Source organism: Streptomyces albus subsp. albus (genome assembly GCF_000719865.1).
In the GTDB taxonomy this organism is placed as follows: domain Bacteria; phylum Actinomycetota; class Actinomycetes; order Streptomycetales; family Streptomycetaceae; genus Streptomyces; species Streptomyces albus_E.
Genome location: NZ_JOID01000040.1, coordinates 1 through 40823 on the forward strand (window position 1 = coordinate 1; position 40823 = coordinate 40823).

Consider the following 40823-nt stretch of genomic DNA (forward strand, 5'->3'; position numbering starts at 1 on the left):
GGCCCGGGCCCAGCCCGGGGCGGGGCGGGGCGGGGCGGGCTCGGCCCGGGCGGGCACGGCCGGAAGGCGCGCGGGGGCCACTCGGTCGCCAGGTGGGGCTCCGGTGGCGCGGGGCGGCTCGGCCCGGGCGGGCACGGCCCAACGGTGAGCGGGAGCGGCTCGGTCCCCCGGGTGGGACACCGGTGGGACGGAAGCGGCTCGGTGCGGCCGGACCGGGAGTTCAGATTCCCGGGGCCACGGGGCCACGGGGCCACGGGGCCACGGGGCCACGGGGCCACGGGCACAAGCGGAGCACGGACGGGGCCGGGCCGACGGCATCGGCACTCTCCGCCCCCGCGCCGGTCGGCACCCGCACGGCGGCGGGGCCGCGAATCCGAGCCGCGGGCATGGCCGGGCGAAGCGAAGCACGGGCGGAAGCCGGGCACGGGACACCGGGACCTCACCGGAGTGAAAGCAGCCACCGGCTTTGCGTTGGGTGGCTGTTCACGGCTCGCCACCAGGGTCGGGGTCGTGACTTCGGGGCCCCGGATCCGCGATCCTGACGCCCGGGGCACGGGTTCGGAATCCTGACGCCCGGGACACGGGGTACGGGATCCTCCTGACCCGGGCCCGGGGGGCCGGGACGCGGATGTGGTCCGGGCCGCACCGGGGAACGGCCGGTCATCGCGGTCGGCACCCCGCACCGCCCGGTCGTACACGGCACGGTCGTGCCACCGCACCACCGCACCACCGCCCAGCCGAACGCGCACGCCAACGGACGGCCACCCGCACCGCACCGCGCAGCCGCACCGCGCGACCGACCGCACCACACCGCACCGCGCCGCGCACCGCACAGCACCACCGACCGCACCACACCGCATCGCACCGCGCACCGCAGAGCACCACCGACCGCACCACACCGCCGACTTCAGGGGGCATCCGCATGGTGGAGGACGACCGGGACCGGGAGCGCGACAGCAGGGCCCTCGGGCGGCGCGGGCTGCTGCGGGCGTCCGCCGCGACGGGGGCGGCGGCCGCCCTGACGGCGACGGGCGCGGCCGCCCCCGCCTCGGCCGCCGGCGCCCCCGGCGGCACGGGCGCCGGTGCGGCCGGGGACGCCGCGGCCGGGGACGCCACCGGGCAGGGCGGCGCGGAGACGCGCACCGTCCGGGGCCGCCTGGAACCCGGGGCGCCCGACTACGTCTACGTCCCGGTGGAGGTCCCCGAGGGCATTCGCGAACTCGCCGTCTCGTACCGCTACGACAAGCCGTCCGTGCCCGCCGGAACGCCCGGCAACGCCCTCGACATCGGCATCTTCGACGAGCGCGGCACCGCGCCCGGCGGCCGCGGTTTCCGGGGCTGGTCGGGCGGGTTCCGCACGGAGTTCGCGATCAGCGCGGAGCGGGCCACCCCGGGCTATCTGCCCGGTCCCGTGCGGCCGGGCACCTGGCAGGTGGTGCTCGCCCCGTACACCGTCGCCCCGCAGGGCCTGGAGTACGAGGTCACCGTCACGCTGCGGCCCGGTCCGCCGGGCGAGACGCCGCGGCCGGTGTATCCGCCGCGGCGGGCGAAGGGGCGCGGGCGGGCCTGGTACCGCGGCGACTGCCATCTGCACACCGTGTACTCCGACGGCCGGCGCACCCCGGCGGAGGTGGCCGCCGCGGCGCGGGCCGCCGGGCTGGACTTCATCACGACCACCGAGCACAACACCCACTCCGGGCACGCCGCCTGGGAGGGACTGTGGGGCGACGATCTGCTGATCCTGGCCGGTGAGGAGGTCACCACCCGCAACGGCCACGTCCTGGCCCTCGGCATCGAGCCGGGCACCTTCGTCGACTGGCGCTACCGGGCGCGCGACAACGTCTTCGGCCGGTACGCCGCGCGGATCCGGCGGGCCGGCGGCCTGGTGGTGCCCGCCCATCCGCACGCCACCTGTGTCGGCTGCAACTGGAAGTTCGGCTTCGGGGAGGCGGACGCGGTGGAGGTCTGGAACGGCCCGTTCACCCCGGACGACGAGGTGACGATCGCCGCGTGGGACAGTGCCCTCGTCGCCGCCCACGGCCGGGCCCGGCACCTAGGCTCCGGCCGCGCCTCGGATACGGGCCCGCGCCCCGGTCCGCGCCCGGCGCCCGCCGGTCCCGGCTGGCTCCCCGCGATCGGCAACAGCGACGCCCACCGCGAGGGCCAGGACGTGGGCCTGCCGCAGACCGTGGTGCTGGCCGAGGACCTGTCGCGGGAGGCGGTCCTGGACGGCATCCGGGCGGGCCGCTGCTGGATCGCGGAGTCCTCGGAGATCGGCCTGTCCTTCTCCGTGACCGACGGCCGCGGCCGGCACGCGGGCATCGGGGAGCGGCTGCGCGCCGCCCCGGACGCGGAGGTGACCGCCCGGCTGGAGGTCTCGGGCGCTCCCGGCCGCACGGTGCGGCTCATCACCGACCAGGGGCAGCTGTACGCCGCGCACCTGCCGGCCTCCGGCACGGGCACCGTCGAGTGGCGGACCACTCCCGGCTACGCGGCCTATGTACGGGCCGAGGTGCGGCACCCGGCGGCGGACGGCGGAGCCTCCGGGCTCCCGGGCCCGATGGCGGCCATGACCAACCCGGTGTTCCTCGGCGGGGAGCCGGCTTCCCAGCGATGAACGGACGGAGCTTGCCGGCTCGGCCGGTCGCACCGGTTCAGGCTCCTGCGCGGCCGGCCTCCGCGCCCGGCGTCACAGCCACCGCGGGGCCGCGGTACGGGACCGTTGACGGGGCCCCGGGCCGGGACGGGCCCGGCCGCATCCGCCCGGCCGGCAGCCTCTGAGCCCTCTCGCCGGCAGGCCGGTTCGTGCCGTGCGGGCACGCGAACGGATGCGAGGAGACTCCCGGACCGCCGCGCGGCCGGGAGCCGGAGGATGCGCTGCCTCCAGGGCGCGCCCGGGGTTCCTCGCGGGAACAGGCCGCACGGAGGGGGCGGGACGGAGGGCACCGGGCGGAGCGGGCCGCGCGGCGCGAGCCGGGCGGAGCGACGGAGCGAGCCAAACGGAGCGGGCAGGGCAGGGCAGCCCGAGCGCCCCGGCGTCGGGCGGCCGGCCGCGGAGCCGCCACGGGAGCGGCCGGGACCGCCTCCGGCCGGCCGGGGATGAACCGGCCCGGGCCGGTTCCGCACCCTTCGCTCCCGGTACGTCCCGGTGCGCCCCGGTACGTCCCGGACCACTCCCGGCGCGTCCCGGTCCGCTCCCAGCCCGCTCCCAGTCCGTCCCCGTTGCGCCGCGTTCGTCCAAGTGGAGCATTAATGTGCATGACGTGGCCGGGGGCGGGCACCGGGTAGCGCATGAGTGCTCTGCGATGGATCGCCCGCCCCTTGTTGGCCTCCTACTTCGTCTACAGCGGCATCAACACGATGCGCAATCCGGAAGCCGTGGCCCCGGCCGCCGAGACCGTGGTCGGACCGATCACGGAACGCGTCAATCTCCCCCTGGAGAACACCGAGCAGGCCGTACGGATCAACAGCGCGGTCCACATCGGGGCCGGCGTCCTGCTGGGGCTCGGCAAGTTCCCCCGGCTGTCCGCGCTGGCCCTCGCCGGCAGTCTCGTCCCGACGACCCTGGCGGGACACCGCTTCTGGGAGGCCGAGGACCCGGAGGAGCGGGCCAAGCAGCGGATGGACTTCCTGAGGAACGCGTCGCTGCTCGGCGGGCTGCTGGCCGCCGCGGCCGACATCGGCAGCCGGCCCTCGCTGAACTGGCGCGCACAGCACGCCGCCCACACCGCCCGCCGCGAGATGAATCTCGTCCGGCGCACCGCCCTGGCCGCCGGCAAGCGGCCGCGCGTCCGGCGCACGGCTCCGGTGCTGCCGGTGAAGACCCGGGCCAAGGGCACCTCCAAGGCCGCCTCGAAGACCCTGCACGCCGCCACCGCGCCGGTGAAGACCCAGGCCAAGGCCACGTCCGCCGCGGCCTCCAAGGCGGTGCGCGGTACGACCGCCACGGTGAAGCCGCAGGTGAAGGCCGCCTCGAAGGCGGCGTCCACGACCGCCGCCCGCACCGCCGCCGTGGCATCCGGCACGGCTGCACGCACCGCCTCCGCCGCGTCCGGCACGGCCTCGCGCACCGCCTCCGCCGCGTCCGGGAAGCTGAGCGGCGCCGCCGCGGGCCTGAAGGGCCGGCTGAAGGCGGGTGGGAGCACCCGCTCCCCCGGGGTTCCGCGCGGCAGGCGCGGACGCGGACCGCTCCTGTCCCGGACGTCCCGCTCGTCCCGCCCGGGGCTGCCGTCGCTGCCGTCCCGGACGTCCCGCTCGTCCCGCCCGGGGCTGCCGTCGGCGTCCTCCCGCCCGTTCAAGCCGGCGCTGCCGGCGCGGAACGGCCACGGCGGCCGCGACGGCTTCGCCCGGAAGGCCCCGAGCCCACAGGCGCTGCGGAAGCTCATCGGCGCCGGGCGCTGACCCGGGCCCGGACGGACAACCCCGGGTCAGACGCCCCGGCCCGCCGTACCGGCCGACCCGGCAGGCCCTTCGGCACCGGACGGCACCGCACGGACCCAGGTGCCGTCCTCCGTCGCGTACGACTCCACGGCCAGTCCCGCCCCGGCCAGCGCCTCCTCGAACTCCCGCGGGGCCAGCGGGCGGGACAGGAACGTCTGGGTCCAGCGCGCGTCCGGGAAGTCGTACTCGCAGCGGATCGCGTTCACACCGGGGCCGGCCGGCTCGGCCGCGACGACGCGGACGACGCCCCCTCCGGCGAGCCTCCGCTCCCGGGGCACCCGGGTGTGCGCGTCCGCCGGCTCGCGCTGGATCAGCACCACCCCGTCCTCGGCGACATGGCGCCGGCAGGTGCGCAGCAGCCCCTGCCGCACCTCGGGGTCCCCGGCGTGAACCAGGAACGAGGCCAGCATCACCACGCCGAACCGGGCACCCAGGTCCAGGTCCTCGATCGGCGAGCAGACCGTGCGCGCGCCCCGCACCCGCTCCAGCATCTCGGGTGACTCGTCGACGGCCGTGACGGTGAACCCGCGGGCCAGCAGTGCGTGCGTCACCCGGCCCGCGCCGCAGCCCAGTTCGAGGATGTGAGCTCCGGCGGGCACCAGCCGTCCGACGATCTCCGGTTCGTCCCCCACCGGCAGCCGTTCGTAGAGCTCCACCGCGCAGCCGTCCGGGGTGATCGCCCCGGGACCCGTCCCGTCGTATCCCGCACGTCTGCGCCGCCCGGTCTCCGCCATGACGCCATCCCACCCCGGCCGCCGCCGGATGTCGATACGCCGGCCCGTACCGAAAGCGGCGTCCCCGAACCGTCCCCCGGGGGGCGGTCCGGCACCGCGGCATCCGGCCCGGCGATCCAGCGCACCGGCATCCGGCGCCGGTGGCCGGATTCGCACGGTGGCGCCCGGCGCCCGTGTCGACCAGAGTGGGGTAACCGGAAGTTCACCTACCGCTGCCCGCGTACCCGTCATCTCACCCCGGGCCACGGACCGGCCACCGCCTGTGACAGGCTTGCCCGACGATGTGTCAGGTGTACGAACTCCCGGTGCCTGTACGAGCCTTGTGGAGACCTGACGCCTCTACTGACGCCGGAGTCACGAGCAAGGCAAACTGACCTGTGCGCGGGACAACTCTGACAGCAGGGGGCAGCGATGGACGGTGACAGCGGAACGGGCACCCTGCGCTTCACGGTGCTCGGTCCCGTACGGGCATGGCGCGGGGAGGAGCAGCTGTCCGCCGGCTCCCCCCAGCAACGCGCCCTGCTCGCCGCCCTGTTGCTGCGCCGAGGCCGCACCGCCACCGCCGCCGAGCTGGTCGACGCCCTGTGGGGCGAGGAGCCGCCGGACGCGGCCCTCGCCGCCCTGCGCACCTACGCCTCCCGGCTGCGCAAGTCCTTCGGGCCGGAGGCCGGGACCACCCTCGTGAGCGAGTCCGGGGGCTACGCGATCCGGGTCGCCCCCGGCGGTCTCGACCTGGCCGTCGCCGAGGAGTACGCCCAGAAGGCCGAGAAGGCCCGGCACAACGGCGACCGCCGCTCGGCCCGCGATCTGCTGGCCGCCGCCCTCGACCTGTGGGACGGCGAGCCGCTGGCCGGCCTGCCCGGCCCGTACGCCGAGGGGCAGCGGAGCCGCCTCGCGGAGTGGCGGCTCCAGCTCACCGAGTCCCGGATCGACCTGGACCTGGAGGCCGGCCGGCACGCCGAGGTCATCTCCGAGCTGACCGCCCTCACCGCCGAGTACCCGCTGCGCGAACGGCTGCGCGCCCAGCTCATGCTGGCCCTCTACCGCGGCGGCCGGCAGGCCGAGGCGCTCGCCGTCTACGCCGACACGCGCCGGCTGCTCGCCGAGGAGCTGGGCGTCGACCCGTCCGGCGAGCTCCAGGAGCTGCACCAGGGCATCCTGGAGGCCGACGGCGGCCTGGACGCCCCCACGGCGTACGACACCGGAGACTCCGGCGACACCGGCGACACCGGCGGCCGGTCCTCGCGCTCCGTGGTCCGTCCGGCGCAACTGCCCGCCGCGGTATCGGACTTCACCGGTCGTGTCTCCTTCGTCGGCGAGCTGAGCGAGCAGTTGGCGACCGCCGAGGGACGGGTCATGGCGGTCTCCGCCGTCGCGGGCATCGGCGGCGTCGGCAAGACGACCCTGGCCGTGCACGTCGCCCACGCCGCCCGCGAGCGCTTCCCCGACGGCCAGCTGTACGTCGACCTGCAGGGCGCCGGCCCGCGCCCGGCCGAGCCCGAGGCCGTCCTCGGCTCGTTCCTGCGCTCCCTGGGCTGCTCCGACTCCGCCATCCCGAAGTCCCTCGACGAGCGCTCCGCGCTGTACCGCTCGGTGCTGGACGGCCGCCGGGTGCTCGTCCTGCTCGACAACGCCCGCGACGCCGCCCAGGTCCGGCCACTGCTGCCGGGCACCGAGGGCTGCGCCGCGCTGGTCACCAGCCGGGTGCGGATGGTGGACCTGGCCGGGGCGCACTTGGTGGACCTGGACGTGATGAGCCCGGAGGAGGCCCTCCAGCTCTTCACGAAGATCGTCGGTGTGGAACGGGTCGCGGCCGAGCGGGAAGCGGCCCTGGACGTGGTCGCCGCCTGCGGCTTCCTGCCGCTGGCCATCCGCATCGCCGCCTCCCGCCTCGCCTCCCGCCGCACCTGGACGGTCTCCGTCCTCGCCGCGAAGCTGGGCGACGAACGGCGCCGCCTCGACGAGCTCCAGGCCGGCGACCTGGCCGTCAAGGCCACCTTCGAACTCGGCTACAGCCAGCTCGAACCCCAGCAGGCCCGCGCCTTCCGCCTGCTGGGCCTCGCCGACGGCCCGGACATCTCCCTGGCGGCGGCCGCCGCGATGCTGGATCTCGACCCGTACGAGACGGAAGAGCTGCTGGAGTCCCTGGTCGACACCTCGCTGCTCGAATCCGCCGCCCCGGGCCGCTACCGCTTCCACGACCTCGTCCGGCTCTACGCGCGTGCGTGCGCCGAGCGGGACGAACACCCGCCGTCGGAGCGGGAGGCGGCGCTGTCGCGCCTGCTGGACTTCTATCTGGCCACCGCCGCCGAGATGTACGCGCTGGAGCGGCCGGGCGACCGCATCCTCGCCCACGCGGCGCCCACCGCTCACCGCGGTCTGACGTTCGCCGACCGCGACACGGCCCTCGAGTGGCTGTTCTCCGAGGCCCGCTGCCTGCTCGCGTGCGCGCACCAGTCCACGGGCGAGGCCGCGCTGCGGCGCGCCGTGGACCTCCTCATGCTGGCCAAGGACCTCGCCGAGTCGGGTGCGGACTCCCGCGCCTACGAACAGGCGACCGTGGCCCTGCGCGACGCGGCGCGCGCCGCCGGCGACCGGCAGGCGGAGGCGCGGGCGAGCACCGCGCTGACCAACATGTACAGCCTGGCGGGCCGTTTCGCCGAGGCCGAGGAGCAGGCCAGGAACGCCATGGAGACCGGAGCCCTCGTGGGCGACCCGGTGTCCGCCGGCTACGCGCCCAACGACCGCGCGATCATCGCGATCTACGAGAACCGCCACGAGGACGCGGAGGCGTACCTCCAGCAGGCGCTGGACGCCTTCCTCGCCGACGGCAACGAGACCTCGGCGGCCAGCGCGCTCAGCAATCTGTCCCGGACCCATCTCAACACCGGCCGGGTCGACAGCGCCGTGGCGCTCGCCGAACGGGCCGTGGCCATCTACCGCCGGCAGGGCGTGGCCATGCGGCTGGCGAACGGCAAGTACGCCCTCGGCCTCGCCCTGACCCGGGCCGGCCGGTTCGAGCAGGCCCACCGGGAGCTGACCGAGGCGCTCGCCATCTTCCGCACCAGCCGCCAGCGCCTGTGGGAGGGCATGACCCACTTCCGGCTCGCGGAGCTCCAGTTGGCTGCCGGGAAGCCGGGACAGGCGGCCAGCCTCGCCGAACAGGCGCTCGCGGTGCTCCGCGGTGTCGGCGGCGAGTGGCGCAGGGCCAACGCCCTGACGCTGCTGGGCCGGGCCCTCAACGGCATCGGGCAGCACGACCGCGCACGGGTCTGCTGGCAGGAGGCCCTGGGGGTCTACGAGCAGCTCGGTTCTCCCGAGGCCACCGAGGTGCGCGGGCTTCTCCAGCCGCTCGCCCCGGCCGCGTAACCACGGCCCCGGCGACCCGGGGCCGGAGGGCCGCGAGCCCCGGGGCCGTACGGTCACGCGACCACGGGCCCGAGGACCGCTCAACCCGGGCCGGAGAGCCGCGCGATCACGGCCCGGAGGTCCGCGCAACCCGGCCCGGAGGGGCCGCGCGACCACGGGCCGAAGCGCCGCGGCAAGGGTTGCGGCGAGGGTTGCAGCGAACGTTTATCGATCGTTCATCGCTTCCGGCGATGCTTGAGTCATGCCGGATCGCCGCAACGGGGGGCAGGCGGTCCGGTCAGGTAGCGCCACCCCGCACGGGGTGAGCGGCCCTGAGGACCCGTCCGGCAACCGTCGGGGGAGTTGCCGGACGGGTCATTCGGCCCCTGGCTACGGACGAACGGAGTACCTGCCATGACCGTCGAGAAGACGCCGAAGAGCAAGTCGGGCGACCTGAAGCCGCTGGACAACCACGCCACGGGCGGCGGTGACCTCACCCCGCAGGACAACCACGCGACGGGCGGCGACCTCACCACCCAGGACAACCACGCGACGGGTGACGAGAAGGACTAGACGATACCGACGGGGGACCGGGGGATCCGGGGGAACGGCCGCGGCGGCGCGGAGGGGGAGCCGCCGCGGCCGTCGCTTTTCCAGCCACTTTTCCAAGGCGACCGCCTCTTTGGTCATGCTTCGGCAGAATTCAGCCAAGGTCGGAGGATTTCCATCAAGCCGACCCTCCGTGGGGGCAAAAACGCGTTGCCACCCCTGATGAAGGAGAACGAATGACACGCACCAAGAGGCTGCTCATGGCCTGCGCCGCGGCAGCGGCCCTGGCTCTCGCAGCGGCGGCGCCGGCGGCCGCCGACAACCATACGACGGGTGGCCCGGCGACTCCCCAGGACAACCACACCACGGTGTTCCCCACCCAGTAGCACCGGGTCCGTGACCCCATGCGCGAGGGCCGAGCCGCGACGGCTCGGCCCTCGTCGTTGTACCGGCTCGCCGCGGCCGGGTCAGAAGTTGCTGCGGCTCGCGCGCTTCACATGGCACTTGGTGACCTCGGAGCCGTCACCGGAGCCGGTGTACGGCGTGGAGGCGTCGGTCTTCCCCGTCCGCCCCGCCGGCACCGAGAAGTCGTCGACCCGGGCGGTGCCCGCCGTGGTGCCGCTCGTCTCCTGGAAGACGACGGTGATGTCGTACTCGTAGTCCACCGAGCCCGTGCTGTTGTCGACGCTCAGGGTGGCGGTCATGTTCTTGCCGGAGGCGTCGAAGCCGCAGGTGTCGATGGTGATGTCCCGCAGGGCGGAGCGGTTGCCGCCGCTGCCGCCGCTGGTGACCCCGCTGACGCTGCTGCCGCCCGAGGACGAGGAGCCGCTGTCGCCGTACGAACCGCCGCTGCTGCTGTGCGAACCGCTGCTGCCGCTGCTGTTGTCGTCGCAGCCACCGCCGCCGCCCCTGGAGCCGCGCGCTCCGGTCAGGGCGACGATCACGAGTGCGCAGACGGCGACTGCCCGGACATGACGAAGCTGCATGCTTCCAACCCCCGTGTACTGAACCTGGCGTGGCGGCACGGCCGGATCACTGCCGGGACCGCGGGCCGCCTTGATGAGTGCACGCCACGCTAGCAAGGTCCCGGCGGGCGGAGAGACCGATCCCGTCCGGAGGCCGTCACAGCCTTGTCACAGCCGGTGCCGACGCTCAACCGTCCTCCGGACCAGGGGCGTTGACGTCCGGGACGGCGCTCCCCCGGACGCCCGGCCGCGGGCCTCCGCCGCGGACTCAGCGCTGCGGCGCCCTCGCCAGACCCGTGCCCTTCTGGGCGTCCAGCGCGTACACGCAGCGGTCCTTGCTGCAGGCGTAGACGACGCCGTTCACCGCCACCGGCGCCCCGGTGATCTCCCCGCCGGTCGCCAGCTTCCAGCGCAGCGCGCCGCCGCCCGCGTCCAGCGTGTAGAGGCAGTGGTCCGCCGAGCCGAAGTGCACCCGGCCGTCGGCGACGACCGGCGCCCCGATGACCTCGCCCTGCGCCGCGAACCGCCACTTGGGGGCGCCGGTGACCGCGTCGAGCGTGTAGAGGGCGCTGCCGCTGCCCACGTGCAGCGAGCCGTTCGCGGCCAGCACCGGGGCGGTGGACTGCCGGGCCTCGGTGGCGATCCGCCACCGGTCGCGGCCGTCCGCCGCGTCGAGGGCGTAGACGGTGCCGAGGTAGTCGGCGACGTAGACGCCGCCGCCGGTGATCGCCGGGCCCGGCGCGAAGGCGGGCGGGCAGAGGAAGGCCGCGGGCGCCTCGAACCGCCAGCGCACGTCACCCCTGGCGATGTCGACCGCCAGCACGCGCGTACCGGCGCAGATGTAGACGGAGCCGTCGGGCGCGGGCAGCAGCCGCACCGGCACCCCGCCGCAGGAGGCCGCGTCACCGACCGGGTAGGACCACCGCTCGGCGCCGGTACGGGCCTCCAGGGCGCGCAGCCGCGCGTCCGACCACACGTAGACCACACCGTCGTGGATGACCGGCCCGGCCTCCGGGGTCTCGAAGTCGCTCTGCGCGCCGGTCAGTTCCCACAGCCGCTCGCCGCTCGCGGCCTCCCAGGCCTGCACCCCGCCACCGCGGGTGGCGGTGACGACGGTGCCGCGGTCCGTCACGAGCGTGTACGCCCAGCCGTCGGTGGGGGCGCGCCACAGCTCGGTGCCGTTCTTGGCGTCGAGCGCGTAGAGGGTCGGCCCGTCGGAGGCGTGGATGCGGCCGTCGGCCACGTCCATCGACCAGGCGACCTCGCGGGTCTTGAACTGGCGGCGCCCGGTGGCCACGTCGAGGGCGTGCACCTCGAAGGAGGTGACGTACAGCAGGTCGTCGACGACGACCGGGGTGCCCCACACGTCGTTCGACATCCGGAAACGCCAGGGGCGCCAGTGCCCGTCGGCCGCGGCGCGCTCCGGGCCGCCCGGCCCCTGCTGCGGCGGTACGCCGGGAGGCCCGGCGGGCGGGGCGTTCCGCGGGACGGGGGGCGCGGTGACGGGCGGGGCGGGCACCCCGCCCGGCGGCCGCACCCAGCCGGTGGCGGGACCGGCGTCACCCCGCGCCTGCGCGTCGCGCGCGTCGGCGGCGCGGGGGCCCGGCCCGATCGGCACCTGCGAACCGGCGAGCCGTACGCCGCCGTCACCGCCGTGCGCCGCGCCGTCACCGCCGTACGCGGCGGCGTGCCGCCCGGCACCGCCCGGGTGCGCGCCGCCGGGCTGGGCGTGGGAGGACTGGGCGTGGGAGGGCTGGACGTGGGAGGGCTGGGGATGCGCGGCGTGCCCGCCGTCCGGCCGCGCTCCGCGCGGGTCACCGGACACCCGGCTGACGGCCGAGGGCCCGCCCGGGCCGATGGGGACGCCGGCGGCCGGCCGTGCGGCGGGCACGGCCTGCGCCCCCGGTCCGCCGCGCGGGTCGTCCGCGGACGGGGAGCCGGCGCCGGCGGCGCCACCGGCGCCCCGGCCGTCGCCGGACTGCCAGGGGCGCTGCCCGGAGCCGTCCCGCCGGCCCGTACCCCGGCCGTGGTCCCGGGCGCCGCCTCCGGCGCTCGCCGCGGGCGCGGGCCGTCCGCCGCGCCGCTGTTCGATCAGGGAGACGGCCTGCGCGGGCAGCCAGGCCGAGGCGGTGCCGCTGTCGTCGCTGCCGGAGGCGAAGAGGTGCGGCGCGAGCTGCGACTGGAGGTCGGCCGGGCTGGGCCGCCGGTCGATCTCGGTCTGCATGCAGGACTCGATGAGCGGCCGCAGGTCGTCCGGCAGCCCCTCCAGGTCGGGCTCCTCGCGGAGCAGCATGAAGACGGTCTCGACGGGGTTGGCGCCGTGGTACGGCGCGTGGCCGGTGGCGGCGAAGACGAGCATGGAGCCCAGCGAGAAGATGTCACTCGCGCCGGTGACGCTGCGGGAGTCCCGCGCCTGCTCCGGCGACATGTAGGCGGGGGTGCCGACGGCCACGTTCGTCATCGTCAGCCGGGTGTTGGAGGCGCCGGAGGCGATACCGAAGTCGATCACCCGCGGGCCGTCCTCGACGACCAGCACGTTCGAGGGCTTCAGATCGCGGTGCACGAGCCCGGCCCCGTGGATGGACTGCAGGGCCTCCGCCACTCCGGCGGCCAGCCAGCGCACGGCCTGCGTCGGCAGCGGGCCGCACTCCCCCACGATCTCCTCCAGGGAGGGGGCCGGCACATAGGCGGTGGCGAGCCACGGCACGGCCGCGTGCGGATCGGCGTCCACGACCGCCGCCGTGTAGAAGCCGCTGACCGCGCGCGCCGCCTCCACCTCACGGGTGAAACGCACCCGGAACAGCTGGTCCTCGGCGAGCTCCGTGCGCACCGTCTTGATCGCGACGCGCCGGCCGGACGCCGAACGGGCGAGATAGACCAGCCCCATGCCGCCGGCGCCGAGCCGCCCGAGAACCTCGAACGGGCCGATCCGTCTCGGATCGTGCTGCGTCAGCTGCTCCGCCACTTGCCTGCCACCTCCCCGTCAGGGCTCGAAGTCGTCCGGCCCCGTGCAGCGTCTCACCGGGAACGGTCCCGGGGTACGCACCCTGATTCTTCCTGCCGGACGCGGAGGTTGCGAACCCGGGGCCGAATCGGGGTGTCACACCGCGAATCACTGCGTACCGCCGCGCCGTTGCCGGACGGCGCCCCCGTGACGGGTGCCGGTGAGAGGCCGTCGGGCCGCCCGGAACGACACTGTACGCACAGGTCAGCGCGTGACCGGCCGAACGCCCGGGGTTACCGCGGATACGCCCCGGTCCGCCCGGTGGGGACGTGGGCGCGGCCGCCGCCGCGGCCGGGCCGTGGCCACCGCCCCGGCCCGCCGCCCATGGCCCGCCGCCCATGGCCCGCCGCCCATGGCCCGCCGCCCATGGCCCGCCGCCCATGGCCTGCCGGCCACCGGTGACCTTCCTTACGTTTCCGGACCCGCGTCCGGCTCAGCGAGGGCGATGACGGCGAAACTCGCGCCCTGGTCGTCGACGACCGTCGCGATCCTCCCGTACGGGGTGTCCATCGGCCCGAACACGCACCGGCCGCCGAGCCGGTTCACCGTCCGCACCGCCTCGTCACAGTCCGCGACGGCGAAGTACACCAGGAAATAGGGCGGCATCTCGGCCGGGAAACGGCTGTCCATGACGCACCGGCCGCCGATCGCCGTCTCCTCGTTCGCGGGCTCCCCGGCCGGGGACCAGGTGGCGAAGTCGAGGTCGTCACCGGTGTCGATGTCATGGATCCCGTAGCCGAAGACCCGCTCGTAGAAGGGGTCCACGGCTTCCTTGTCCCGGGTGTACATCTCCGTCCACGCGTAGGAGCCGGGCCGGCCCTGCCGCTCGAACCCCCGGTGCTCGCCGGCCTGCCAGAAGCCGAAGACCGCGCCGCCCGGGTCGGCCGCCTGCCCCATCACCCCGGCGTCGCCGACGGGCACGGGTCCCGTGATCACCTGGCCGCCGGCCTCGCGAACCCGGCGGGCGACGGCGGCCGCGTCCGGGGTGGCGAGGTGGATCCCCCAGGTGGTGGGCATCCGGCCGTCCGTCTTCGGGAAGAGGGCGGCGACGGCGTCGCCGTCGAGGTACGCCTGGGTGTAACGGCCGGACCGCTCGTCCGAGGTGCCGAAGGTCCAGCCGAAGAGCTCCCCGTAGAAGCGCTTCCCCGCCTCCAGATCGGGCAGCATGGCGTCCGCCCAGCAGGGCACGCCCTCCGCGAATGACGCCATGATGCCGATACCTCCCATATCAGGCGATCCGCTGTGATATCGCCGGAGTCAGGCTATCCGCGGCCCGCCCGTCACGCCCGGCGGGACGGGCCGGGGACAACGGCGGCGCAAGCAGGGTGGCGGGAAAGCCCGGGATGGTTGTCCACAGGCTGTGGACAACGCTTCTCACCGGTACGGAGCAACCGGGCCCGACCGGTAAAACCCCCGGACAGAGCGGGCGCGGGCCGCTCCGGGGCCGCCCCCCGTTTGCCCGCGGCCAGATCGCGCTCCGATCACCCGTCGGTAAGCTGACGACATGACAGGACAAGTTCGCACCGTCGACGGGCGGGTGGCCGGACGCCGTGGACAGGCGACGCGCCAGAAGCTCCTCGACTGTCTCAGCGAGATGCTCAAGTCGTCTCCGTACCGGGACGTCAAGGTCATCGACGTCGCCCGGAAGGCGGGCACCTCGCCCGCGACCTTCTACCAGTACTTCCCCGACGTCGAGGGCGCCGTGCTGGAGCTCGCCGAGGAAGTGGCCCAGGAGGGCACCGGCACCCTGACCGGACTGGTGGCGGGCCAGTCGTGGGCCGGGAAATCCGGCCGCCAGACGGCGGAGCAACTCGTCGACGGCTTCCTCACCTTCTGGCGAAGAAACGACGCCATCCTGCGCGTCATCGACCTCGGAGCCGCCGAGGGCGACAAGCGGTTCAGCAAGATCCGTATGAAGATCCTCAACTCGGTCACCGGCTCCCTGACGGAGACGGTCAAGGACCTCCAGGCCAAGGGCCGGATCGACAAGGACATCAGCCCGGCGGCCATGGCCGGTTCGGTGGTCGTGATGCTCGCCGCGGTCGCCTCGCACCAGAAGGGCTTCTCCGGCTGGGGCGTCAAGCAGAACGAACTGAAGCCCAATCTGACGACCCTGGTGCATCTGGGCATCACGGGCAAGAAGCCGGCGAAGTAGCGGCCCGGCACCCGCCGCGGCCCGCTCCGGCAACCGACACACCCCGGCGCCCGCCGCGCCCCGGTACCCCTGAGCCCGCCTCTCCCGGGCAGCATCCCTCCCTCCCCGAGCGCGCTTCTCCCCGGGCACACATCTCCCGGGCACTCCTTCTCCCCGAGGTCCCGAGATCCCGAGATCGCGGAATCACGTTCCGCCGTCCCGCCGCATCCGGCCAACAGCGGCTCTCCAGTGCCGCCGCCGTGACCGATCCGCAACCGAACGGTGAAAACGGAACCGGCATCCATTGACCGACACACGTCAATGCACCGGTACGCTCACGGTCATGCCGGAAAACACCACTTCCCCCGTGTACGTCATAGGCGGCGGCCCCGGCGGGCTCGCCACGGCCGCGGCGCTGGCCGGCCGCGGCATACGGGCCGTGGTGCTGGAGAAGGCGGACGCGGTCGCCGCCTCCTGGCGCGGGCACTACGACAGCCTGCGCCTGCACACCACCCGCCGGCTCTCCGCCCTCCCCGGCCTGGCCATCCCCCGCGCCTACGGACGCTGGCTCGCCCGGGACGACGTGATCCGCTATCTCGAGGAGTACGCGCGGCACCACCGGCTGGACGTCGTCACCGGGGTGGAGGTGTCCCGGGTGGAGCGGACGGAAACCGGCTGGCTGCTGCACGCCACCGGCGGCCGCCGGCTGGCCGCGCGCGACGTCGTGATCGCCACCGGCTTCAACCACACCCCGTACCTCCCGGACTGGGAGGGACGCGACGGCTACACCGGCGAACTGCTGCACGCCCGCGAGTACCGCAACGCGGAGCCGTACGCGGGCCGGGACGTCCTGGTGGCCGGCACGGGCAACACGGGCGCGGACATCGCCGTCGAGCTGGCCCGGGGCGGCGCCGCCCGTGTCCGGCTCGCCGTCCGCACCCCGCCGCACATCGTGCGCCGCACCACGGCCGGCTGGCCCGCGCAGCGCACCGGCATCCTCTGCCGCCGGCTGCCGGCCGGCGCGGTGGACCGGGCGGCGCGCGGCCTGGCCCGGCTGTCGCTGCCGGACCTGGCCGAGTACGGGCTGCCGCGCCCGGACAGCGGGCTGTACTCGCGCGCCAAGGAGGGCGCGATCCCAGTGCAGGACGTCGGGCTGGTCGACGCGGTGCGCTCACGGGCCGTGGAGCCGGTGGCCGCCGTGGCCTCGTTCGACCACGGCAAGGTGGTGCTCGCCGACGGCTCGCGCATCTCCCCGGACGCGGTGATCGCGGCCACCGGCTACCGCCGCGGCCTGGAGTCCCTGGTCGGCGAACTCGGCGTCCTGGACGACCGCGGCCGGCCCGTGGTCCACGGCCCGCGCACGGCGGCCGGGGCCCCCGGGCTCTACTTCACCGGCTACACCAACCCGATCAGCGGCATGCTCCGCGAACTCGCCCTGGACGCCCGCCGGATAGCCCGGCGGATAGCGAGCACCACGGACCGGGACTGACGAGGGCGGCCCCGGCCCGGGCCCGAAACCCGGGGTGGGGGCGCGGGCGGAGCCCGGAGCCGGGCCGGCGGATTCGGGGCACGGCCGGGGCCCGTTCCCGGCCCGGGACCCGGAGTGCGGCCGGGGCCCGGGGCCTGGGGGCAGGGCCGGAGCCCACTCGGCCGGAGCCCAGGAGACCGGGCCCCGAGGGACCTGCCCCCGGCCCGGGACCCGCCCCGGATCCGGGTCCGGGCCCGGGTCCGGGTCCGGGTCCGGGCCTCGGGACCCCGCGTTCGGCCAGGGCCCGGGGCCGGGGCCTGCGGGGACGCACCGCGACCGGCGCGGGCCCACCGCGGCCCGGGTCGGGCCCACCGCGGCCCGGGTCGGGCCCACCGCGGCCCGGGTCGGGCCGACCGCGGCCCGGCGCCGCCGCCCGCCGCCCGCCGCCGGGGCCTCAGCTCCGTCCGCCCTCGGCGGTTTCCGCCGCCGAGCACTCCCGCACCTCGGCGAGGTTGCGGGTGCGCACACCCGGCAGCCAGCCGTCGACGGGGAGGACGGCGCCCCCGCCCGACACCAGGTACCAGCGCCGCGAGGTGATGCCGGACTCGTCCCGGATGAGCCGGCCGTCGGTCACCACGCAGACGGCGGACACCCGGTCTCCGTGCCACACGCGACCCGCGCGGTTGTCCGGGGAGCCGTACCGCCGGTACGGGTCCTTGGCGAGGCCCAGCGCGCACTCCAGCGTGCGCAGCCTCCGGCACGCCTCCTCGGCGTTGTGGACGGTGAGGGTCACCGCGGGTGGTCCCGCGGGGTGCCCGTCCGTTCCGCCGCCGCCCCTGCCGCCCCTGCCGTCCGGGCCGCCGGGCGGACCGGCCAGCCACCAGGCGCCCAGAAGGACCAGACTCACCACGACCGCGACGGTCAGGCCCGCCAGGAGACGCGGCACCGGTCGCGGTACGCCGGACGGCAGGCGGCGCGAAGGGCCGGACGGCAGGCGGCGCGGGAACCCGCCCGGGAGCCCGCGGCCCCGCCACAGGCCCGGGGGTTCGGCGCGGGGGGCGGGCACGGCGGGCGGGCCGGAGCGGACCCGTTCCCAGAGGCCGGGTGGCGTTTCGACGGCCTCGTCCGCGGCCCGCAGCCGCTCGCGCAGCAACTGGACCGTCTCCTCGTCCGGTTCGCGGCTCTTCACGGTGCCCCCTCCTTCTCCGCTCCGGCCCGCCCGGGTGCGTGGACGAGCGCACGCAGCTTCCCCAGGGCCCGTTCCCGGTGGCGGGCGGCGGTGCCCCGGTGGACGCGCAGGATCTCGGCGGCCTGGTCGATGGTGTAGCCGTCGAGGTCGACCAGGACGACCACCGCCGCCTGGCGTGGCGTCAACCCTCGTAGCAGGCGCATCGTCTCCAGCCTCGCCTGCCGGTCGCCGACCCCGCCGTCCCACTCCTCCGCACCGGCCGCGCCGCCGGTCTGCCGGTCCACGTCTTCCACCAGCACCTGCCGCCGGTCCCGCCGGTAGGTGTCCCGGGCGACGCTGACCAGAGTGGTGAACGCGTAGGCGTACGGCTCGGGGTGGGCCAGGAAGCGCTGCGGGCGGGCCGCGAGTTTGAGGTAGGCCTCGTGAACGATGTCCTCCGCCGACTGCCGGCCGCCGGCGACGAGGACGGCTCTCCGGTAGAGCCTGGGCAGCAGGGCGCAGAAGACGTCGTCGATGGGAGACCCCGCCGACGCTCCGGGCGTGTGGCTCACTGGCACCTACCTCCCCGGTTGCCGGACCAGGCGGGTAATTACCCCTGCGAGCAGGGTGGTTATCGCCACGGGAGAGTGGTCCGCCGTCACCGGAATTGACGCCTCCGGGGCAGAGCCCGGGAGGTACGGGCCGGGTCGGGGCCCGCAAGCGGGTAGGGGCCGGCGCGGGGCGGAGGCGACCGGCAACGCGCCGGGAGCGGGGATCCGCAGCCGGGGAGCGGGAATCGGCGACGCGGAAGCCGGGGAGCGGGAGCGGGAGCGGGAGTCGGGGAGCCGGGTCGGGAGTCCAGGAGCCGGAGCCGGGAGTCCAGGAGCCGGAGCCGGGAGTCCAGGAGCCGGAGCCGGGAGTCCAGGAGCCGGAGCCGGGAGTCCGGGAGCCGGAGCCGGGTACGGCGGTCGGGGAGCGGGGGCGGGGAAGGCGGCAAGCGGAAAGCGGAGGAAGCGGGGAGCGGAGCCCTCGGAGCCGTGCGCCGGGAGGGGCCGACGACTGTGGCAGCGCCGCCGGGAATACCGGTGGCGGTGGCACTGCCGGTGGGCGATGCCGGTACCGGTGGGCGGCGCCGGTGGGCGGTGAAGGCCCGGCGCGGGTCCCCGCGGACCGGCCGGCCGGTGGTGCGCTGTCACGCACCCCGGGCCGGTACGGCGGGGACCACCACCCGGCTCCGGCACCCGGACTTCGTACCGTCGCGCCGGACGACGACCCGTATTCGCCGAGGCCACACCGTCTCCGGGCTCCTCGGCGTCCCCTCACAACGAATCGTTGAATCCCAGAGTGATCAACCGGTGCCGGGACGTCAACACCCCGGCATAACTATGTCCATTTATGCCGGTTTTGACATGGCGCATTGGGGTTCAGGGGCGGCCGCCGGAACGGATGCCGGCACCTCCACCGGCTCACCGGGCTCCACCGCGCACACCGGCTCCCCCCGGTCCACTTCGCACCAGATGGCCTTTCCCGCCCCTTCGGCCCGCCATCCCCAGCGGTCGGCCAGCCCGTCCACCAGCTCCAACCCGCGCCCACTGGTCTCGTCACCCCCGGCATGGCGCCGCGAGGGCGGACGGGCGCTGCGGTCGGCGACTTCCACCCGCACCGTCTCCGGCACGGCACCGTGACGGCGGCCGGCCCCCGCGCCCACGCCGTTCGCGCCCGTACCGCTCGCGTTGGCGGAACCGCCCGCGCCGCCCGGGCCGTTGACGTCACCCGGGCCGGCCGCACCACCGGCACCGGGCGCCCCGGGCGTACCTTCCGGCCCCGCCTCACCCCCGCCCACCGGGGCCGGCAGCAGTATGCGCAGCACGGCCGGACGGCCCGTGTGCACCACCGCGTTGGTGACGAGCTCGGAGATCAGCAGGAGCAGCGTCTCCGCCAGCGACTCGTCACCCTCCACCCCCGACCCGGCGAGACGCGAGCGCGCCCATCTCCGGGCCCGTCCCACCTCCGCGGGATCGGGCCGAACCTCCAGCTGAACCTGAAGCACCTGCACCGCTCACACCATCCGAACCGGCGGACTCATCGCCGCGCGTCTCCCAATGATCACGGAAAGTGACCCCGACGGAGAACAGCATGGTTGACGTACAGTCACCCGAACAAGCGCTTCGGGCATATTCCGGCGCAAAGGAGTACGCGTACTGCATACTGTGCGACCCGCACAGCCGTCAGTCGAACACCCGGCGCCCGCAAGGCCGCAGCGCGGGCAGGCGGGGCGCACACCCGTCGGCCGGGGGCGCGGGGGGCGGAGTGGAACCGGCGCCGCCGCCGTACGCCGGACCGGCCCCCGGGAGCACTTCCCGGGAGCCGGTCGGTTCACGAAGCGTGATCGGCGGCGATCGGCGTCCGCCGCCGCGGGTACGGTCCGTGAGGGTCCGCCGCCGTCACTCCGGCTCGGGGGTGGTGTAGTAGGCGGCGAAGGCGGCCACCGCGTCCTCCTCCGCGATCCGGCCGTCGCCGTCCGCGTCCAGCGCCGACGCGACCGTGCCGCGCAGTTGCTCGGGCACGCCCAGGGCGAGCAGCACCCGCTGCGCCTGGTCGACCGTCACCGTAACGGTGTTGCCGGACTCCCGGCCCGTGCCGCCGCTCTTGCCGCGCGCGCCGCCGTTCCCGCCGGAGCAGACGCCGGCCGCCACCGACAGCACCGCGCGGAGGAAGGGGCGGGCGATCTCGGCGAAGCTCCGCGGGTTGTCCCGCAGCCGCTTCACCGCCCCGTGCGTGAACTCCTCGCGGGTTATGCGCTGATCGCCGTCCCGGTCGGCCATGCCGGCCATGCCCTGCCAGAACCCCTCGGCGCCGTGGTACAGCGCCTGCCCGCAGTCCGACCTGGCCGCCGTTCCGAACTCCTTCAGCACGGCCGCCGCGGCGGTGTGGAAGTCCTCGCGGGAGATGTAGCCGTTGCCGTCTTGGTCGAAGGAGGCGAAACGAGAAGCGATCTTGCGCTCGTACTCAGAGCTGTCCACGGTGACCTCTGTTGCGTCGTAACGGGGCTGACCTCAGATGATGGTACGTACGTTCGGTGTTCAGGCGAAGTTCACGGAAGGGAGCGAACGGCGCACGCGGCGGATGCCGTGTGCACCGGGAGAACCTGCGGCACGGAGCCGGGACGGGCCGGGACGAGGCGGGGGCGCCGGGGACGCCGGGTGCACCGGCGATGCGCCGGGCGCGCGGGACGCGCCGAGGCGGGCCGGCACGGGCGGCGTGGTGATCGGCCGGGGCGGCGAGCCGGGAGGAGGCCCCGGGGAGCGCGCGGCGGAATCCGCCACCGAGGGGCACCGAGGGGCACGGCGCGTGCGCGGCGCACGGAGGGCCGCGGCGACCGCGTCGCGGAGCCGGCCCGGGCCGGGCGGGCGGGCGGGAGCGCCGGCTGCCCGGGAAGTCGGGCTGTTCCGGCTCCCGGTGAACGGAAGCGAGGCCGCCGCCGGACGGCCGCGGGCGGGACCAGGACAGCACGGGGCGAGGCCGCGGGGCTCGGACCCGCCGGCGGCGGGCGGCCGGGAGCGCGGGACCGGGAGCGGAAGGGTTTGGGCCGCGAGCCCGGAGCCGGGAGCCGGCGCACGGGGCCCGAAGCGCCGGGGCCGGCGGCGCGGGGCCGAAGTGCCGGGCTCCAAGCGCGGGGCCCGAAGCGCGGGGGCTCAGGCCGAGAGCGGAGGGGCCGTCTCGTCCAGCGCGGAGGTCACATCCGGGTAGACCTCGAAGAGCCGCCGGACGCCCAGCGCGGCGAGCACCCGGTTGACGTGGGAGCCGTCCTCCGCGCCGCGGGCCGGCAGGATCAGCCGCAGCCGCCCCTGGCAGGAGCGCATCAGCCGCCGCGCGGCGATGAGCACGCCCACGCCGCTGGAGTCGCAGAAGCGGACCCCGGAGAGGTCCAGTACCAGGCTGCGGCGGCCGTCCGCCACCGCGTCGTGCACGTGCTGACGTACCGCGGGCGAGGTCACCAGGTCCATTTCGCCGGAGACTTGGAGAATGGCCCAGGAGCCCTGCTCGTCTTCCCATACCTTCAACGTCACGCGTGCGAAGTCCCTTCGTCTCCCGGATCCGGAAGCAGTCGTTCCTGTTCCCGCCGTCCGACCACTCTCCCCCGAAACACCGTTCGTCATGCGGCTCTTCCGTCGACTCTAGGCACAGCCCCGCCCCCCGCAAACCGCGGCAGCGGGCAAAGTGACGAGATCTATACCCTCGCCGGGGCCCGAAACGGCGCTCGCTGCCGCAAAGCCGCGTGCACCGCCGGGCCCGCCCACTACATTCGTCGTGCGCAGTGCGGAATGATCCCGGCAACGGCGGGCGGCCGAACGACGACACGGCACGAATGGGGGCCGTATGGCGAACGACGCACCACACCGGCGGGACCGGAAGATGCAGCAGCGCCTGGCGCGCGGCGAGGCCGCCGCGCTCGGTGAACTGTACGACCGGTTCGCCTCTCTTGTTCACAGCCTGGCGTACCGGGTGCTCGGAGACGTGAAGGCGGCGGACCGGGTCACCCGCGACGTCTTCGCCCACATCTGGGAGCATCCCGACGCCTACGACCCCGGACAGGGCCCGATGCGTTCCTGGATCGCCTCCCTCGCCCAGCGGCAGTCCGTGCACCGGTTGCGGGCCGCCGAGGCCGAGCGCATGCGCGCCGACGGCGCCGGGACCCCGGAGGAGGTCGAGGAGAAGGTGCGCGCCGCCTCCCGCGCCGCCCGCGCCGACTACATCGTCGCCTCCATGCCGGCGCCGCTGCGGGACGCACTGGAGCTCGCCTACTTCAAGCGCCGCGACTACCGCCAGGCCGCCGCCGATCTCGGCGTCACCGAGGACGAGGCCCGACGGCGGCTCCGGCTCGGCCTGCAACTGCTCTCGTCCGCGAACAACCGCACCGGTGACGGTGACCGCACCGGCTCATCGCCCGGTTACGGGAGAAACCCGTGAACGACCCCTCCGATCCCGGCCCACCGCCCCCGCCGCCCGCACCGCCCACGCCCGGCGCGGCCACCGGTCACGCCCTCGGCAACGGCATACCTCCCGGCGCGGGCCCGCCGCCCACCGACCACAAGGTGCTCAAGTCCCTGCTGGGCGCCTGGGCCCTCGCCGCCTGCTCCGCCCAGGAGACCGCCGCCGTCGAGGCCCACCTCACCGACTGCGCGCCCTGCGCCGACGAGGCCCTGCGGTTGCGCGACGCCGTCGCCCTGCTGCATCCCGAGGACAACCTCGATCTCGATCCGCAGCTGCGCTCCCGGGTGCTGGCCGGCTGCCTCGGGCGCCGCCCGGCCCGTATCCCCGTCCCGGAGTGGGCGGCTCCGTACGACGCCGAGACCGCCCGGCTCGACGCCCTGCTGCGCGACATGGGCGAGTCGGAGTGGCGCGCTCCGGTGCTGCTCAAGTGGTTCGACGGGCGGCGGGAACGGAGCCGCGCCGCCACCGTCGCCGGGGCGCTCGGCCAACTGGCGGCGGTCGACGGCCTCGTGGCCGCCGCCCTGGGGCTCGGCGACCCCTGGGAGGACGCCCCGCAGCCGGACGGCCGCGTCTCGCCGGCGGACCGGTCGGAGGCCTACTGGAAGCAGCGGCCGGCCGCCCCCGCGCCGGCCGTGGTCCGGAACTCCTGGCGGGAGCAGACACACACCCTGGTCCGCGCCGTGTCCCTGCGCGACACCCATGGACTGACCGTGCCCTACGGCGCGTTGACGATGCCGCTGAGCGACGCGTTCCTGGAACGCGCCTTCGCCTGCTGGGTGCGCGCCGGTGACATCGCGGAGGCCGTGGACTACCCGTACCGGCCACCGCTGTCGCCGCATCTGCACCGCATGATCGACCTGACCGTGCGGCTGCTGCCGGACGCCCTCGCGCAGCGCCGCCGGAACGGCCTCGCCGGGCCGCCGCGCGGGCTGGTCACGGCGGGTTCGCCCGGCCGGACCCTGCATCTGGAGGTGGAGGGCAGCGGTGGCGGCCACTGGTACATCGCCCTGGACTCACCGGCCGCGGCACCCGCACCGGAGAAGGCCGTGGCTCATGTCGCCCTGGACGGCACCGAGTTCTGCCGGCTCGCCGCGGGTCACATACCGCCGGAGGAGGCGGCGGCCGGCCAGGAGGGGGACCGGGAGGCGATCCACGACGTCCTGGCGGCGGCGGCCTCACTGTCGCGGCTGTGAGCCGGGGCGGGGCGGGAGCCGGGGTTCGGCGCGCCGGGGCGTGAGCCGGGCCCGTCGGGGGCCGTTCCGGTTCCCGCCCCGCCCCGGCCCGTAACGCCCCCGGCGCGGGGGCGCGGAGCGCCGGAGCCCCGGTCTCCCGGCACCCCGGGTGCGGTACCGCAGGGGCGGTGTTCAGGCTGTGCCGCAGTGCGGTGCCGCAGTGCGGTGCCGCGGCCGCGGGGCCCCGGGGCGGTGCCTCAGGTGAAGACGACGGTCCGGTGGCCGTTGAGCAGCACCCGGTGCTCGCTGTGCCACTTCACCGCGCGCGCCAGGGCCTGGCACTCCACGTCACGGCCGACGGCGACGAGCTGCTCGGGGCTGACCTCGTGCCCCACCCGCTCGACCTCCTGCTCGATGATCGGGCCCTCGTCGAGATCGGCCGTCACATAGTGCGCGGTGGCGCCGATCAGCTTCACGCCCCGGGCGTGCGCCTGGTGGTAGGGCTTGGCGCCCTTGAAGCTCGGCAGGAAGGAGTGGTGGATGTTGATGATCCGGCCGGAGAGCTGCTTGCACAGATCGTCGGAGAGCACCTGCATGTAGCGCGCCAGCACGACCAGCTCGACGCGCTCCGTGCGCACCAGTTCCAGCAGCCGCGCCTCGGCCTCCGGCTTGTTCTCCCTGGTCACCGGGATGTGGTGGAACGGGATGTCGTAGGACTCGACGAGCTCGCGGAAGTCCGTGTGGTTGGACACCACGGCCGCGATCTCGACCGGCAGCGCCCCGATCCGAGTGCGGAAGAGCAGGTCGTTCAGGCAGTGCCCGAACTTGCTGACCATGAGCACGACGCGCATCTTCTGGTCGGCCCGGTGCAGCTGCCAGTCCATGCGGAACGAGTCGCCAATGGCGGCGAAGCTGGCGCGCAGCTTCTCCAGCGTCACGGGCTCCTGGGCCGGGCCGTCCTCGCCCGGGGGGCGGCCGCCGTACCGGCCCTGGCCGGCGATACCGCCGCTGAAGTGCACCCGCATGAAGAACAGTCCGGTGTCGTGGTCGCCGAACTGCTGGCTGTCCTCGATGTTGCAGCCGGTCATGAAGAGGTAGCTCGACACGGCATGGACGATGCCCTGCTGATCGGGACACGACAGGGTGAGGATGTACTGCTCGGGGGCCTGCCCGGAGGCGGCGGGCTGCGACTCGCTCATGACCCCATAGGCTCCCACATCCGCCCGGTCACCACGGGCCCGGTCCACATCACGGTCGGTCACCGCACGCGCCGGTGCACACCGCCCGGCCGTCACCCGGCCGCCACCGGCCCGCCCGTACGCCCCGGCCCGCGCCCCGCCTGCCCCGGGCCCGCCTCAGACGGCCCGGCTCAGGAGGGCGAGCGCGTCCAGGGAGCGGGGCGGGGCGTCCGGGTCCTCGCCGTCGTTCTGCGCGAGCCGTACGTGCGCGTCCCGGGCGGCCCGTACGGCCTCCGGCCAGCCATGGTGTTCGAGGTAGACCGCGACGGGGGCGTCCGGGCCGACCTGGTGCATGATGCGCAGCACCCGCAGCACGGCGACGTCGACGAGCGCGGCCTCCTGGGAGTCGCGGAAGATCGTCCCGACGTACTTCTCCGCCGACCAGTTGTCGAGCCAGGTGTCCTCGACCAGCCGGTAGACGGCGTCGGTGACGTCCCCGTATCCCTCCCGGCCGGGCAGCCAGCACTCCTGCTGGAAGACGGGGTCCGAGAGCATGTGGAGCGCGGAACGCACATGGGCGCGCCAGCGCCACCAGGGCATGTCATTGAGCGGCATACCGCCCATACTGAGTGAGCGGTGGCCGCGACGGGAAGACCTCTCCGAACCCTGCACAGGACGGAATGGTACGTTCCGTTCGACGGCGGGCCGTCCGCACCCCCGCTGTTCACCCTCCTGTCACCATCCGTTGACCTTTCATCACGGTGACGTTACCGCCGAAGCGGAATCGTCGCTGTCCATGACTGGACGGCTACGCCCCACCCCCCCACTTCCGCGCAGGGCGGTGACCGTCGCGGCGGCGACGGCCGTCTGCGCCTCGCTCCTCACCGGCTGCGGCACCCTCACCGGCGCCTCGGGCGCCACCAAGGACCCGGTGACCGTGATGACCTGGGCCCCCGAGGGCACCTCGGCGACGAACATGCCCGGCATGCCGGCCATGGCCAAGGCCTATGCGCGCTGGGTCAACGAGAACGGCGGCATCAACGGCCGCGAGCTCAAAGTCATCACCTGCAACGAGCGCAACGACACCGTCAGCGCCGGACGCTGCGCACGCCGCGCCGTGGCCGAGGAGGTCGCCGCGGTCGTCGGCTCCTACAGCCAGCACGGACGCGCCTTCATGTCGCCCCTCGAATCCGAGGGCATCCCCTACATCGGCGGATACGGGGTCACCGACGAGGAGTTCACCAGCCCGCTCTCCTACCCCGTCAACGGCGGCCACGCCACCCTGATCGCCGGCAGCGGCCGGCAGCTCGCGGCGGAGTGCGAGCGCGTGACCCTGGTGCGCCCCGACACCATCAACGGCGACCAGATGCCCTCCCTGATCAGCGCCGGCCTGGCCGAGGGCGACCGCGACCGGGCCAGCGACGTACGCGCCCCCGAGGACGCCTCCCAGTACACCGCGCAGAGCGAGCTGGCCCTGGACCTCCTGGAGGTCGACAACCGCGGCACGGAGGGCGCGTGCGTCACCGCCGCCCTCGGCGACCGCACCGACACCTTCTTCGACTCCTTCCGGCGGCTGCGGGAGGACAGCGAGCAGATCCGGCTCGCCTCCGTCCTCGGCAGCGTCCAGCAGTCGCTCGTGGACCGCACCGGCGGCCCCGACAGCCCCTTCGAGGGCGCCTCCATCACCAGCTGGTACCCGGCGGCGGACGACCCCGCCTGGGACAGGATGCGCGCGGTCGTCCGCGAACACGCCTTCAGCGACAACCGCGTCGACGTCTCCGACCCCGGCGTCCAGACCACCTGGATCGCCTACACCGTGCTGCACCGGCTGATCGAGTCGATCGGCGACGGTGCCGTCACGGGCCGGTCGCTGCGCCAGGCCCTCGACAGCGGCATCGGCGCCGACGGCATCGGCACCGGCGGGCTGACACCCGAGCTGAGCTGGAGCTACAAGGACATGCTGGGGGCCGGCGACTATCCGCGGATAGCCAACACGATGGTGTCCTTCCAGGAGGTGCGGAACGGCCGGCTGGTGGCGACACACGACGGCTTCGTCAACGTGGGCCAGACCCTGGAGCGCCGCTACACCTACGCGCAGAGCCAGGCCGCCGCGGAGTGACGCGGGCGGACGCGGACGGCGGGGACTGACGCGGGCGGCGCGGCGGGACGGGCAGCGCGGCGATCAGCGGCGGACGCGGCCGATCCGGCGCGGGACCACCGGAGGTCTCGTTCCGCACGGCCGGCCGGCCTCGTGCGACTCCACCTCGTGCGACCCGGGGCCCCGTACCGTTCCGCCCCCGCGCCGTTCCGCCCGGCGCCGTTCCGCCCCGCGCCGCTCCGCCCCGCGCGGCCAGGCCGGCGGCCCGGAGCCGGGCACTCCGGACCCCGAGGGGGCGGGGCCGGGGCAGCCCCCAGCCCGGGCCGGCCGGGGCCGCGGGCCGGTCAGAGCTGCAGGTACTGGCGCTCGGTGAGCCCGTGCTCCTTGGCGATCGGGTTCCAGAGCGCGGCGGCCTTCTTCTTGGCCTCGGTGGCCCGGCCGCTGGCCGTGTTCCCCTTGGCCGTCTGGCCGGTCACCTTCGCCTTGCCCCCCTTGCAGCCGCCCTTTCCGGAGGCGACCTGGTCGGCCCAGGCCGCGTAGTGGTTGTCGGCGGCGGCCGACGCCTTCCAGGCGCTGGTGAGCGAGGCGGTGAGCGACGCGTGCTCGGGCAGCCGGTCGACGGAGATCTCGCCGAGCCGGGTGACCAGTTCGTTGCGCTGCTTCGCCGCGTCCCGCAGATCCGAGGCGGCCTTCGGCAGGTTCTTGCAGGCGCCGATGTTCTGCACGGCCTTGATCACCGCGTCCCGGCTGTTGTTGCTGTCCGCGAGCAGCGCGTCCAGCGCCTCGGCCTGCTCCTTGACCGGGTCCGCCTCCGGTGACGGCTCCGTCCCGGCCGACTGGCTCGCGGCGACCGGCCTCTTGTCGTCCTCTCCGGACTGGTCCTCGTCCCCGCCGCTGAGCGCCGCCCCCGCCGCCAGCCCGGCCACGACACAGCCGCCGATGACGATCCCGGCGAGCGCGACCGGCGAGAGCGGCCGCTTGCGCTCGGCGTTGCGGCGCGCGGCGCGGCCCTGCGGCGGCTGCTGGAACTGCTGCTGCCCGTAACCCTGCTGGGACGGCGGCGGAGGCGGGGACTGCTGGTCGAAACGGGGCATCTGCTGGGTGGCGTCCGGCGCCTCGGCGGCACGGGAGTCCCGGAACAGCCCGTCGAACTCCGCGGGCGGCTGCCGGTCGCCGGGCGCGCCGGGCCTGATGCCGAACGGCGCCTGCCCGGGCACCGGTGGCGGCGCCGCGGCGGCGGGCGGCGGGCCGGAAGGCCGGCCGGGGGCCGGGCCGTCGCCCGGTACGGGGGCGAGGTACTGGGTGGCCTGCTCGTCCGGGCCGTTCTCCGGGGGCAGCGGCGCGGGGCCGCCGGCGGGACGGCGGCCGAGGAAGGTCGTGGACTCGGCAGGTCTCTCGGGCGGCAGCGGTCCCCCGGCCACCGGCGATATGAGCTGGGTCGCCTCGGCGTCGGACGGCGGCGCCGGAGGTGCCGGGGATGCCGAAGGTGCCGGGGCCTGCGGGGGGAGCACCTGCGTCTCCTCCGCCGGCAGCGGCATCGGTCCCGGCGCGGGCGGCAGGGGATCACGGTGCCGCTGCGGGTCGTAGTGCTGCTGCGGCGGCTGCGGCTGCTGCTGCTGCGGGTCGTACGGCGGGCGCTGCGGCTCGTACTGCGGGCGCTGCGCCTCGTGCCGGGGCGGCTGCTGCTCGTACCGGGGCGGCTGCTGCGGCTGCTCCGGCTGCCGCTGCTCGTACTGCTGCTGCTCGTGCCGCTGCTGTTCGTACTGCTGCTGCCCGTGCTGCTGCTCGTGCCGCTGCTGCCCGTCCGAGGGCTGCTGCCGGTCCTGCTGCTCCGGACCCCAGGGCTGTCCCCACGGCTGTCCGGCGGCGGGTGCCGTGTGCCGCTCGGGCACGAGCGGCTCGCCGCCACCCGACGGCAGCACGATGCCCTCGTACGCGTGACGTTGCGGCTCGTTGCCCTGTCCGCTCTGCGACACCAGGACTCCTTGGCTGTGCGGGGACCACTACGGAAGCTCCGTTCACGCTACCGGTTCCCCTCGCGCCTCTGCCACGCGCCCGGTCACAGCCACGGCACGGCTCCGAACGGACGGTTCCGGGCCAATGACGCGCGGATGTACGGCCGTTGTCCCGGCGTCGTTCCGCCGCCGGCCCGTCCCGCCGCTGTCCCGCCCGGACGGAACCGGACCGGAGCGGCACTGCCCGGCCCTCCCGATCCGGCCGCCCCTCCCGATCCGGCCGCCCCTCCCGGTCCGGCCGCCCGGCCCGCCTACGCCGCCACCGGCTCCGCCGCCCGCTCGCCGAACTCCCGTACCGCCGGTTCGGCCGCGAAGGGCTTCAGCCGCTGCTGGAAGTCCTCCAGGTATTCCGCGCCCCGGTTCGAACGGAGGCCGCCGAGAAGCTCCAGCGCCCGCGTCCCCGTGTCGCATGCCTGCTCGACCTCACGCTGCTGCGTCTGGGCCGCCGCCAGCAGCAGCAGTCCGATCGCCCGGCGCCGCACGCGTCCCTCCGGGTGACCGGCGAGGGCCTCCTCGGCCCGGCGGCGGGCCGGCCCGGCGTCGCCCAGATCGCGGTGGCAGTGCGCCAGTTCGTCGGCGAGGTATGCCTCGTCGAAGTGGCCGATCCAGGCGGGGTCGTCGCCGTTGCCGGCCCGCTCCATCGCCGACACCGCGCGCGCCGCGACGGCCGTGAAGGCCGCGCCGTCGCCCATCAGCGCGTGCCCCCGCGCCTCCGCCGCCAGGAACATCGCCTCGGCCCGCGGAGTGACGTGGCCGCGCGCCCCCTCCTGCGCCGCCCGGGCCAGCTGCGCGATCTCGCGCGGATTGCCGAGGGAGGCGGCCAGGTGGCTCATGCCGGCGGCGAGGACGTAGCCGCCGTAGCCGCGGTCCCCGGCGGCCTGGGCGAGCCGCAGGGCCTGGATGTAGTAGCGCTGGGCCAGGCCCGGCTGGCCGGTGTCGACGGCCATGTAGCCGGCCAGTTCGGTCAGCCGGGCGACGGCCGAGAACAGTTCGCGTCCCACCGACTCCTTGTAGGAGCCGCCGAGCAGCCCCGAGACCACGCTGTTGAGGTAGTGCACGACGACCGGGCGCACATGTCCGCTGCCGTAGCGGTGGTCCAGCTCGGTCAGCGCCCCGGTCATGGCCCGTACGGCCTCGACGTCGGTCATGCCGACCCGCGCGCCACCCGCGCGGGCCACCTGCTGGTCGGTTCCGGTGATGAGCCAGTCCCGGCTGGGCTCGACCAGCGCCGAGGAGGCGACGGAGGAGCCGGACAGGAAGTCGCGGCGGCCCACGTCACTCCGCCACAGCTCACAGACCTGTTCGATCGCCCCGGGCACCGTGGGCGAGAACTGCAGTCCGACCCCGGAGGCGAGGTTCTTGCCGTCGGCCATGCCGATCTCGTCGATCGTGACCGTGCGCCCGAGCTTGCGGCCCAGGGCCTCCGCGATGACGGCCGGGGCGCGTCCGCGGGGCTGCTGGCCGCGGAGCCAGCGGGCCACCGACGTCTTGTCGTAGCGCAGGTCGAGACCGTGCTCCGCGCCGCAGAGGTTCACCCTGCGGGCGAGCCCGGCGTTGGAGCAGCCGGCTTCCTGTATCAGCGCTGCGAGCCTTTCGTTGGGCCTGCGTGCGACGAGCGGCCTGGCTGCCATGCCTCTACCCCCTTGATGATCGCGAGCGTGGTCGGCGGGTGGTGCCGGTGGTGCCGGTCCCGTCCACGCTCCCCACGGGGACGTACCGGCTATTCCTGCCATGTCATCTGATCAGTACCTACGGGATCGTTCAGCGGGTTGATCCTGCGCAAGACGCCGCAGTACGGACTACCCGCCCGCACGGCACCGGTCGCTCACGCGCCCCCACGGGTGCATCCGTGCGCCCCGGAGGGGGACGCGGTGCGCCGGGTCGCACCACCGCGAAGCCGTACCCGCGCCCGGCCCGGGAAAGGGTGATCGAAGGGGACGGGGTCCGCGGACGCCCCGCACGGCGCGCCGGGTTCCGGTACGGCGCGACGAGCCGCGGGCGGAAGCCGCGCCGCAGCGGGCGCGGGGCCGTGGTGAGCGGTGCCGCCGGGCCGCCACCTGTCGGCCCGCACGCCCGGCGGCGCGTCCGCCGGAGCGGGTTGCCGGAGAACCGGAGGGACCCGGGAAGCCTGCGAAGCCACGGCCATGGCTCCGGAAGCCGCTGTTCCCCGGGAGGAGGGGACGGCCGTGCGCGGGGGGCGCACCCGGAGGGAGCAGACGGGAGCACCGGCCGGCCGGCGGCTCGCTGGAGGAGACGTGGGGGGCGTGAAGGGGAAGCGTGGGCAGGGGCATGGGAGGAGGCGTGGCGGGCCGGTCGCCCGGCGGCAACGCCGACAGGCTCCTCCTGCGGTCGGACGTGTGTTCCCCGGGCGCCCCGTAGGGTGCGTATCCGGGACGACCGGACCAGAGGCTCTCCCGGGGGAACACGGGGACGATGAAGGGCGCGGCACGTGGCAGAGAAGCGGACGACGGAGAGGGCCGACCACACCGGCCCGGCGGCCGGAGCGGCAGCCGGCGGGACCGGCGCGGCTGAGGCGGCGGACACCGTGACCGGCGCCGCGGACGGCGCCCGGAGGGCGGACGGGACCGGCGCTGCCGGCCGGACCGGCCCGGCCTACGGGGCCGGCGGGGCCGGCGGGGCGGGCTCGGCAGGAACGGAAGCGGAAGCAGCAGCGGCTGCGGCTGCGGCTGCGGCTGCGGAAACGGAGCCGGGAGCAGCGGCAGCGGCCACGAAAGCAGGCACGAACGCAGGAGCAGGAGTGGCGGCCGGGGCAGCCGGGGCGCCGGGCGCGGCCGAAGCCCCCGTCGCCGTTCGGGTGCGGGGGCTGTGGAAGCGTTTCGGTGAGCAGGCGGCCGTCGCCGGGGTGGATCTGGAGCTGCCCGCCGGGCGGTTCATCGGCCTCGTCGGGCCGAACGGGGCGGGCAAGACGACGACCCTGTCGATGGTCACCGGGCTGCTCCGCCCCGACTCCGGGCAGGTGCTCATCGGCGGCCACGACGTCTGGGCCGACCCGGTCGCTGTGAAGTCCCGCATCGGGGTCCTCCCCGAGGGCCTGCGCCTCTTCGAACGCCTCTCCGGACGCGAACTGCTCGCGTACACCGGCCGGTTGCGCGGGCTGCCGGGCGAGGAGGTGGACCAGCGGACCACACAGCTGCTCGACGTGCTCGGCCTGGCCGGTGCCCAGCACAAGCTGGTCATCGACTACTCGACCGGCATGCGGAAGAAGATCGGCCTCGCCGCCGCCCTGCTCCACAACCCCGAAGTGCTGTTCCTCGACGAGCCGTTCGAGGGAGTGGACCCGGTGTCGGCGCAGACGATCCGCAGGGTGCTGGAGCGCTACACCGCCTCCGGCGCGACCGTCGTCTTCTCCAGCCACGTCATGGAACTGGTCGAGAGCCTGTGCGACTGGGTGGCGGTGATGGCCGCGGGCCGCATCCGCGCGCGCGGCCCGCTCGCCGAGGTGCGCGGTGACGCGCCCACCCTTCAGGACGCCTTCCTCGAACTGGTCGGCGCGGGCGGCCACGACACCGGGCAGAGCCTGGACTGGCTGGGCGGCGGCGCCCGGTGACCACCGCATCCACCCCGCGGGGCACCGGCCCCCGCACCGACACCGGCACCAGTACCGGCACCGCGCTCGCCGCCGCCGGGCGCCCGGCCGCGCCCCGCTCCGCCGGAGGAGCCGCCGTCACGGCCGTCTTCGTCCGGCTGAAGCTGTCCCTGCTCCGCAACGGCCTGCGCCAGTCCGCCGGCCGCAAGGCCGCCTACATCGCGTCGCTCGTGTTCACCCTGCTCTTCGCGGCGCTGCAACTGCTGGGCCTGATCGCCCTGCGCGGCAACGAGCACGCGCCGGCGCTCGTCCTGGCGATCACCGCCCTGCTCACGCTGGGCTGGGCCGTGATGCCGCTGTTCTTCGCCTCGGGCGACGAGACACTGGACCCGACGCGGCTCGTGATGCTGCCCCTGCGCCCCGCCCCGCTGGCGCTCTCCCTGCTGGTGGCCTCGCTCATCGGCATCGGCTCGCTGTTCACGCTGACCCTGGCCGCCGGTTCGGTGGTCGCGGTGGCGCACGGCACGGCCGCGGTCGTCACAGGCGTCGTGGCCGCGCCGCTGGTGCTGCTGGTGTGCGTGGCGCTGTCCCGCGCCGTGGCCGCCGCCAACGTCCGGCTGCTGACCAGCCGCAGAGGCCGCGATCTGGCCCTGCTCAGCGGCCTGTTCATCGCGGTCGGCGCCCAGTTCGTCAACCTCGGGGTGCAGAAGCTGTCCGAGCCCGGCGGGCTGCGGGTCCTGGAACCGGCGGCGGACGTGCTGCGCTGGGTGCCCCCGGCCTCCGCCCTGGACGCCGTACGGTCCGCGGGCGAGGGCTCGTACGCCGGCGCCGCCGCGCAACTGGCCCTGACCGGCGCCGCGCTGGCGCTGCTCGTGTGGTGGTGGCAGCGAAGCCTCACCCGGCTGATGACCGCCCCCGACGGCTCGACGCTGCAGGCCGCCACCACCCCCGACAAGAAGCCCTCCGGCGACGGCTCCGGCCTCACCCGGCTGCTGCCGCCCGGCCGCACCGGCACCGCCATGGAGCGCACCCTGCGCTACGCCTGGCGCGACCCCAAGGCCAAGACCGGCTGGGTCTCGGCGCTGGGCATCGGCCTGCTGCTGCCGGTGGTCTACGCGGTGCAGGGCAACGGCAGCCCGTACGCGGCCTGCTGGGCGGCCGGGCTGCTGGGCATGCAGATGTACAACCAGTTCGGGCAGGACACCTCCGCCTTCTGGATCGTCGCGCAGACGATCTCCTCGCCGCGCGACGCCTATCTCGAACTCCGCGGCCGGGCGCTGGCCCTGGCGGTCGTGGCGGTGCCGTACGTGACGCTCGTGGTGGTCGTCTCCTCGCTCCTGCTGGGCGACTGGAGCGCGCTCCCGGAGGCCCTGGGCGTCTCGCTGGCCCTGCTGGGCGCCATGCTGGCGACGGGCGCCGTGGCCTCCGAGCGCTTCCCGTACTCCATCCCGCAGGACAGCGGCTTCAAGAACGTCGCACCGGGCCAGGCCGGGCTGGCGTGGCTGAGCATCATGGGCGGCATGCTCGCGGCGGCGCTGCTGTGCGCGCCGCTGCTCGCCCTCGTCATCTGGATGCACATGGCGGGCGCCCACGCCTGGCTGTGGCTGATCCTGCCGCTCGGCGCGCTCTACGGCTGGGGGATCACCCGTCTCGGCCTGCGGCTGGCGGCCCCGAGGACCGCCGCCCGGCTGCCGGAGATCCTGGCGGCGGTCAGCAAGGCCTGACCGCCGCGGGCGGCGGGGCGCGGGTGCGGATACGCGCCGGGGCTTCGGCCCCGGACTGGTCTGGTGGTTCGGCGTCACCGAAGCCCGTGGCGCCGAAGCGGCTACCGGAGGCGGTGACGGCTGCGCGACGCCCCTGGCGGACGTGCGGGTGCTGGTCGGCGCGCGCAAGCTGAACCTGCGCCGCAAGGGCGGCAGCCTCGGGCGGCGGGTGCTCCCCGGCCCGCCGCCACCCGCCGCCGCCCGGGCCGCCGCCGTCGGGCCGGGTCCCTCAGGCCGGGGCCACGCTCCCCAGGAACGGTTCGACGACCGACCGCCAGCCCTCGGGCCGGTCGTAGTGGACCAGGTGCCCCGCGTCCGGGACCTCGGCGTACTCGCCCCGCGGCAGCACCCGCACCATCTCCTGCGCCTCGGCCCGGCCCAGTTCGCCGTCGAGCCCCCGGACGACGAGGGTGGGGCACCGCACCTGCGCCAGCTCGTCCCAGTGGGCGTCGTGCACCCACGACTCCCGTGCCCGCAGCATCGCCCGGCGGGAGAAGACCGGACGCCAGCCGTCGGCGCGCTCGGCCATCACCTCCGCGAAGAAGTCGCCGCGGGACGGCCGGGGGCGCTCCAGGGCCGGATCGTCCTCACCGAACCACTTGCGGACGTCCGCGAGCGTCGCGAAGGGCAGCGGCCAGGACGCGAACCACTCCTCCCACTCGCGCTGCGAACGGGCACCGAGCGCGGAGGCGCGCATGTCGCAGATCACCAGCGCCCGGACGAGATCGGGGCGGCGGGCGGCGAGCTGCCAGGCCGTCAGGGCACCCATGGCGTGGCCGATCAGCACGGCCGGGCCGAGCTCCAGCCGCTCCAGAACGGCCTCGGCGTCGGCGACGTAGGCCTCCCGCGTGTACGGGCCGCCGGCGGGCTTCTCACTGCGCCCGTGGCCCCGTTGGTCGAGGGCGACGGCGTGGTGGCGCGCGGACAGCCAGCGGGCCGTCTCCGCCCAGTGGGAGGCGCGCCCCATCAGGCCGTGCAGGAGCAGGGCCGCCGGGGCCGCCCCGCCCTCCCGCACGCCCTTGGGCGGATCGGCGAACTCCCAGGCGGCCAGCCGGACTCCGTCGGCTCCGGTCGTGTTGATGCGCCGAATCATGTGATCTGGCACCCCCATTCCTTCCGGCTGCCGTTTCGGTGCTGTTCTGCCAGTTGCGTTGTCCTGCCGGCCGCTCTGTGCCGTGCTTGTCGTTCCTGCCGTGCCTGTCGTTCCCGCCGTGCCTGCCACTCGCGTCGCACTCGTGGTTGGTGCCGTGCTTGCGCATCGCGCCTGCCGTGCCTGTCGCGTGCCGTCGGGCGTGCGGTTCGTGCGTCTCGCGGGGTCGTGCCGTGCGTGGGTGAACCACCGACACAGTATCGAACTCTTATTCGAACACGGGCTTGTGGAGCCGCATCGCCGTACAAGAACCCTCGTACGGGTGACAGCTCTCAAGGATTGGCCGTCGCGGCCGAGGGGATGGAAGGAACGAGGTGAGAACGCCGGCACCGACCCTGGGAGCTCGGGGCTCCGGGTCGCCCGGCGGGACACGGGGAGGCGAGGCCCCGGCTGCGCCATGGCGGGCCGGGGCCTTCGAACGTCCGCACACCGCGGCGGTTCCGGCGCAGGCCTCGGCCGGGGCCTCGGCACCGGTCCGGTTCCCTCGGCCCATCGCGCACACCTCCCGGTCGGCGGACAGAGCGGGCGCCCCGCGAATGCCCCAGCGCCATATGCCTCAGCGACAGAGTGACACGACCGGGCGCCCGCGCGCTGCCCCTACGCCCTCAATCCAGCCCCCGTGTGCCCCTCGCGCCCGCGCTTCTGACGGACCGTCCGCACCCGGCGCGCCTCCGTGCGCGCCGCTCCGCGCCCGCCCCCGGAGGCGCGGCCCGCCGGCGACGGGACGGGAAAGCCCTGCGCGGCACTGCCCGGGAGACCGCTCCCCGAGAACCGCCCGAGGAGTCGCCGTCCCCGGCCGGACGGGCACAACGGGCAGGCACGCGGGGGCAGACACGCCGGGCAAGGATGCGGGGCAGCGTCATCCCGGCCGGGTGAGACCGGCTGTCCTGCCCCGGACGACCCCTAGCGCTTCGCCACGAACACGTGGGAGGCGACGTCGGCCTCCAGCTCCGCGGCCTCCCCGCCGCTGCCGACCAGCAAGCCGCCCGCCGACTCCCGGACGCTCACCACCGAGCCCGGCTGCACCCCCGCCCGCCGCAGGGTGTACATCAGCTGGGCGTCCGTCTGGATCGGCTCGCCGATCCGCCGGACGACCACCGTCTTGCTCTCCGTGCCCGGCCGCAGATCGACCAGGCTGATCACGCCCTCACCGAGGAACGGGTCGGCACCGCCGGCCTCGCCCAGCTCCTCCAGGCCCGGGATCGGATTGCCGTACGGGGACTCCGTCGGATGCTGCAGCAGCTCCAGCACGCGCCGCTCCACGGCCTCGCTCATGACGTGCTCCCAGCGGCACGCCTCCGCGTGGACCTGCTCCCACTCCAGACCGATGACGTCGACCAGCAGGCACTCGGCCAGCCGGTGCTTGCGCATCACGCGGGTGGCCAGCCGGCGGCCCTCCTCGGTCAGTTCCAGATGGCGGTCACCGGCCACGGTCACGAGCCCGTCGCGCTCCATCCGCGCCACCGTCTGGCTGACCGTGGGACCGCTCTGGTCGAGCCGCTCCGCGATCCGCGCGCGCATGGGCACCACACCCTCCTCCTCGAGCTCCAGGATGGTGCGGAGATACATCTCCGTGGTGTCGATGAGTCCGGACATGCGTGCCCCTCGTTGATGGTGCGGTGGCCCCGGCTCCAATTCTTGCGCATGCCGGGGACAAGCGGCCCCTGTCGTGCACCGGCCCGGTGCGGTATTGACAGCAGAGTGGTCCGGGCCGCACCGTGATCGCCGCGGGGCCGGGCCGGCCGGGACGCCACCGCGGCGTGCCTCCCGCGGGCTTCCGCCGCGCACTCCCGCGGCACTCCCGCGGACCCCTCCACCGGCTCCGGCAGCCACCCCGCGTCCCGCGCAGGCCCCGGCAGACGTCCGGCAGATGTCCGGCAGACGTCCGGCGGAGCCGCCGCGGACCCGCACCGGACCTTCCACGGACCCCTACGAGAAGGGCCCCCACGGCCATGAGCGACAGCAGGCCCCCCGGGCACCACCCCGCACAGCTCGCGGCGCAGCCCGTCCCCCAGCCCGCCGCGGAGCTTCCCGGGCGGTTCCTCGACGCCGCCGTCGGCCTGCTGCGGCGGATCCGCGACGAGGAGAGCGACGGGATCCTCCGGGCCGGCTCGCTGATCGCCGACACCGTCACCGCGGGCGGGCGGCTCTTCGCGTTCGGCGCCGGGCACTCCTCGCTGCCCGCCCAGGACGTCGTCTACCGCGCCGGCGGTCTCGCCCTGATGAACCTGCTGTCCGTACCCGGGGTGACCGGGGTCGACGTCATACCCGCCACCCTCGGCAGCGCACTCGAAAGGGTGGACGGGCTCGCGGACGCCGTGCTCGGCACGGCCCCCGTGCGGACCGGCGATCTCCTCGTGATCATCTCGCTGTCCGGGCGCAACGCCCTGCCGGTGGAGATGGCCCGGGGCGCCGGGGCGCGCGGCCTGACGGTGATCGGGGTCACCTCCGTCGCCTACGCCGAGGCCACCGAGGCGCGGAACCCCCACGGCACCTTCCTGAAGGACCACTGCGACGTCGTGCTCGACAGCAAGATCTCCGTGGGGGACGCGGAGCTGACCGCCGACGGCATCGACGCGCCCTTCGCGCCCGCCTCCACCGTCGTGACCAGCGCGCTGATGCAGGCCGTCATGGCCTCCGCCGCCGGCGAACTCGCGGCGCGCGGGGTGACCCCGCCGCTGCTGCGCTCCGGCAACGTCGACGGCGGCCACGACTGGAACCGGGCGGTCCTGGACGGCTACCGCGACCGGATCTTCTACCGGCACCCCTGAGCCCCGCCGTCCCCGGGGGCGGATTCCGGGGCCGGGGTTCGGGCCCGGGCCCCGTCGTCCTCGTCGCGGCGCCGTGGCCGCGGCGGCGTCGGGTTCACCACGGCGCGTGCTCAGCATGGCGTGCCCACCGCGCGCTCGTGCTCACCACGGCGCCCGCTCACCGCGGACCGGTGCGGGTCAGGCCGGCCAGGTCCAGCAGGGCGGCCGTGCGGACCGCCACGTCCTCCGCGTACACCGCGTCCTGGCGTTCGAACGGCCGGCGGCTCGCGCCCCGCAGGAACGTCAGGACGCCCAGGGTGCGGCCACGGCTGCGCAGCACCACGCAGAGCGCGTGCACCGAGTCCTCCGGCCACTGCCGGGCCCGCGCCCAGTCCCGCGGGTCCACCACGCCCCCGGCGGCCGCGGAGGAGCGCACGGAGCCGGCGCGCTCCACGGCCCGCGGCGCCGGGTGGCCCTCGGGGTAGCCCACCGGAATCCCGCTCGGCTCGATCGCCGAGCACGGCCCGCCGGCGCCGGTCGGCGTGGCCGCGGCCCGGACCAGCCGGCCGGCGGCCGGACCGTCCGCGGGCAGCAGGTCGAGCAGCGCGTGGTCCGCGAACCCGGCCAGGGCGAAGTCGACATGGACGGTCGCGGCCTCGGCCGGGTCCTCGCACTCGGCCGCCGCGAGGCCCGCCCGGTGCAGCTGGTTGCCGCGGAAGCGCAGCAGCGAACCCTCCCGCTCCAGCAGCTTCGTCTCGGTGATGTCCTGGAAGAACCAGGCGACGCCCAGCGGCACCGGCTCCTCGGCGAGCGGTGACGCCAGCCGGACGAAACCGCTGCGCCAGCAGCGGCGCTCGCCGCCGGTTTGTCCGGGCCCGGCTCCGGTCGTCCCGGGGCGCCCTTCGCCGGATCTCTCACCGCCGGTTCGTTCCAGGCCGGATCGTTCACCGCCGGCACGTTCCCCGGCACGTTCACCGCCGGGACCCCGCCCGCCGTCGGCCGGGTCCGCGCCGCCGCCCGTGCCGTCGCTCCCCGCGGGGCACAGCGTCACCCACAGGTCGCTGGGGGCGGGGGGCGTGCCCTCCGCCAGGACGTGCTGGAGCGAGCTCTCCAGTTCCTCCGCCCCCTGCGACAGCAGGTCTCCCAGCGGGCGCCCCAGCAGGTCCGCGCGCTCCCGGCCGAGGGCGCGGGCCGCGTAACCACCCACCACGGCCGGGCGCAGATCGGCGTCCACCAGGACCACGCCCCAGGCGGCGTCCTCGAACAGGGCGTCGCTCAGCGCCAGCGACCGTTCCAGGTCGATCTGTGCGTGCACCTCGCTGAACGCGCAGTAGACGCCCGCGGGCTCGCCGTTCGCGCCCCGTACGGCGGCCGACTGGGTGCGGACGAGGACCCGGCCGCCGTCCTTGGTCAGGAGCGCGAACTCGTGCACCCGGCGGCCCGGGGAGTCCATCGCCGCCATCAGCCGGCCCCGCACCTCCTCGGCGTCGGCCGTGCGGACCGCCCAGCCCGCGAAGCCGTGCCGGCCGACCGCCTCCTTCGCCGACCAGCCGAGGCTCCGTTCCGCCTCGCGGTTCCAGTGGGTGACGACACCGTCGGCGTCGAAGGCGCAGAGCGCGGCGTCCATACCGTCCAGCAGCGCGGCCAGCAGATCCGAGTCCTCGCAGTCCGGCGGCGGAGGACCGGGGGTCCCGCGGCCCGGGCCGGCGGCACGCGCCGACGGGACGGGGCCCGAGCCGGAAGGCCGTTGAGCAGTCACCTGGCACCTCCAGACGACGTGGCTGCGTAGCGCTTGTGGCGCTTGTACGTGCTCCCTGTTCCGTACTCCGTTTCATTGAACTCGAACGTGATGGAGCCCACACCGTGTTCCCGGAAATCGGTGTCCCGGGGCGACGACCGGGGAGGGCAGCGCGCCGCAACCGGCCGGACGGGATCGGTGGTTGGGACGGAGCCCGGGGCGGGACGGGGCAGGGCGGTGAGCGGGGCGGACGGAAGCGGCCGGAGACGGGCCGGCGGCCGGAGGGCGGGCAGCAGGCGGAACGGGCCGGTCGACGGAGACGGGGACAGGCAGCGGGACCGGGGCCGGCGGCCGAGGCCAGGGGGCTTGGCGCGGCCGGCCGCCCTGTCCGGAGAAGTCACCCGAAAAAGCGTTGAGTCCCGGCGGGTCGTCCGCTTACGCTCGCAGCACACGAGAAGGGAGGTGGTTCGGCAGATGTCAGAAATCCGGACGCGTGAGGTGGCTGCGGGCTAGGTCGTTTCTGATGGCTCTTGGACGGTGTCTCGGAGCCAGATGACGATCGCGGTGACGGTCAGAGTGCCATTGAAGATGTAGTCGCGTTTGTCAT

The 40823-nt window shown here is 75.1% G+C and carries 29 protein-coding genes; 13 read left to right on the top strand and 16 right to left on the bottom strand.

What is annotated here, in order from left to right; genetic code table 11:
- Positions 1-922 precede the first annotated feature (922 nt).
- The gene (locus IF83_RS0127420; RefSeq protein WP_051723473.1) at positions 923-2617 is read left to right on the top strand and encodes a CehA/McbA family metallohydrolase; all 1695 of its coding nucleotides are present in this window, start codon (positions 923-925) and stop codon (positions 2615-2617) included.
- Positions 2618-3291: 674 nt separating this feature from the next.
- The gene (locus tag IF83_RS35145; RefSeq protein ID WP_244177233.1) at positions 3292-4401 is read left to right on the top strand and encodes a DoxX family protein; all 1110 of its coding nucleotides are present in this window, start codon (positions 3292-3294) and stop codon (positions 4399-4401) included.
- Between the two features lie 26 nt (positions 4402-4427).
- On the opposite strand, the gene IF83_RS0127430 is transcribed toward IF83_RS35145, so the two are convergent.
- The gene (locus IF83_RS0127430; RefSeq protein WP_030548713.1) at positions 4428-5174 is read right to left on the bottom strand and encodes a class I SAM-dependent methyltransferase; all 747 of its coding nucleotides are present in this window, start codon (positions 5172-5174) and stop codon (positions 4428-4430) included.
- A 411-nt stretch (positions 5175-5585) separates the two neighbouring features.
- Between IF83_RS0127430 and IF83_RS0127435 the strand changes: the two genes are divergently transcribed.
- The 3 genes from IF83_RS0127435 to IF83_RS33910 all read left to right on the top strand — a co-directional run bounded on the left by IF83_RS0127435 (position 5586) and on the right by IF83_RS33910 (position 9457).
- Complete coding sequence (locus IF83_RS0127435; RefSeq protein WP_030548714.1) at positions 5586-8543, top strand: AfsR/SARP family transcriptional regulator; 2958 nt, start codon at positions 5586-5588, stop codon at positions 8541-8543.
- A gap of 393 nt (positions 8544-8936) precedes the next feature.
- Positions 8937-9095 carry a sigma-like protein gene (locus IF83_RS33435; RefSeq protein WP_107046899.1) on the top strand — a complete coding sequence of 53 codons (159 nt, stop codon included), beginning with the start codon at positions 8937-8939 and terminating at the stop codon, positions 9093-9095.
- A gap of 212 nt (positions 9096-9307) precedes the next feature.
- Positions 9308-9457, top strand: a complete 150-nt coding sequence (locus IF83_RS33910; protein WP_158711120.1) for a hypothetical protein — start codon at positions 9308-9310, stop codon at positions 9455-9457.
- Between the two features lie 81 nt (positions 9458-9538).
- On the opposite strand, the gene IF83_RS0127450 is transcribed toward IF83_RS33910, so the two are convergent.
- The 3 genes from IF83_RS0127450 to IF83_RS0127460 form a co-directional block, all read right to left on the bottom strand.
- Positions 9539-10057, bottom strand: coding sequence for a hypothetical protein (locus IF83_RS0127450; protein ID WP_030548716.1), 519 nt, complete (start codon positions 10055-10057; stop codon positions 9539-9541).
- A gap of 247 nt (positions 10058-10304) precedes the next feature.
- Positions 10305-13001 carry an outer membrane protein assembly factor BamB family protein gene (locus IF83_RS32640; RefSeq protein ID WP_030548718.1) on the bottom strand — a complete coding sequence of 899 codons (2697 nt, stop codon included), beginning with the start codon at positions 12999-13001 and terminating at the stop codon, positions 10305-10307.
- Positions 13002-13448: 447 nt separating this feature from the next.
- Entirely contained in the window at positions 13449-14249 is an 801-nt protein-coding gene (locus IF83_RS0127460) for a VOC family protein (RefSeq protein ID WP_030548720.1), read from the bottom strand.
- A 295-nt stretch (positions 14250-14544) separates the two neighbouring features.
- On the opposite strand from IF83_RS0127460, the gene IF83_RS0127465 reads away from it, so the two are divergent.
- Positions 14545-15195 carry a TetR family transcriptional regulator gene (locus tag IF83_RS0127465; RefSeq protein ID WP_030548722.1) on the top strand — a complete coding sequence of 217 codons (651 nt, stop codon included), beginning with the start codon at positions 14545-14547 and terminating at the stop codon, positions 15193-15195.
- A 322-nt stretch (positions 15196-15517) separates the two neighbouring features.
- Complete coding sequence (locus tag IF83_RS0127470; RefSeq protein ID WP_037681687.1) at positions 15518-16663, top strand: flavin-containing monooxygenase; 1146 nt, start codon at positions 15518-15520, stop codon at positions 16661-16663.
- Positions 16664-17096: 433 nt separating this feature from the next.
- On the opposite strand, the gene IF83_RS0127475 is transcribed toward IF83_RS0127470, so the two are convergent.
- From IF83_RS0127475 to IF83_RS0127495, 5 genes are all read right to left on the bottom strand, one after another.
- Positions 17097-17831: a hypothetical protein gene (locus IF83_RS0127475; protein ID WP_051723474.1), complete on the bottom strand. Its 735-nt coding sequence runs from the start codon at positions 17829-17831 to the stop codon at positions 17097-17099.
- Positions 17828-18382, bottom strand: a complete 555-nt coding sequence (locus IF83_RS0127480; RefSeq protein ID WP_244177234.1) for an RNA polymerase sigma factor — start codon at positions 18380-18382, stop codon at positions 17828-17830. Before IF83_RS0127480 ends, IF83_RS0127475 begins: the two co-directional genes overlap by 4 nt.
- An 821-nt stretch (positions 18383-19203) precedes the next feature.
- Entirely contained in the window at positions 19204-19866 is a 663-nt protein-coding gene (locus IF83_RS0127485) for an ATP-binding protein (RefSeq protein WP_051723475.1), read from the bottom strand.
- Positions 19867-20254: 388 nt separating this feature from the next.
- Positions 20255-20833 (bottom strand): EF-hand domain-containing protein, encoded by a 579-nt coding sequence (locus IF83_RS0127490; protein ID WP_030548732.1) that lies wholly within the window; start codon positions 20831-20833, stop codon positions 20255-20257.
- 672 nt (positions 20834-21505) lie between these two features.
- A complete protein-coding gene (locus IF83_RS0127495) occupies positions 21506-21880 on the bottom strand; it encodes an STAS domain-containing protein (RefSeq protein WP_030548734.1) in 375 nt (124 codons plus the stop codon).
- 310 nt (positions 21881-22190) lie between these two features.
- On the opposite strand from IF83_RS0127495, the gene IF83_RS0127500 reads away from it, so the two are divergent.
- Both IF83_RS0127500 and IF83_RS0127505 read left to right on the top strand, forming a co-directional pair.
- The gene (locus tag IF83_RS0127500) at positions 22191-22781 is read left to right on the top strand and encodes a sigma-70 family RNA polymerase sigma factor (protein ID WP_030548736.1); all 591 of its coding nucleotides are present in this window, start codon (positions 22191-22193) and stop codon (positions 22779-22781) included.
- On the top strand, positions 22754-23998 hold the full coding sequence (locus IF83_RS0127505) for a zf-HC2 domain-containing protein (RefSeq protein ID WP_244177236.1): 1245 nt from the start codon (positions 22754-22756) through the stop codon (positions 23996-23998). The genes IF83_RS0127500 and IF83_RS0127505 overlap by 28 nt, the downstream gene beginning before the upstream one ends.
- A 236-nt stretch (positions 23999-24234) precedes the next feature.
- Here IF83_RS0127505 and purU read toward each other — a convergent pair whose 3' ends face one another.
- On the bottom strand, positions 24235-25176 hold the full coding sequence (gene purU, locus IF83_RS0127510; RefSeq protein ID WP_030548740.1) for a formyltetrahydrofolate deformylase: 942 nt from the start codon (positions 25174-25176) through the stop codon (positions 24235-24237).
- 156 nt (positions 25177-25332) lie between these two features.
- On the bottom strand, positions 25333-25779 hold the full coding sequence (locus IF83_RS0127515) for an SCO4402 family protein (protein WP_030548742.1): 447 nt from the start codon (positions 25777-25779) through the stop codon (positions 25333-25335).
- Between the two features lie 172 nt (positions 25780-25951).
- On the opposite strand from IF83_RS0127515, the gene IF83_RS0127520 reads away from it, so the two are divergent.
- Entirely contained in the window at positions 25952-27274 is a 1323-nt protein-coding gene (locus IF83_RS0127520; protein ID WP_030548744.1) for an ABC transporter substrate-binding protein, read from the top strand.
- A 323-nt stretch (positions 27275-27597) separates the two neighbouring features.
- Here IF83_RS0127520 and IF83_RS31410 read toward each other — a convergent pair whose 3' ends face one another.
- Both IF83_RS31410 and IF83_RS0127540 read right to left on the bottom strand, forming a co-directional pair.
- Positions 27598-29229 carry a hypothetical protein gene (locus IF83_RS31410; protein WP_051723476.1) on the bottom strand — a complete coding sequence of 544 codons (1632 nt, stop codon included), beginning with the start codon at positions 29227-29229 and terminating at the stop codon, positions 27598-27600.
- A 290-nt stretch (positions 29230-29519) separates the two neighbouring features.
- The gene (locus tag IF83_RS0127540) at positions 29520-30899 is read right to left on the bottom strand and encodes a hypothetical protein (RefSeq protein WP_030548747.1); all 1380 of its coding nucleotides are present in this window, start codon (positions 30897-30899) and stop codon (positions 29520-29522) included.
- Between the two features lie 1127 nt (positions 30900-32026).
- On the opposite strand from IF83_RS0127540, the gene IF83_RS0127545 reads away from it, so the two are divergent.
- Both IF83_RS0127545 and IF83_RS0127550 read left to right on the top strand, forming a co-directional pair.
- Positions 32027-32836, top strand: a complete 810-nt coding sequence (locus tag IF83_RS0127545) for an ABC transporter ATP-binding protein (protein WP_037681692.1) — start codon at positions 32027-32029, stop codon at positions 32834-32836.
- A complete protein-coding gene (locus tag IF83_RS0127550) occupies positions 32833-34539 on the top strand; it encodes a transporter (RefSeq protein WP_394297389.1) in 1707 nt (568 codons plus the stop codon). Before IF83_RS0127545 ends, IF83_RS0127550 begins: the two co-directional genes overlap by 4 nt.
- A gap of 268 nt (positions 34540-34807) precedes the next feature.
- Here IF83_RS0127550 and IF83_RS0127555 read toward each other — a convergent pair whose 3' ends face one another.
- Both IF83_RS0127555 and IF83_RS0127560 read right to left on the bottom strand, forming a co-directional pair.
- Positions 34808-35671, bottom strand: coding sequence for an alpha/beta fold hydrolase (locus IF83_RS0127555; protein WP_030548752.1), 864 nt, complete (start codon positions 35669-35671; stop codon positions 34808-34810).
- Positions 35672-36631: 960 nt separating this feature from the next.
- Positions 36632-37324 carry a metal-dependent transcriptional regulator gene (locus IF83_RS0127560; protein ID WP_030548754.1) on the bottom strand — a complete coding sequence of 231 codons (693 nt, stop codon included), beginning with the start codon at positions 37322-37324 and terminating at the stop codon, positions 36632-36634.
- Between the two features lie 356 nt (positions 37325-37680).
- Between IF83_RS0127560 and IF83_RS0127565 the strand changes: the two genes are divergently transcribed.
- Positions 37681-38499: an SIS domain-containing protein gene (locus IF83_RS0127565; protein WP_078843951.1), complete on the top strand. Its 819-nt coding sequence runs from the start codon at positions 37681-37683 to the stop codon at positions 38497-38499.
- Positions 38500-38656: 157 nt separating this feature from the next.
- Here the strand turns inward: IF83_RS0127565 and IF83_RS30760 are convergent, their stop codons facing one another.
- Positions 38657-40237, bottom strand: coding sequence for a PAS domain-containing protein (locus IF83_RS30760; RefSeq protein WP_037681694.1), 1581 nt, complete (start codon positions 40235-40237; stop codon positions 38657-38659).
- Positions 40238-40823: the final 586 nt, after the last annotated feature.

Excerpts from the sequence above, each read along its gene's own strand:
- IF83_RS0127420 (WP_051723473.1), top strand. The coding sequence starts at position 923 with ATGGTGGAGGACGACCGGGACCGGGAGCGCGACAGCAGGGCCCTCGGG.
- IF83_RS35145 (WP_244177233.1), top strand. The coding sequence starts at position 3,292 with ATGAGTGCTCTGCGATGGATCGCCCGCCCCTTGTTGGCCTCCTACTTC.
- IF83_RS0127430 (WP_030548713.1), bottom strand. The coding sequence starts at position 5,174 with ATGGCGGAGACCGGGCGGCGCAGACGTGCGGGATACGACGGGACGGGT.
- IF83_RS0127435 (WP_030548714.1), top strand. The coding sequence starts at position 5,586 with ATGGACGGTGACAGCGGAACGGGCACCCTGCGCTTCACGGTGCTCGGT.
- IF83_RS33435 (WP_107046899.1), top strand. The coding sequence starts at position 8,937 with ATGACCGTCGAGAAGACGCCGAAGAGCAAGTCGGGCGACCTGAAGCCG.
- IF83_RS33910 (WP_158711120.1), top strand. The coding sequence starts at position 9,308 with ATGACACGCACCAAGAGGCTGCTCATGGCCTGCGCCGCGGCAGCGGCC.
- IF83_RS0127450 (WP_030548716.1), bottom strand. The coding sequence starts at position 10,057 with ATGCAGCTTCGTCATGTCCGGGCAGTCGCCGTCTGCGCACTCGTGATC.
- IF83_RS0127460 (WP_030548720.1), bottom strand. The coding sequence starts at position 14,249 with ATGGCGTCATTCGCGGAGGGCGTGCCCTGCTGGGCGGACGCCATGCTG.
- IF83_RS0127465 (WP_030548722.1), top strand. The coding sequence starts at position 14,545 with ATGACAGGACAAGTTCGCACCGTCGACGGGCGGGTGGCCGGACGCCGT.
- IF83_RS0127470 (WP_037681687.1), top strand. The coding sequence starts at position 15,518 with ATGCCGGAAAACACCACTTCCCCCGTGTACGTCATAGGCGGCGGCCCC.
- IF83_RS0127500 (WP_030548736.1), top strand. The coding sequence starts at position 22,191 with ATGGCGAACGACGCACCACACCGGCGGGACCGGAAGATGCAGCAGCGC.
- purU (WP_030548740.1), bottom strand. The coding sequence starts at position 25,176 with ATGAGCGAGTCGCAGCCCGCCGCCTCCGGGCAGGCCCCCGAGCAGTAC.
- IF83_RS0127515 (WP_030548742.1), bottom strand. The coding sequence starts at position 25,779 with ATGGGCGGTATGCCGCTCAATGACATGCCCTGGTGGCGCTGGCGCGCC.
- IF83_RS0127520 (WP_030548744.1), top strand. The coding sequence starts at position 25,952 with ATGACTGGACGGCTACGCCCCACCCCCCCACTTCCGCGCAGGGCGGTG.
- IF83_RS0127540 (WP_030548747.1), bottom strand. The coding sequence starts at position 30,899 with ATGGCAGCCAGGCCGCTCGTCGCACGCAGGCCCAACGAAAGGCTCGCA.
- IF83_RS0127555 (WP_030548752.1), bottom strand. The coding sequence starts at position 35,671 with ATGATTCGGCGCATCAACACGACCGGAGCCGACGGAGTCCGGCTGGCC.
- IF83_RS0127560 (WP_030548754.1), bottom strand. The coding sequence starts at position 37,324 with ATGTCCGGACTCATCGACACCACGGAGATGTATCTCCGCACCATCCTG.
- IF83_RS0127565 (WP_078843951.1), top strand. The coding sequence starts at position 37,681 with ATGAGCGACAGCAGGCCCCCCGGGCACCACCCCGCACAGCTCGCGGCG.